Here is a 57,671-nt window from a genome sequence, read left to right on the forward strand (position 1 = left end):
CTATCTTGGAGCAGGCGGCCTGGAGGAGGTTTTCTTTTTTTTCATGATTGAAACGGTTAAGAATGAATCAAAAAATTACCGCTTTTGGGCTGCTTATCGGAGAAACTACCGCAGGTTTAGTGCAACATTGCATTTATGGCAAGGCGGGCAGACGTGCTAAATTGAACTTTCGTGCTTTTTATGAACGTTAATAAGTAGGGCAACAGTAGTGCTATTTAATCCCGCCCTGCATAAAAGCATTTACGTTAGCGCCAATGCCGCGACAGACGACCTGACGAACAAAATGGATAACGAACAAGCGAAGCTGAAAATATTAGAATTGTTTAATGAGACGGAAAAACTAATTCCAAAGGACAACGTGCCTAATCTTGACCCGATTGACGGATTTCCAGACATATCACAATGGCATTCATTTGAGAATGATATTTGGAAAAAAGGTGAGACCATTAGGCAATTGCTTAAGGAGCACAAGACATTGTCTCATGACAAAAATATAATCGAAAATATTCTTTCAATTTGTTTAAACAGAAATGCAAAGCGAGGTCGACAATCATTTATAATGCTTTTGTGGAGCAAGAATTATGCGGAATATGCAGACAAACTTGTGAGCCAAATTGATGACAAATTTGTTTACGGACATATCATAGAAGGATTAAACAAAATGAAGTCGCCTTATTATTTGAAACAGGTTCGACCATTTTGCTCAGACAAGACTACTTGGATTAGGAAACAAGCTAAAAAATATATTGACCAGCATGACAAATAACTTAGTTTTGAAGACCGACACGAATGGCACAGGTGCTAACAACTAAGCTTTCGTTGCGTGCGGAGCACAGCTTGCCCGCCGGCGGCGGGAACAACGAAACCGCTGTTGCACTGCCTGTCCCGTCTTTTTCGGGAAAGCCGGTGAGGTGCCTATGGGGATTGAGGCGGGATTTCAGTTGGATTTGTAGGTCCTCTCAGCTGAAAAAGTTTCTTCAGAATTGTTCAATATGTTTAAAAAGTCATCCAATCAAAGCATTTACTGCCCTTCCAGACCTGATTTGGATGGGCTTTTTTGTGGCCGGGACATAGCTTCGTAAGGTCTAGTCCGCGATAGCAATCGGAAGCATCTACACCTTTCTGTTTTTTCGAATTTTTAATTCAAGATACCTTGAGTTGGTTGTTGGTATTTTTCTCTCATCTCGCTCTAGTCTGTCTTCATAGCCTTTGGGATATCCTTCTGATATCTTCCCGCATTTCCCCACAATACCCGACACCCCATGTGGGATAATACCCGAATTTCCAGTAGTTTGAGTTCAGATTAATTCCCCGATGAAGTCCCGAGTTCTGTCTTTGCTTAGCCTACTTTTGCTTTTGTTTTCCTGCGGCCCAGAGTTGCCGGAGGAGGTGCAGTTGGCCTATGAGGAACTCCCCGAGCAGCTTGATTTCAACATTCACGTCAAGCCGATCTTGTCGGACAAGTGCTTCGCCTGTCACGGACCTGACCTCGCCGCACAGAAGGCCGGTCTCAGCCTGCATGCGCCCGAGATGGCTTTCGCAGAGCTGAAAGAATCACCGGGCAAAGTGGCCATCAAGCCCGGCAGCCTGCGAAATAGCGAGCTTTTCCATAGGATCGTGTCCGAGGATCCCGAATACCGGATGCCTTCCGAAGAGTCCAATCTGACGCTCAGTCCGAGGGAAAAGGCGATCCTGATCAAATGGATCGAGGACGGAGCGGAGTACAAAAAGCACTGGGCTTTTATCCCGCCCCAGGCCGTGGAGTTGCCGCAGGTGGAGCAGGAGTCCTGGGTCAAAAATGAAATTGACCACTTTGTCCTGGCCAAGCTGGAGGCCGAGGGGATCCAGCCTTCGCCCGAAGCGGACAAGGAACTCCTCCTGAGAAGGCTGAGTCTCGATCTAACGGGCTTGCCGCCAAGCTTGGAGGAAATAGACGCCTTTCTGGCCGATCCCTCCGCGGACGCCTACGAAAAGCAGGTGGATAGATTGCTCGACTCCCCGCACTATGGGGAAAAGATGGCCATGCATTGGATGGATATCGCGCGCTTTGCCGATACCCACGGCTACACGGTGGATCGCTACCGGGACGCTTCGCCCTACCGGGATTGGGTGATCGATGCCTTCAACCGAAACCTTCCCTATGACCAGTTTATCACAGACCAGCTCGCCGGGGACCTGCTGCCCAATCCCTCCAAGGAGCAGCTGATCGCCACGGCTTTCAACCGTATCCATCCCCAAAATATGGAAGGGGGAATCGTGGAGGAGGAGTTTCGCGTGGAGTACGTGGTGGATCGCACGAGTACCATGGGGCAGGCGTTTATGGCGCTGACCTTGGGCTGCGCGCGCTGCCACGACCACAAGTACGACCCCATTTCCCAAAAGAACTTCTTTGAGCTGAGCAGCTTTTTCAACCAAGTGGATGAGGCGGGACAGATTTCCTGGGACGATGCCATGCCGGCTCCGACTATGCTTTTGACCGACGAGGAGAAAGACCGGATGCTGGCCTACCTGCTTTCGCAGAAAGAAAAAGGAGAGGCCGAACTGGCCCAAGTGGCGGAAGAGGAGGAGGCTGCTTTTGGACACTGGCTGGCGACGAAGGCCTATCAGAAAGAAGCTTCGCGCGAGGCTCCAGCTAGCAGGGTTGCCTTTTATTCTTTTAACCAAAGCACGATCCAAAACCAGCTCCGTCCCTTCCAGAAGGGCTCAATGGAAAGCAGCGAGGTGAAAAACCAGCCGCCCTCCTATGAGGCGGGGTACAGGGGAAAGGGCGTCAGGCTCAACGGGGATATGTGGCTGAACCTGGGCGGAAGCGGGGTGTTTTCCAAGAGCGAGCCTTTCTCGGTCAGCATTTGGGTCAAGATTCCCAAGTCCCTGACCCACGGAGCGATCTTTCACAAGGGGTCGGGTGCGGTGCTTTACAATTGGCGGGGCTATCATCTGAGCTTAAAGGACAACCGACTTGAATTGCTGATGGCCCACACCGCTCCCTACAATGCCATCACCAAAGTCACCACGCAGGACATTCCCCGGGATCAGTGGATCAATCTCACGATGACCTATGACGGGTCGTCCAAAGCAAAGGGATTGCGGGTGTTCCTCGACGGTGCCGAGATGCCGACCGAGACCACACACGACAACCTCTACAAGGATATTCTTTTCAAGGGGGCGCAACCTGGATTGCAGGTGGGCGCGGTATGGAGGGGAAAGGGCCTGAAGGATGCCTTGGTGGATGAAGTGGCTGTTTACGACAGGGAGCTTTCTCTTTTGGAAGTCAAGGGGATAGTTGATCCGACCGGGTTGAAGGCTGTCCTCGAAAAGCCGAGGAAAAATTGGTCAGCTTCCGAAAGGGAAAGCCTGAAGCACCTCTTTCTCAACAACCACTCTCCCGCCTATCGCGACAAACTGCAATCGGTGATCGCGACCCGGAAGGCCTACGCGGACTCGGTAGAGCGAATTCCTGAGATGATGGTCATGCAGGACATGCCCAAAAAGCGTCCGACCTATGTCCTTACTCGCGGAGAGTACAATCTACACGGGCAGGAGGTCTTTCCCAATACGCCCGAAAGTGTGCTTCCCATGGACTCAAAACTTCCCAAGAACCGACTCGGGCTGGCGCAGTGGCTTTGTGATCCGCAGAATCCCCTGACCGCCAGAGTGGCCGTCAACCGATTTTGGCAAAACTACTTTGGGAGCGGGCTAGTCGCCACTTCGGGGGATTTTGGAAACCAAGGACAGCTGCCTTCGCATCCGGAGCTGCTGGACTGGCTTGCACTGGAGTTTCAGCGTTCGGGCTGGGATGTGAAAGCCATGCAGCGCCTGATTTTGACTTCAGCCACCTACCGCCAAGCCTCTGGCAGGAGGGCGGACCTAGAGGAAATGGATCCGCAAAACACCTTGTTGGCCAGAGGGCCGGTGGTACGACTTTCTGGAGAATTGATCAGGGACAATGCGCTGGCCGCTTCGGGCCTGCTGAATTCGGAGATAGGCGGGAAGAGTGTCTTTCCCTATCAGCCGGAAGGACTCTGGAAGGTAAACGGTGCCAACTATGTGCAGGGCAAGGGCAAAAACCTCTACAGACGGAGCATGTACACCGTCTGGAAACGCTCAGTGCACCATCCGACCCTGGCGATTTTCGACGCCCCGGACCATAGCGTATCGGTGAGCAGGCGGCAGGAGACCAACACGCCGCTTCAGGCTTTGGCTCTGCTGAATGATCCCACTTTCGTGGAAGTCTCTAGGGTGCTGGGAGAGCAGATGCTGTCTTACCCGGAAATTTCGGTGGCGATAGCCGCCACCTTTCGCAAGCTGACCGGAAGAAAACCCAATCCCAAGGAACTGGAAATCCTGCTGGGCCTCCGGGAAAGCGAGTTTCGAAAATTCAGCTCAGACGACGAGAAGCTAAAAGGCTGGCTTGAAACGGGGGAATACCGGGTGGATCCGAAATTGGACCTGGTCCAAGTAGCCGCCAATGCCGTCACCGCCAGCGCAATCATCAACTCAGACGCAGCCATAACCAAAAGATAGCATGAGCCATCACCACGACGCCCCCCTGAGATCCACCAACCGGGACCTACAGGAGATTGAAAAGAAAATGGACCGAAGGAGGTTTCTTACCAAGACTTCCCTCGGGATCGGCTCTTTGGCCCTGGGATCGCTGATGGGAGTGGAGAAGATTTTCGCGAAAATCCCACAAGGCGCTACCCCGCCCTTGGAGTCCAGCAATGGGCTCGGCGGATTGCCGCACTTCATGCCGAAGGCCAAGCGGATCATCTACCTTTTCCAGAGCGGTGGGCCTTCCCAATTGGACCTCTTTGACTACAAGCCCAGGCTGGTGGATCTCCATGGGCAAGAGCTTCCGGATTCGGTCCGAGACGGACAGAGGCTTACCGGGATGAGTGCAGACCAGAGTTCCTTTCCGATGACGGCTTCGGCCTTTAAGTTTCAGCAATATGGACAAAGCCGGGCTTGGGTAAGTGAGCTGATGCCCCACACGGCCGAGCTGGTGGATGAACTCTGTTTTATCAAAAGCATGCAAACCGGACAAATCAACCACGACCCGGCGATTACCTTTTTTCAGACCGGCCACCAGCTCCCCGGCAGGCCCTCGATGGGCGCTTGGCTCAGCTATGGCCTAGGTTCGGACAACCAAAACCTGCCCTCCTTCATCGTTTTGGTTTCCAAAGATGCGGTGCAAGACCAGCCGCTTTACGCGAGGCTCTGGGGAAATGGTTTTTTGCCCTCCCAGCACCAGGGAATCCAGTTTCGCTCCGGCAAAGATCCCGTGCTTTACCTCGGAAATCCGGAAAACTACGACGGGCAGGACAGGAGGGAGATGCTTGACTACCTCAAGTCCCTCAACCAGGCCCAATTTGATACGTATGGAGACCCGGAGATTTCCGCCCGCATCGCCCAGTACGAGATGGCCTTCCGCATGCAGACCTCGGTGCCCGAGGTGACGGACATGTCCTCGGAGCCCGATTGGGTGTATGAGATGTATGGGGAGGAAAGCCGCGATCCCGGAACGTACGCGGCCAATTGTCTATTGGCGAGAAAACTGGTGGAGAAGGACGTCAAGTTTGTCCAGCTCTACCATCAAGGCTGGGACCAGCACGGCAACCTGCCCGGCGGCATCAAAAAGCAGTGCCAAAAGACCGACCGAGCTACCGCAGCGCTTATCCGTGACCTCAGACAGCGGGGGCTTCTGGAGGATACGCTGGTGGTATGGGGTGGTGAGTTTGGGCGCACGGTTTACAGTCAGGGGACGCTTTCTCCGGACAATTACGGCAGGGACCATCATCCGCGCTCCTTTACCAAGTGGATGTGCGGAGCGGGAGTGAAGCCTGGCTTCAGCTATGGCGAGACCGATGATTTCGGCTACAACGTGGTCAAAGATCCCGTCCACGTCCACGATCTACAGGCGACCATCATGCATCTCTTTGGCATAGACCACGAGAAACTCACCTACAAGCATCAGGGGAGGAGGTTTAGGCTGACCGATGTGGAAGGGAATGTGGTCAAGGGGATTTTGAGCTAACGGGAAAGATGGAAGACTTGGGTATTTTTATCGGCCGATTTCATCCCGTTTGGGTTCATTTGCCCATAGGCTTTTTGGTGCTCGCGGTACTGCTGAAGGGATATGTCACGCTGCGCAAAAAGCCAACACTTGGCGACGCGGTGAGTTTTTCCCTCCTTTTGGGTGTAGGGAGTTCTTTGGTTGCGGCCGTCCTGGGCTTGCTTCTTTCCCGATCCGGTGGCTACGAGGGAGAGCTTTTGGATTTTCATCTGGCGGCGGGCTGGGTCACGGTGTTGTTGTCCGCCCTTGCCTGGTGGACGGATCGGCAGCAAAAGCGGTTTTGCCCGGCGCTGAATTACGCACTTTTAGCCGGGATGATGGTGTCGCTGGTCCTCACGGGACATTTTGGCGGCAGTCTCACCCACGGGGAAGATTTCCTGACTGCTTATGCGCCTTTTGCTCCAGGAGGAGGGGAAAGTTCCGGCCGGGTCTTGGCTAGCATCGAAGAGGCGGAGGTATTCGGGGATGTGGTTCAACCCATTTTGAAACGCAAGTGCCAAAGCTGCCATCGAGCGGGCAAGTCGAAGGCAGGATTGGATATGAGCTCCTACGAATCGCTTTTGAAAGGCGGAGAAGGCGGGCCTGTGATCTTGCCCTCAGATGCGGAAAAGAGCGAGCTGATCCGCCGTGTGATGCTGCCCGAGGACCACGAGGATTTTATGCCTGCCGAGGGAAAAAAGCCACTTACGGCCGAGGAAATCCAACTGATCACTTGGTGGATTGCCGAGGGGAATACCGACCCGAAGATCCTTCTGAGCGAGGCGGATGAGGATCTGATCGCCTGGGCTAGGCCGCAGCTCAACATACAGGGAGAGGAGGTGCCGGAAGTTGCGCGGATCGACACCCTACAGCTGAGGGCCCTGGAGCAGATGGGGTTCCGCATTCGGGTACTTTCCATTGAGACCGGAGCCTTGGATGTGGTGCTGCCTGAGGGCAGGACGCAGGGGCAAGCGGCGGGGCTTTTGGAGGCGCTGATGCCGATCAAAGACCAGATTTGGTGGCTAAGTCTCGCTGGCACGGGAGTCGGCGATGCAGAGATGGGCCTGACAGCCCAGTTTTCCAATCTCCAGAGACTGAGGATAGAAAACAATCCCGTCACGGACGCCGGGATTTCCGAGCTAAGAGTCCTTTCCCGGTTGGAAGTTTTGAACCTAAACGGGACGGCTGTCAATTCGCAAGGGCTGGAGGCTGTCGCGGAAATCAAGAGCTTGAAAGCGCTTTATCTTTGGAACACTTCCGTGAATCCCGCCAACGAGCAGGTCGCGAAAATGAGGGCAAGAGAGGTGAAAGTGGTTTTTGGGAGTTGAGCGGAAGGCCGATTTTACTATTAAAAACATTCAAGTAGGTGGAAAGCCAAATCGAAATATATCAAGGAAGTGACGGTCAGACTCAGTTGGAGGTGAAGTTTGATCAGGAGACGGTATGGCTTTCCCAGGAACAACTCGTTACACTTTTTCAAAGAGATCAATCAGTCATCTCAAGACATCTGAGTAAGATCTTCAAGGAAGGAGAGTTGGATGAAAAAAGCAATATGCAAAAAATGCATATTCCATCGTCCGACAAGCCGGTTGCGTTCTATAATCTCGAAGTGATCATTTCGGTAGGCTATCGAGTCAAATCAGTCCAAGGCACCCAATTCCGAATTTGGGCTACCCAGCGGCTCAAAGACTTTCTAGTGCAAGGCTATTTGATCAATGAAAAGAGATTGGCGCAAAAGCAACAGGAAGTACAGGCACTGAAAGAGGGAATTCGAATTTTAAGCCGGGCGATCGAACTGAAAGCGCAGGATCAAGACTTGGATTGGCTTAGTCACTTTGCAAAAGGGCTGGAGCTGCTGGACGACTACGATCATGAAAACCTTGACAAAGCCGGATTAAGCAAAAAAGAGGCGGTTTATCCTTCAATGGCCGATTACCAAAAGGTGATCTCGGCAATGAGATCAGATTTTGATATTTGGGCTGGAAAAGGACGGGAGCTTTGAGAGTGCTGTTTCACAGATAGGTAAAGGATTTGAAGGGGAAGATTTCTATTCTACCATTGAAGAAAAGGCTGCCACGCTTTTGTACCTGATCGTAAAGAATCATGGTTTTGTGGATGGCAACAAGCGGATAGCCGCAGCCTGCTTTCTGCTCTTTTTGCAATCAAATGGCCTATTGCAGAACAGCGAAGGATATTCGATTATGAGCAATGATGCATTGGCCAGCTTAACTTTATTTATTGCATCGAGCAAACCTGAAGAGATGGAAACGGTGAAAAAATTGGTAATCAGCGTGCTAAACAGAAACCGGCAATGATGTCAGGGGAAAGTAATAGGCATGTTTTCGGGTAAGGTTTATGCCAAATGATCGAAGGGATTTTCTGAAGAAGTCGAGTCTAGCTGGTGTCGGCCTGATGGGAGGGGGACTTTTTGATCTTCCATCCCAAGGTGCCGCGCCTTTTCCCCCATTTCCTATGCCACAAGAACTAAATCTGATCGGGGCCTACGGCCCCTGGGCCAAGGGCCTGCATCTGGAAAGCTTGCCAAGCTTTTCCTTCCGAAACGAGCGATTTTCAGATATCGATTCTTGGAGGCTGGAGGCCAGAAATCTCGTGTCTGCGAGAATGGCTGCGCTGGATCTGGGCGCAGTCCCGGAGGTGACTGTCCACCGCAGCGGTGTGTACGAGGGTGTCTCTTTTGAAGAGATCAGCTATCAATTGCCCTACGGGATGCCCACCAAGGCAGTCATCCTGAAGCCCGAAAACGCGAAAGGGAAGCTCCCGGGCATCTTGGGCTTGCATTGCCATGGCGGCAACAAATTTCTCGGTTTGGATAAGATCAGCCGCACCCGCTCGGATGTTCCAGGCTATGTGCAGACCCACCATGACACCTATTACGAAGGCCGGGCTTGGGCCAATGAAGTGGCCAAGCAAGGCTACGTGATGATGGTCCACGACGCTTTTGCCTTTGGCAGTAGAAGGGTAAGGGTGGAGGATGTGCCGCCCGTGATCAGAAGGGGCATCACGGATTTCAGTCTCGATACCATCGAGCAGATCGATGCCTACAATGACTGGGCTTCGGACCACGAGCACATTTTGGCCAAGTCCCTCTTTTCCGCCGGTACCAGCTGGCCGGCCGTGTTTTTTTCCGAAGACCAGATGGCCTTGAGTATTTTGGCCGCAAGATCCGATGTGGACGCGTCCCGGCTCGGCTGCGCCGGGCTCTCCGGCGGCGGGCTCAGGACGGTGATGCTGGGAGGGCTAGACCCGAGGATAGCCTGTGCGGTTGCAGTTGGCTTTATGACGACTTGGACTGACCTGCTGCTATACAAGTCTTACACGCATACTTGGATGAGTTACGTGCCTGCTCTGCCACAGGAACTCGATTTTCCCGAGATCCTCGGCATTCGTGCGCCCTTGCCGACCCTGGTGCTAAATGACATCGAAGACCAGCCTTTCACCCTCTCGGAAATGGAAAAGGCGGACAAAATTCTCCAGGAAGTCTATGCCAAAGCTGGTGCCTCAGACCGGTACCGCTGCAGTTTCCACCCCGGTCCACATAAGTTTGACAAGGCTATGCAAACAGAGGCTTTTGGCTGGTTTGACCAGTGGTTGAAGGGGTAATGCAGTAGGCGGGGAGCAGTTTGCAGTGAGCGGCAGTCTGCCTACTGCCCACTGCAAACTGATTTACTGAAATCTTCACTCCACCCGTTTGTTAGTCTTCAGGTATCCCATGAGATCCACTATTTCCTCTTGGCTTAGGTTTTCAAAAAGGCCTGTTGGCATCATGGAAACGTCGGTTTCCTCTCGGGATAGGATTCCCGATTTGTTGATCAGGACTTGGTCTTGGCCGACGATTCGGAGGGTGACTTGGCGCTCGTTTTCGCCGATGATGTTTCCCGAGTAGGTTCTTCCGTCCCGGGTATTGATCACGACCATTTTGTAGTCGTCTTGGATCTCAAAGCTGGGCTCCAGCACATTCATCAGGATGTACTCCGGATCGGTGCGGTTGGAGCCGGTCAAGTCCGGCCCGATGACGCCACCTTCTCCATACATCTTGTGGCAGCTGCCGCAGGACTTGGCAAAGACCGTCTTTCCCGTTTTCAGGTCTGCCGAGTTCAGCGCGTTTGAGGTCAGCATCGCGCGGTACTTGTCGTAGGCGGCCTGATTGCTGGGCACGGACTCAATAGGGCCCCAAACTTCGATAAATCCGCTTCCCACCACGCGAAGCAGCTGCCGGGCTACACTTGCGGGAACTTCCGATTTGGAAATCTTTTGACTCTTGAGCTGCTGGGTGAGCATATTGCCATAGCGCGCACGGGAGGACAGGGTTTGCATGGCTTCGAGTTTTTCCTCTGGAGAAAGTTTGGGATAGCTTTCCAAAAGCAGTCTCCCCAAAGCCTCACTGTCAAATGCGGCGATGGAGCGGATAGCCTCCTGTCTCATCGCAGGTTCCTGGAGCAAGGCTGGGAGTTCCGCGGCAAGGGCTTTTTGCTGCTGCGCGGTGAGCGTCTGAAGGGCTTTTTTGCGCTGGTCGAGGGGGAGGCTTTTGTTTTTCAGCGTAGCCAATGCCCGCTGGGTAGCTTCGGCATCGCCAAAAAGTGCCGAGATCTCCATGGCCAACCTCTGCTTTTTGCTGCCGGATTTGCCTACTTTTTCGGAGACTGTTTTCCAATTCGATGGCATTTTCAGATCGGTTCGGCCTTCCATTCCGCTGAGCATTCCGGCCAGCATCAGTTCGGTGTTTGGGCCGTTTTTCCCGATTGCCGCAACGAGCTTTTCCAGCTCGTTTCCATCCACCGTCCTTCTGGCGATGTTTTGGGTCACAAAGCCAAGCTGGGAGCTGGGGGCCAACTCCAGGAATCGGTCGGTATTTTCCGCGAAAAGCGGTTCAATTCCATACCAAAGCATTTTAGGGAGATTGTGGTCTTTTTCATCCTCCCCGTGGCGCAAAAGACTGGAGGCCAGTGCCCATTTTTCCTCCGTCGGAACCCGCTGCACGGCTGCCGCCAGATAAAGCCGCACAACCGGGGAGGAGTCGTCCTTGGCCATGGAGCGAAACTTGGCCAAGGCTTCTGCCGACGGCTTCCTATCCTCGCAGAGCAGTTGGATCGCCCAGGCGCGGACGTAGGCATCCTGGTCGGAAAGGGAGGCGATGAGCTCTTTTTCCGAAAATCCCCCAGTCTGGTGCAGTGCCCACATGGCGCGGAGCCTCCAGTTGGGGTTGCGGTCTTTCTGAAAGATCGCTTTGAGCGAAGCGTTGGTTTCAGCGTGAAGTTGGCTGTTTGTCGCTCTTTTGTGGAGAATCCCCCGGGCTCGACGGGCATGCCAATCAGAGGGGTTGGTTTGGAGTGCGACGAGTTGGGCGTCGGTCATTTTGTTCAGATCGGTGTAGCGCCCAGGAAAGTCTTTGGCCAAGCTCTTTTCGGGCATGATCCGGAAGATCCTGCCGGTTTCCTCGTTTAGAACCTCCTTGCCGCAGATGTCCGCATCATGCCAATCGAGGGCGTAGAGGCCTCCATCGGGGCCAATTTCCATACTGAAGCCCACCCATTGGGCATTGTTTGCCATGAGAAATTCATCACCGTGCTTGCCTTCGAAGCCGGAGCCTTTTGGGATCAAAATGTCGGACAAGACGCCATGCTCGTGGATGTTGGCCATGAAAATGCGGCCTTGTTCCTCCTGGGGAAAAGCGTCGGACTGGTAGACCCTCGCACCGCCGTGGGCTGAGCGGTGGCTATGGTTGGCGATGGTCTTGATGTCCTCATACACGTAGGGATTGAAGTGCTGCCCGCCCTGGCGATGGTAGATCCCGCCGGGGACGACGTGCCAAAGATGGGGAATGACGCAGGCACTCATGAAGAGTTGGCCTTTGGCGTCGTAGTCTATGCCCCAAGGATTGCTAAAGCCATGAGCCACCACCTCAAAGCGGTCTTTGACCGGATGGTAGCGCCACACGCCGCCATTGATGTCCACGCCTTCTTTTTCCAAAAGATCCTCCGGAAAAGGGTCCTTGTGGTAATAAAGCTTGCTGGCTTCCTCACCCTTGGGCTTTCGGATTTTGGAAGGCGTGGCAAAGCCCTGCAAGCCGTAAAGCCATCCGTCCGGGCCCCAGTGGAGGCTGTTGAGCGTTTCGTGGCGGTCGCGGATTCCCCAGCCGGTGAGCAGAATCTGGATGTCGTCTAGGTCGGCTTTGTCGTCTTGGTTTTTGTCTGGGATAAAAATCAGGTTGGGCGGCGCTCCAATGAAAACCCCGTCAAAACCTACCGCAAGCGCTGCTGGAAAGGCCAGTCCTTCCATGAAGACCGTATGCTTGTCCGCCGCGCCATCCCCATCGCTGTCCTCAAGGATGAGGATTCGGCTTTCGCCGGAGTTGGAAAAGCCGTCGCCTCGGGACTCGTAGTCCTTGTTTTCAGCGATCCAAAGCCTTCCCCGATCATCCCAGCAAAAGGCCATGGGTTGGGTCATCATAGGCTCAGCGGCCCAGACGTTTACTTTATAGCCAGGTTTGATGGTCATCGCTTCGACTGCTTCCTGGGCGGTGAGAAATTTTGCGTTTCGCCCCTCTTCCTGGGCTATACCCCAGAGTTCCGTCGTGTTGTACATGCCTTCCCTGCCTGAGAATTTGCCCCAAGACTCGGTCAAATCCAGATCGTTCAGCTCGCCGGGATACACGAGCAGGCGGAGCTTGATGGTTTCGGTCTTTCCTTTTTCGATTTGCAAATCCCCTTCCCGGGTAAAGGCCGGGCCCAAGCCGAGCTGCCCGTCCACCCGCCACTTGTTGGGGTAGCCCCGATTTTCCGGATGGTCAAAGATCGCCACATTGATGCGGTCATCCCGACCTTCGACGGTCATGCCGACATTGACCCACATGGCAGGCTGTCCCTCGGCCTGTTCGTTTTTTTGGCGGGCGGCATTGATGATCTCCCCGTCGATTCCCTCTTTCCAGGGCATTCGGAGGAAAAGGCTCCCGTAGTCGTACTGCCCGATGGTCACGTCTGTTTTCGCTTCGCCTTTCCACTCCAGATCCAAGAGATATTCCCCCTCGATCTCGCTCAGGCTCCAGTTTTGGGTCTCTTCCAAAACCGGATTGCCCAAGGAATCCAACAGCTGGTAGATGGTCTGCCATTTCACCTGCTCTCCGGATGCCTCGATGATGTTCAGCGCGACTTTTTTCCAATAGTCTCCTTGGGGATTGTGAAAATAATCCCTGCCATTGACCCTGGTCAAGCCCCAGTAGAGGCCAGTCTGATGCTTGTGATGGCCGGGGCTGTATTCGGTGAGAATGCCCTTGCCGTCAGGCGGGATGATGGGATGGAGGTAGGGGCGAAAATCCTCTTTGGCGTTTTGGACGAGGATGGGCTTGGCTTCTCCTTCCCGTAGAACCGAGATAGTGCCTTCCGCGTTGTTTTGGACGAGTTGGAGGCGGGTGGGCTGGGAGGATTCGCTATCCACGCCGGAGATCTTCGGCTTGCAGGCAAAAGAAAGGATGAGAACGATCAGGTAAAAAAGGCTGGGGCTTCGAAAGGACAGCATCGGGTCAAGGTTTTTTGGGTTGGGGTTCCGCCTGGCGCTCCAGCCGGATCTGTTCCATAATATAGTGAAAGTGGCTTGGTAATCAGTAGGGTAGCGGCGAGGCTTGTCGCTGTGGAGCCTTTTCCCTTGTATAAAGTTCTTCAAAAAGGGCAGACTAGAGTTTTTCGAGGGACTCCAAAATAGTCGAGGCGTTCCGAAGAATAGGGTCTGTTTCGACGGGAAAGTTTTAGAAAGAAAAGTACGTTTGAGGCTTTTAACATTTTTATGCAACTCGAGGGCTTGCAGATCTGTTATTTTTCGTAATATTCCTTGGATTTCAAGACTATGAATAAGCGGATTCCTTTCGGTATTCTTTTAAGCACCTGGATGCTGGGCTTGTTGTTCGTTTTGATGCTCCCAGGTTCGGTCGAGGCGGCCCCTCTGCCTAACGGCAAATCCCAACTGCAGGCAGCCAAGGTTTTGGTCTCCGATTTGGGCAGCCTGCCCGAGAGCCCCTCCCTAGAGTTTGACCTGAAATACTTCCTCTCTTCCGCGCTTTGTTCCGAACAGTCCCTGTTTTGGAAATCGGCCGGCGCGGGGACGCGGGAGTCAAGCTACAATACCCTTCCACTTTTTGACGTGAAGCAGACCTTCCGTCATTTCTTCTTTACCTGGTAGTCCGGACGGTTTTGGGTTCTATTCCCCTTTCGTTCAACAATTTTCACTACTAACATCCCTAATCATGGAAATGAATTTCCCCGGAGGCCTGTGGCTTCCCTTGACCGCCATCGTGGTGGTCAGCCTGCCTTTTATCGTCCATCTTATCCAATCCCGCCGCCAGGAAAAAAGCGGTTTGGAATCCTTCCAGGAGTTTTCCTCGACCAGAAAACTTGTCCTGGACAAAGTCCAACGCTGGAGAAACCACTACCTACTGGGCTTGGACCTCAAGCAAAACATGCTGGTCTATTGTCGGTTTGGCTACTATCCGGCCCAGATGACCATATCCCTTGACGAGGTCGACCATACTTCCCTCGACGCCCACTACGAGGAGGTCGCGATGGGCAAGTCAAAGCTGAAAAAACTGGAGTATCTCGACATCCTGCTGCACTACAAGGACAGCAGGAAGCCCGCGAAAAGCATCACCATCTTTGACCAAAGACAAATCCGAACCATGACTGATGAACTCTTCATCGCGGAAAACTGGGTTTTGACACTGAATAGGCATTTGAAGTCCTCCGAAGACAATTCCGGACTTCGGCTGGCAATGTAAGTTTGGGCTGGTTTTCTAGTTTACGTGATTATCCACAATCTTGCCAGTAAGCGAATTTGCTTCTTCAATCGGGTCGGATACTTCGACTTCGCTCAGTACAGGCGACCGATGACCGATGACCGAAGTAGGGCAAAGCTCCAATTTTAGCGTTCATTCGGATTGTCAGGACTGCCTACTGGCATAAAAGCGGATAATCATATTAGTTTATATGGGGCTTGCTTCTGGTGAGCCCCATTTTCTTTTTTTAAAAAAAAGAGGCCAATCCTAGTTGGGATTGGCCTGATGCTTATCGTGCGACTTTCCGACTACAGCAGTGGATCACCGCCTCGGCGATAGTCTGATTGTCTGTCGCCGCGATGGTCTTTTTCCAAAAAGCCATCACCAAAGGAGCGGTCGCGGATACGATCCGTCTCCAAGTCAAAGCGGTCTTCGTCGCTGTAATACCTTCTGTTGGCGTAGTCGTAGCGGCCGTAGAGGCTGCGCGGCTCCTCTGCATAGTAGGTTCTCATGGTGTGGATAAACTCCGCCTGCGGGCCAGTCGGCCAGTTTTCGCTGTCAAAGCCCGGAGCGTTCTGAAGCGTCTCTTTAGTCTCCTTGACGGTAATGACGTCTTCCTGCGCAGTGTGGAAGTTGAAAGACTCCATGGGCAAAGCCAAAAGCTTGGAGCCCAAGTTGAGGAAGCCTTCATCCACCTTCAAGACCACGTAGTCCACTTGTCCGGTGGCGGTGTTGATCATAAACTCCTTGATGGAGCCGACAGATTCGTCTCTTGCTGTTTTCACCTTGCTGGACATGGCAGTCGAGCAGCTGATTTGATTTGAAGTGATCATGGTAATAGTTGGTTAAGTGAGTAAATTATTCATACTCATTCATCCCAGTTCTGTGCCACGAAGCATATCGTCCTTCAGGCCGGGTATAGGCAGGTTTGCATTTTTTTGGCTGTGGTAGGCTTCCACTATCCGTGGAATCCCATGCCGATCCTCGACCGTCCATCGAGCTCGGAAAGGCGGAAGTGACCGCGCTTGATTTCCGATTGAGCGTTTTTCGGGGAGAAAAAAAACTCCGGTCACCGGACCGGAGCTTTTATCAGTGCAAAACCATTTTGGATAATCTTTCGCCTCGGGGACTTATTTCTCCCACCAAACCTTGGTGTTGATGTCGTCCCCGCCCATTCGGGCGACGGCGTCCTTGTAGTTGTCGGGGTTGTTGATCTGCACGGAGACAGGGTATTCGTAGCGTACCGGCATGGTCTGGTTGTTTTGCATTCCCGCGTTTTTGGGAAGCACGGGTAGGCCCGTTCTGCGGTACTCAAACCACTGCTGGGTGTCGTTGAAGTACAAGGCGATGTACTTCTGTAGCATGATCCGCTCCAGGGTGCCGTCGTAGGCGGCGGCCGGATTGGCAAAGTAGGTCGGCGTGATGGTCACGTTCCACTGCTCCATGGCCGCTTTGACCGCCTTTTCGTAGTGGGTCTTGGCATCGGAGGCGATATAGCCGCGCTGCGCCAGCTCAGCTTTGATAAACTCCACCTCGGCGTAGGTCAAGATCAGGGAGATCATCGGGGCCTGCACCAGGGCGATGTTGTGGTTGCTTGGGACAAACTTAAACTGTGTCTCGTTACCCTCGTAGCCGCTTGGAATGCCCTTGTAGCCTATCGTGGTGGTGCCATTTTGCTCCCTGGCCAAGGTCATGAATTTTGGCCTTCTCGGGTCTTCCAGCGCATTCAGCTGATCGCAAAAAAACTCGGAGATGGAGCGGAAGGTCGTGAAGTCTATCGCGCGGCCCCAGGGAGAAAGGTTGGGGGTCACTCCCGTGATCTGCAGGATGCCGGACTCCGCCGTGGTCGTAAATACCGGATAGGTCGCCGGATCGTTGGCCATGGTCGCCAGCTTGGAGAAGGCGTTGACCTCGGTTCTTTTGGATACGCGGAGCAGCAGTCGCATGTGGAGGGAGTTGGTGAATTTCCGCCACTTTTTCACGTCATTTTTGAAGAGGATGTCCTCTCCGTAGATCATCGCCTTGGTGTCGTCGTAGAGCCTGTTGGCGCGCTCCAGATCGGTAAAAATCTGGGTGTACACCTGCTCTTGGGTGTTGAACTTGGGCTGGAAGATCCCGTCTTCCCCGCGGCTGGCCTCGTCCATCGGGATGTCGCCAAAGCTGTCCGTGAGCTGGCTCAGTGTCCAAGCTCTGAGGGTCAGTGCGATTGCCTCATAGTTGGGATCGGCATTGGCGATGGCAGAGGCTTCCATTTCCTTGATGTTGACCAGCCATTTGAAATGGTTGTTCCAGGTGGAGTTGCCGGTAGATTCCGTGAGCTCATAGCGGTGGATGCCGCCGTTGGCGCTGGGGAATGGGAGCGCCACCTGCATGATCTGGAAGGTAAAGGCATCCGCGCGGTCGGTGTTGAAGCTGGCGATGCCGTAGATGATCGGGTTGAGCAGGGTGCCCGGGCTGATCTGGTCGATCCGGTTGGGGTCGGTGTTGATTTCCTCAAAATCTTCCGTACAGGAGGCGGTCGCCCAGGCCAGGCTGCCGATCAGGAGTATTGCTAGATATTTTTTCATGATAGTCTGCGGTTAAAACTGAAGTGTAAGGTTCACGCCCATCGTGCGAGTGCTTGGCAATTGCCCCATCTCGATGCCGGGGAGCAGGGTGCCGCCGTTGAGAGCGGCAGTCTCCGGATCATACATCGGGAAGTCCGTCCACATGGCCAGATCCCTGCCGTAGAGGGCAATGGATGCCTGGCGGATGCTGGTTTTCTGGAGCAGCTTTGCCGGCACGGCATACTCTATCCTCGCCTCTCTCAGCTTGATGTAGGAGGCGTCAAAGGAGTTGGACTCCACGTTGGCCCGGCGGTAGTAGTCGGCGTAGTAGTCCGCCAGGTTCACCTGCTTGGTGTTGGGGGAGTAGGTGCCGTCACCGTTGTCGATCACGCCCTCGCCCACGATGTAGCCGTCTTCGCGGCCACGAAGGGTGTGGGTCAGCTTGCCCTGCTCGGACATCTTGTGGTGGGTCTGGGAATAGACCGTGCCGCCATATTGTCCGTCAAAGAGGACGCTGGCTCGAAGGCTCTTGTACACAAACTCGTTTCTAAATCCGGCTTTCCACTTCGCGTAGGCGTTGCCGATGTACTGGATTTCCGAAGGACGTGCGGGCAGTCCGTTGGCGCCATACACGATCTGTCCGTCTGGGGAGCGCACGAAGCCAAAGCCATAGATGTCGCCGGTAGTCCCGCCTACCTTGGCGATGATGGAGGCGTTGCCGCCGACGCCGATCACCTGGCTTCCATCCACCTCGTCAGGCAGGGAGAGGACTTCGTTGTTGTTTTTTGCCCAGGTGACAAAGGAGTTCCACTGGAAGTCGCTGGACTTGATCGGGCTGCCGTTCAGCACCAGTTCCACGCCGTGGTTTTTCACCTTGCCGGCATTCAGGATGGCACTGGAAAACCCGGTGGTGATGTCCACTGGCACCTCGAGGATCTGGTTTTTGGTCTCCGAGATGTAGTAGTTGACATCGATGCCCAGTCTCCTTTGGAAGAAAATCAACTCGATGCCGGTCTCAAAGCTGCTGGTGATCTCCGGCTTGAAGTCCACGTTGTAAAGCGTGGAGGGCACGGATGCCGAGCCGGGGAATTCGCTCTGTCCATAGTACTTGGAGGTGCGGTAGGGCTCGGTGTCGTTGCCGACCTGTGCTCCGGAGACTCTCAGCTTCGCAAAGGAAATCTGGGTAGGCAGGGAGAAGATGTCGCTCAGGACAAAGCTGGTGCTGACGGAAGGGTAGAAGAAGCTGTTGTTTTGCACAGGCAGGGTGCTGGACCAGTCGTTTCTGCCGGTGATGTCCACAAAGACCTTTTCGTCGAAGTCCAAGGTAGCCAGTCCGTAGAGGGAGTTGATCACCTTGTTGGCATTGTTGGTGGAGAGTACCGGGTTGTTGACCCCGTTGGCAAGCTTGTACACGCCCGGGATGACGAGGCCATCGACGTAGGCACTCATCATGCGGTATTTGCGGCTCATATGGTTACCGCCCACGCTGGCGCGGAGGGAGATTTTTTCGGCCAGGTTTCCTTTGTAGGTGAAAAGGAAATCGGTGTTTTGCTCGTAGTTGGAGATGTACTGCTCCTTGTAGTAGCCACGCTGGAAGTTGGCCGTGCTATAAGGCCGCTGCTGCGCCCGCTCCTCCTGGCTCATGGCCAGACCGCCGCGTACCATCAGCTCGAAGTGATCGTCAAAGGCATAGTTTGCCGAGAGGTTGCCAAAGACGGCATTGTTGTTTACCGAGTTGGTCATCTCATAGGCGATCAGGAAGGGATTGTCGATAAAGGAGCTGAAGGGGTGTACCTGATCCACGTTTTCCTTGCCGGACTTCCAGATAGGACGATACCAATCCAGATCCACGTTGGGGTTTTGGAAGATCATGAAGTAGGCGATGGACTGGTTGTTGTAGCCCGTGGCGGGCAGGTTGTCCGAGTTTTTGTTAGTGTAGTTGGCCTTGGCGTTCAGCGTCAGCTTTTTGCTCACCTGCTGGTTGGCGGAGATGGCCGCCACCAGTCGGTCAAAGCCCGTGTTGGGCATGATCCACTCGTTTTTGGTCTGGGTGATCGATGCTCTCAGGGAGCCGGTCTCGCTGCTTCCATCCAAGGCGACCGCGTTGATCATGTTGAATCCGGTCTTCCAAAATCCCGTCACATTGTCCTCGTAAGGTCTCCAAAGCTCACGCTCGGCGGACTGACCCTCCAGGGTAGGGTCGTACTGGAAGTAGGATTGCCCTTCAAACTTCGGCCCGAAGGCACTGCTGGTACCACCGGTATTTGCTCCGTCCTCGGAGGCTCCATAGCTGTAGAACAGTTCTCCCGCTGAGTTGAAGGCTCTTCCGGTACCCTGTCCGTATTTGTATTGGCGGTCAGGCCATCTGAGGACGTTTTGGAAGCTGACGTTGGAATTGAGCGTCACGCCGAGTCCCTTGGTTTTCTTTGCCCCGCTCTTGGTGGTGATGATGAGTGCACCGTTTGCCGCGCGGCTACCGTAGAGGGCCGTGGCGCTGGCACCTTTGAGAACGGTGATGTTTTCGATGTCGTCGGGGTTTAGGTCCGCGATCCCATTGCCAAAATCGACCGGCACGTCGTTGCCGGATCCCGCTCCGTAGGCGTTGCTCACGCCGGAGGAAGTGAGGCTGGAGTTCATCGGCACGCCGTCGACCACGATCAGGGCAAAGTTGCCGTTGGGATTGAGGGAATTGTCTCCACGCAGGCTGATTTGGGAAGAGTTCATTGGTCCCGATCCCGCAGAGAGCACGTTGAGACCGGCGACTTTGCCGCGGAGCGCATCCGACCAGTTGTTGGACCGGGCATCGAGCAGCTCCTCGGAGTCCACTTTTTGGGTGGCGTAGCCCAGGGCTTTTTCCTCACGCTTGATCCCCAAGGCGGTGACCACAACCTCGCCAAGGGACTCGCTTTCCAGCTGCAGGCGGACGTTGAGCTCGGTTTGGTTTTCGATCAGGATCTCCTGACGGTCAAATCCCACATAGGAAAACACCAAGGTCGCGCCTGCGTCCACGGTGATGGAAAATCTCCCGTCCAGGTCGGTGGTGGTGCCTTTGGTAGTTCCCTTGATGATGATGTTCACCCCGGGCAGTAGTTCCCCGCTGTCGGCATCCATCACGGTCCCGGTGACAGAGACGCGCTCCACCGAGATGGCCGCTGCCGAGGTCTTCGGCTTGGTGCTCACCGCGATGGTGTTGTTGATCTGCTTAAACTTCAGGGACGACTGGGCGGAGATCGCCTCCAGGATGCTCTGGAGATCAGCCCGCTTGGAGGCAAAGCTGACGCTTTTGCTCAGGTCGAGCCCGCTCTCGTAGGAAAAGCGAAAGTCGGACTGCGTCTCAATTTGCTTGAAAGAGGCTGAAAGGGACAGCTCTTCCGAGGAAAATGAAATGGAGGTTTCCTCCAGTTTCTGCGCGGAGACGCCGCTTGCAAACACCATGGTGTGTAGCCAGCAGCTCAGCAGGCAAGCCGTAAATAGTCTCATAGCCAAGGTTTTTAAGGCTGGGGGTAGCTTTTTTTTCATAAATTTGAATGGTTCATGTGTGGAAATGTGGAAAGCGTTTTGCCCTGGACAGAATGGATTCGTTGGCGCGGATCCATTCGCTTTTTAGGGGCAGGGGTTAAAGTGGAGTGTTACATTTTTTCCGTCGATTTGGTAGGTGAAAGGGATGGAATATTGGACTAGCTGGAGGAGGTTTTCCAGGTTTTCGTTTTGGTAGCTGCCCGAGATTTCGCAGGTGTTAGTTTCGCCGAGGTTGTGGCTGATCTGCACGCCGTACCAGTCTTCCAGCCGCTGGACCATTTCCGCCATTGGCGTATTTTGGAAGGCCAGCACATCCTCCGTCCAGGCAAAGACCGGATCTTTCGGGGCTATTTCGCGGACCGTACCCACCGCATTTCCATAGTCTAGGCGGAAATCAGGCTTCAGGAGAAAATCCGAGCTGAGCGAGTCGGAGACCTTGACCAGACCCGTCTTTACCGCGACCAGCTCAGGACCGTCGGGGTGGCTTTTGACCAAAAAGGAAGTGCCCAAAACCTCGGTGAGCAACTGGGCGGACTCTATCCGGAAGGGATGCAGGCTGTCCCGCTTTACCTCAAAAAATGCCTCGCCCTCCAGCTTCACCAGGCGGTTTTCGGAAAAATTCTCTGCGACTTGGATGCTGGTCCGGTGGAAAAGTTTGACCGAGGAGCCATCCGGTAGCTTGATCCGCTTGATCATGCCGGTTCCGTTTTGGAAGGTGACAAATGAGGTTTCCTGGACCTCGCTAGGCAGGGTTTCACCAAGTTGCTTTTGCGCCAGCCACCCCAAGCCGATGGCCAAGGTCACCGCCGCGGCGACTCTCCAGATGCCAAAACCTGTGGGATTGGACTTCCGTCGGTCTGCCTTTGGGAGTGTTCTGGCTTGGATCTTGGCCAGCAGCTCCTGCTCGATCTGCGCTTTGCTGCGTCCCCTGTGGTCGGCGATTTCCAGCTTTTCGCCTTCGTCTCCGCTGTACCAGCGGTTGAAGTCTTTGACTTCCGCGGAGCTGGCTTTGCCCCGGAGTATTCTGCCTACGAGCCCAGCGAGGGTCGGATGTAGTCTCATTTGATCAGGTTTTCACTTGGAAGTGGAAAAACCTGCCCCTTTTTACCGCCCAAAACGGTTAAGTATTTGTGAATCTTGCCGGGATATAAAATAACCTGCGGGTAACAGCCGCTCAGTTGGACTGCAGAAAAACAGCAAGCATGGGGGCCACATGCTTCAGCTCCCCACGCATGAGCTTGAGGGATTTGGAGAGCTGGTTGTGGACGGTTTGGGGAGAAATCTTCAGCTTTTCGGCCACCTCATCGACAGTGTAGCCTTCCAGTCGGTTTAGCCTGAAAATCAGCGCGGCCCGCGGCGGAAGGGCATCCACCGCAACCTCGATCTGGCTGTACAGCTCCTCAAAGGCAAAGATGTCCTCCTCGTAATAGGCCTGCTGGTCATCCGTGTCCAGCCTGCGGCTCTTGGTCTGCTCGTCGATGTGGCGCATCACTTGGTATTTGACAGCTGTGAGGAGGTAGGCTTTGATGCCGCTTCTGATCTGCACACTGTCTCGGCGGTTCCAGAGATCCACAAAGATCTCCTGGATCAGGTCTTCGACGATAGCCTGGTCCCTGATTTTCCGAAAGGCGCTTTGGTACATGAGTTCCCAATAGTCCTTGAAGACCTCCTCGAAAAAAACCGGGTTGGATAGGGATAGCATAGACTTAAGCGAGTCGCATCAAAAATAGCTCGGTGCCGAAAAAGTCGAGAATCTGGCAGGTTAAGGTTTTATTAACAGATGCCGCTGGACCTAGGCGGGCTTGGACAAAAAAAGAAGGGCTTTAGGCTTTATGGATGGCCTTCAAGTCCTTCTTGGAGATTTTTTCGCAGCTCATGGGCGGCTTTGTTGCCTCAGCCCAACTGGGGCATGGCGTGTAGGCTCAGCCTTGCATCCTCGATCACCTTGCCGTTGGGTGCCACCTCTTTCAGGCTGCCCAGTAGTTGCTTGATTTTGCCGGAGCGGGATCTGAAGTAGATTTTTCTCCACTCGCCCGTGGTCAATTGAAGATTGAGCGCATAGACCTTGCCGCTCCACAGGAGATGGATGCGCTTGATGCTCCAGGTTTTCAGATCGTTTTCGAGATGGATTTTGGTCTTTTTGAGCGGGTGCCAGATCGTCAAGATCCGCCCTCTCAGGCTGATGCTGTTGCTGGTTTTCGTGTTGGAGAGAAAAATGGCGACAAACAGAAAAACGACCACAATGGAAAAGATACTCATCACTAGGTAGACCATATTGATTGAAGCTTGGTGAATCGATAAAGGCTTTTCAAGAAAAATGCCACCATACTCCTAAGGCGCATTTGGGCCTGATGAGAGGGGAGCGTACTTTTTGCCCAACTCCGGCCTGGCGCGCGACTTTGCCGGAAATCTGGCTTGAAAAGGCGGGAAAGTGCCGAAGCGAGTTGGTTTTGCTAAGGAATCGCCGCTTAAGAGGCGTTTAGAGTGGGAATTTTTTGATTTCCCTAGAACCCTTTTTTTTTCTGCTTCACCGGTTCCAAAGTTTTTCCCTGAGGATCAACTAGGGGAGAAGTGGGGATTTTTGGTGATCGACTGTGGTCTTAAAGCCCGCAATTTGGGATAAAACCAAGCAGAATCGGGAGCCCAAAGTCGGGAGGGGAGTTCCCTGGCTTAGTTTGAAGAAAGGTTTCCGCTTTTCAGTCAGGGATAAAATAGACAAGGTCCACGACAGAACGAATGTACTCCCTGAGGTCTCCAAAATCTCCCGGTTTGGTGAAAAAGAGCGTAGCTCCGAGGCTAAGGGAGTCTTCCCGGTCTTTGGGATCCGAAGAGGTCGTGAATACAAAGACGGGGATGTGCTGGAAGAGCCGGTTGTTTTTCAGCTCCAGCAAAAGCGCCTTTCCGTTCATCCGGGGCATATTCAGGTCCAGGAAAATAATGTCCGGAAGGGGCAGGGTGGTAAGGTGTAAAACCTCCAAGGCATGGACTCCGTCCGTAGCCTCTTGTACGAGAATTGCGGGATAGATCTCCGAGACCGCTTCGCGAAAGAAGTCCCGGTCATCTTCATCGTCATCCACGAGCAAGAAGCTCTTGTTGTCAGCCATTCAATATAAAAATTAAGAAATAAGGTTGAGTGTCTAGACGGAAACCAGCGGGTTGACAAAATGTTTTCGGAAACTGAAAAAAAACCAACATGATTATCCGCAATCTTGCAGTAAGCGAAATTACTTCTTCAATCTGGTCGGAAGACCGATGGCGGAAGACCGAAGTAGGGCAACGGGGGATGGCCGTTAAATGGGGCAAGGTACGAAGCCTTCCCTCCGTCACTGCGAGGAACGAAGCAGTCTTTATTTTTTCCTCTGTTGAGATTGCTTCGCTCCTGCGTCGCTCGCAATGACGGCGCAGGCAATCGGAATGACGTCTTTCAAGCCTTGGATCTACGAATTTATAAAGGCCACTCGTCCTTTAGCTGTTTGCTGAGGGAGAAGTTTTGGGCATCGCCCTCTTGGACCAGGCAGGCCTGGAGCTCCTTGGTGATGGTCTTTTCATCCAAGTCTTGGCCGATGATCACGAGTTCATTCATACGGTCTCCGTATTTCGGGTTCCATTTTTCCATGATAAGGCGTTTGTTTTCCACAAAGCTGGGATTGTTCCTCCGCTCTCTTTCGGAGTAGGCAGCCCACCAGGTGCCAAAGGGCTCCGCCTTGAGCGAACCTCCGGCCTGGCTCCATAGCAGGGCGTGATGTGGTCTGGAGGCCAGCCAAAACAGTCCTTTGCTCCGTACCACGTTGGCAGGCCAAGAGTTGCTGATGTAGTTCCAGAACCTGCCCGGATGGAATGGACGGCGATTTCTGAATACGAAACTGCTGATGCCATATTCTTCCGTTTCGGGGACGTGCTCTTTGTTCAGTTCTTTGAGCCACCCGGCCGACTGCTCGGCCTTGTCGTAGTCGAAGAGGCCTGTGTTCATGATATCCTTGATCGGCACCTGGCCAAAGGAAGTGCGGATGATTTTGGCCTCCGGATTGAGCTTGATGAGCAAGCCCTCGAGCAGTTTCAGGTTTTCCTCGGAGACCAGGTCGGTCTTGTTGAGGACGATGACGTTGGCAAACTCCACCTGGTCTGTCAGCAGATTTACGATGGATCTGGCATCCTCCGGATCTTCGCCCATATCCCGGTCGAGGATCGTGTCGGAGGAGCCAAAGTCCCCAAAAAAGTTAAAGGCATCCACCACCGTCACCATGGTATCCAGCCTGCTGATGTGGCAGAGGTCCAGCAGCCTGTCACCTGTCTCAAAGGAAAAAGTCTGTGCGACGGGAATGGGCTCCGAGATGCCGGTGCTTTCGATCAGCAGGTAGTCAAATTTCCGTTGTTTGGCCAGCTTTTGGACTTCCTGGATCAGATCCTCCCGCAGCGTGCAGCAGATGCATCCATTCGACATCTCGATGAGTTTTTCCTCCGTTCGGGAGAGTTTGATTTCATTCTGGACGAGCTTGGAGTCCACATTGACCTCGCTCATGTCGTTGACGATCACGGCGACTTTGTAGCCTTCGCGGTTTTGGAGGATGTGGTTGAGCAGGGTGGTTTTACCGGCGCCCAGAAAACCGCTCAGTACGGTGACGGGGATTTTGTATTCCATGGTTTATCGATGTTTGGGTTCGGGTAGCAGGCAGCCCGATTTGGATTTTCTGATATAGAGCCAGTTGGCAAAATGTCCCAAGGCGACGAGCATCGCGCCTATGGGAGTGATGAAATGGTCGTTAGTGCGGTGGCTCTTTACGAGGCGCTTTAGTTGCACCGGTCCGGCAGTTTCGATCGGCGCCAATCCGTGGCCATGTCCCCACACCAGGCCAGCAAGGATGACACTGAAGCCGATGACGACCAGAAGAATTGGAAGAGACTTTCGGTGATGTCTGCTGAATCCATGTGAAATGGCAAAGGCCGCCAGGAAAAGACTCAGCACGATCACCAGGTATTCTATCCACGGATTGGCAAGAAAACCCAGCCCAAGGATCGGCAGTGCGCTTAGCAGGAATGGCAAAGCCATGCAGTGGATGGCGCAAGCCAGGGAAGCGCTGATACCTATCCAATCCAAGTGTGTCCCTATAGAGGTGGTTTTCATAAAACAGGGTCTTTTGCAATAGTGTTGCAAATATAGAATTGCAACAATTTATATGCAACAATATTGCAAATAATGGATAGCGTTTTTAGGTTTGTGGCGTACGAACCGTCAGAAGATGCTCACTACCCGTTCCCTTTCCTTTGAATACAACCAAGCCAACCGCTTTGAATTTCCGGGCCTGTCGGTTGCTGTTGGGTCTGATCTGCTGGTCCTGGGCGAGTCAGGTATAGGCAAGACCACCCTGTTGCATTTGATCGCCGGACTGCAAAAGCCCAAGACCGGAAAAATCCTGATCGGTGGTACGGATGTGGCACGCCTGAGCGGAAAGCAGCTCGATGCCTTCCGTGGCGCCAATGTGGGCATTGTATTTCAGCGCCCACACTTCATCCAATCCCTTACCCTGGAGGAAAATCTGGCGCTGATGCGCTTCCTCGGCGGAAAGGAAGCTGATCCCCATTGGATCAAAGTCGTGCTGGATGGGCTGGGCCTGATCGGCAAGCAAAAGTCCAGTCCCCGACAGCTCTCCCAAGGCGAGCAGCAGCGGGCATCCATCGCCTTGGCTGTCATCAACCAGCCCAAACTCATCCTGGCCGACGAGCCTACCGCCGCTCTGGATGACAAAAACTGTCATCGGGTGGTGGAACTGCTGAGAGGCCAGACCAAAAAAATGCAGTCCAGCCTAGTCATCATCACCCACGACCAGCGACTCAAGGCCGACTTTTCCCGATCGGTGACCCTTACCAAAAACGATTCACTTCGCGCCTCAACCCATTAGTATGACTATTTTCCGCCTAGGCATCAAAAACGTGATAGCCAAGCCGCTTTCCACAGGTTTAAGCTTGCTCCTACTTTCCCTCGGTGTGGGCTTGATTTCCCTGATGCTGCACATAGACCGCCATCTCCGCGAGCAGATGAGCTCCAATATCCGCGGGATAGACATGGTGGTGGGAGCAAAGGGCAGCCCGCTGCAGCTGATCCTCTCCGCCGTGTTTCAAGTCGATGTGCCTACCGGCAATATCAAGCTTGCTGAAGCGGAAAATCTGCTCAGAAACCGCCTCATAGACTATGGAATACCCCTTTCCTATGGGGATTCCTACCAGGGTTTTCGGATCGTAGGCACCGACGAGCGGTATCCGGAAAACTACTCCATGAGGCTGGCCGAAGGAAGTCTTTGGTCCCAATCCATGGAGGTGGCTATCGGTGCGGCGGTAGCCGAAAGAACCGGCCTAAAACTGGGGGACAAGTTTCAGGGGTCCCATGGACTCAGTGAGGGAGGACACGTGCATGAAAGCGAAGACTATGTCGTCACGGGGATATTTGAGGCCTCAGGGTCGGTGGTCGATCAGCTGATTCTCTCCAATCTGGAAAGCGTCTGGGATATCCATGCTCCCCACGCCCATGAGGAAGAAGAGCATGGACATAAAGAAGGGGAGGGGCATGAACATGAAGAAGGAGGATCCCATGAGCATGAAGGACATGAACACGCCGAAGCGGAAGAACACTCGCATGAAGCACAGGAACATGCGGTCGGGGAAGAGTCCGATCATGGGGGAGATGACCGTGAGATCACCGCCCTTTTGATAAAATTCAAAAATCCCCTCGGCCTCGTGCAGCTTCCCCGCATGGTCAATGAAAATACCAACATGCAGGCCGCTCTGCCAAACTATGAGCTAAACAAGCTTTTTTCGCTGATGGGGATTGCCACCACTACACTGAACCTGGTCGCGCTGATCGTCATCTTAGTGTCGGGTATCAGTGTCTTCATCAGTCTATACCTGAGTCTGAGGGAGCGCACTTATGAGATGGCATTGCTCCGGACTTTTGGGGCTAGTCGCGGGCAGCTGCTGGGCATGGTGTTCCAAGAGGGACTACTGATTGCCTTTTCGGGCTTTTTACTCGGCTTGGTCTTCAGCAGGCTGGGACTTTGGGTGGTGTCACTGCTGCTCAAGGCCGAGTATCACTATGATTTTTCGCAGACCGGATTGGTGGCGGGGGAAGGGTATCTGCTGCTGGTGACGGTGTTGATTGGCTTCCTTTCGGCGCTGCTCCCAGCAATCTCAGTGTATAAAATCGATATTTCAAAAAGTCTTTCCGATGCTTAAAACCAGCTTGTTAGCTTTCTTGCTCACGCTTTCCATCCCTGCTTTTTCCCAAACCAGAATCACCTGGGACACGCTGACCGACGTCACTTTTACCGACAAATACAGCGAGGAGGTGAAGGCTTATTTTTACTTTCCTGAGTTTGGCCCTACTGTCCGGGCGCTGGATGGCAAGGAGGTCATCATCAAAGGCTACCTCCTGGAGATCGATCCGGACAATGACGTCTATATTCTCTCCGCCAATCCCTTTGCAGAGTGTTTTTTCTGCGGGGGTGCCGGTCCCGAGTCCATCATCGAGCTGAAGCTGCCCAAAGACCATCCCAGGTTCAAGATGGACCAGGTGCTCACCTTCAGGGGGAGGCTCAAGCTCAATGCCTTCGATGTCTACCAGTGCAACTACATCCTGGAAAATGCGACGGTGTATAAGTGAGCTGGTATTTTGGGGAGGAAAGACGATTCAGAACCGTCATTGCAATGAGGCCCGACGATGTTTTGCCGTCATTGCGAGCCTAGGAACGAGGCGAAGCAATCTCAATTAAATCGAAAGAAATAAGACTGCTTCGTACCTCGCAGTGACGGTACTACCACTTCGTGCCTCGTCAGTGACGGTAACGACTATTCCAAAACGTCTCGACACTAGCGTGTTCTGCCAACCGGAACTCTTTTCTACAAAAAAGCCAGACTAAAACTCATCAGTCTGGCTTTTCTGGTTATCCGGCTTGAGGTTAGCTCGCTGTTACGTCAATATGGGTTTCGTGCTCCACGGTGTTTCCATCTTCATCCTCTATGGTGAAGATGACGTGGTATTCACCCGCCGCGGCGTTGGCAGGTACGTCGATATGCTCGTGAAATTCCGCCTCGGTCAGCCCGTGGTAGCCCTCTTCGAAAACCTCTTCAAAGTCCCATGCTACCTCTCCAGCTCCGGGAGTCAGTCCGTGGGCGTGGACGTCTACTGTGATTTGGTGGATTCCGTTGACTGTATTGATCATGAACTCTACGTGGAAGTCCGAGCCGCGAACCACTGCCTCATCCATCTCAAAATCGCCGATGGTGACAGGAGCCTTTACGTCCAAGTGTCCTTCCACTTCCGTCGTCTTGCCGGCTTCGTCGGTCACTTCCATCACGATATGGTACTCCCCGGCGGGCGCATTGGCCGGAATATCGATGTGCTCGTGGAAGGTCGGGTTCTTTACCAGGTACTTGTCGTCGGTGTAGGTTTGGGAGAAATCCCATTCCTCCTCGCCTTCGCCCACTGGGAGGTCGTGGCCGTGGATGGTGACGGTGATGGAAGCGACGGTCGCCTCGGCCAGGATTTCGGCCTCCAGGTGGAGGTCGCTTCCCCGATAGGCAGAGCCTTCGGTGGAGTGCGTCCCTCCCTCGCCAAACTCAAAGCCGGAGATCACCGGTGCATCGAAGGTAACGTCCTCGTCGTCCTTGCAGGAAAAAAGCGCCAGTGCCATGAGGGAAATAAGAAGTGCGTGTCGTAGGTGTTTCATCTTTACTTTTTGTGGGTTATGGATTTGATTTAGTTTTTCGGGGTGGATGGACCTGGCCGGTGACGGATGCTCCGGTCATCGTGTGGATTTGGCGGAGCTGCAGTTGGGGCAAATTCCCGAAGCCAAAAAACTGATCGAGGTGGCCATGAAGCCCGCTGGGATCTTGGTTTTCAGGTTTTCGGTTTTGAAGCTGTAGACTGTATTACACTGCTGGCACTGAAAATGGCTTTGTTCCAAAAAAGTATCCTCGGGACTTTCACTGATCGAATACCTGAAGTCTCCGTTCAGGTCCGCAAAACGCTGGATGATATTTTCGTTTTCCAGCCGAAGCAAAATCCTGTAGATCGTGATCCTACTGCAGGTATTTCCCATGCGTTTTTTGATCTGCGCATAGGTGGTCGGATGCGGGGAGTCCCGGATCAGTTCAAAAATTTTTGTTCTAGCGAGCGTAATTCCCATGGATATACAATTGCAACATGATTGCAATTAGTGTGGTTTCGAGTAAGAATGCAAATATGTTGCATAAAAATACACGACTGGTAAAGCCCTAGCGTCGCGCCGCTGAAATGGCTCTAAGACCAGATTTCATCATTTTGAAGAATATATACTTGCAACATTGTTTCATGAGGATAGGCTATCTATGTTTGCAATTCAGTTGCAAAAAAAAAGTTTTGAATGCTACCACTTCTACTGGTTTTTGTGGGCTCGCTATATCTCTCTGGGGCTGAAGCGTCATCGGTACCGTTTCAGGCAGGTTTGTTTTTTCTTGATGAAAAAGAGTCACACGGTCACGCTGCAATCCGGCGGGACACCCTAGCGATGGATACACTTGGCAGGGTTCAGGATTTGGAGCTTTTCACGGTGGAGGGCCGAGCCGAGCAGCTCCGGCGGGAGGAGTCTAGTGCGATCGAGCTGATCAGGCAGGACTTCATCAGGGAAAACCGGGGCGGAAGCCTGATGAAATCCCTGGAGCGGGTGCCGGGTGTCAACCTGATCGGGATCGGTTCGGGGGCGTCCAAGCCGCTGATCCGTGGATTGGGGTTCAACCAGGTGATGGTGGTCGAAAACGGCATCAAGCACGAGGGGCAGCAGTGGGGCGCCGACCATGGACTGGAAGTGGACCAGTATGCCGCCGACCAGATTGTCATCGTCAAGGGCCCTGCGTCTTTCAAGTATGGCTCCGATGCCATTGCCGGCGTGATCGACATCCGGGAAAAACTCGCGCCCGCCGAGGAAGGGCTGGGGGGCGGTGTGGAAATCGGTGCCCGGTCCAACAACGCCTGGTTTGGCGGTTCGGCCAATGTCTTTGCCAGAAAAGGAAAATGGTTTGGGGAAGCGAGGCTGACCGCCGCGGACTATGGGGATTTCAGGGTGCCTGCCGACTCGGTTTTTGTCTATGACTTTGGGGTGGCGCTCTCGGACAATCAGGTAAGGAATACGGCTGGACGGGAACTGGACTTCTCCGGAAGGGTAGGCTTTCTTGGGGAAAACTTCAGGAATATCCTGTTGTTTAGCCAAGTCTATACCCGATCTGGCTTTTTTGCCAACGCGCATGGCTTGGAACCCCGTCAGGTAGATGCCAAGCTTCATGACTGCTCCAGTCGCGATGTTTTGCTGCCCTATCAGGAGGTGCGGCACACCAAGCTGATCAATCGCGCCAGCTATGCCGTCGGGAGGAATTTTGTCCAGCTGGATCTGGGCTATCAGCGAAATGACAGGCAGGAGTGGAGCCAGTACGTGAACCATGGCTATATGCCTGCCATCTATCCATCGGAGCTTCCCTATCCGTCCACTCTGGAGCGGGCCTTTGACAAGGAGGTTTTTTCGCTCAATATCAAGGACGAACTGTTTTTGGAAAGACATGACCTTTCCTTCGGGGCGAGTGGGGAGTACCAACGCAATACGATCGGGGGCTGGGGATTTTTGATTCCTGCATTTCAGCAATACAGCTTTGGCGTCTATGGGATGGACAAGTTTCGCATCCACCCCCTCTGGCAATTGACCGCTGCGCTTCGCTATGACCATAGCCAAATAGAAGTGGAGGCTTATCAGGATTGGTTTCCCAGCGTGGAGGATGCCTCCCAGGCCACGTCGGAGGATTACCTTTTCCGGGCGGAGGAGTTTAGACGGGATTTCAATAGCCTGGTGTGGTCAGTCGGAGCCAATTATTCCCCCGGGAACCTGAGCCTGAAAGCCAACTTGGGTACGAGCTTTCGTATGCCGATAGCGAAGGAGCTCGCCGCCAATGGGGTAAACTATCACTATTTCCGCTACGAAAAGGGCGATCCGACTTTGGAACCCGAGCGCTCCCTGCAGCTGGACTTTGGTGCCGACCTGAAAAAGGAAAACTGGCTGGTCAGCTTCAGTCCCTTTGTCAATTTTTTCTCGAATTACATCTATCTCAATCCGACCTCGGAGCTGGACATCCTGTATGGAGCCGGCAACCAGGTGTTTAACTATACCCAGGCCGAAGTCCTGCGCTATGGAGCCGAGCTGAGCGTGGTGCGACAGCTGAGCAAGCAGCTCAGCTTGGAGCTGCTGGGGGAATACGTGTACAGCGAGCAGATGTCCGGGGGCAAAAAGGGCTTTACCCTGCCTTTTTCCCCGTCGCCCTCAGGAATTCTGAATGCGACCTACAAGCCCAAAGGCGTAGGGATTTTCGAAAATCCCTATTTCGCGGTGGATTTTAGGGTCACGGCCAAGCAGAGCAACATCGTCCCCCCGGAGAAGGTGACCCCTGGCTATCAGTTGGTCCACCTGAGGGCCGGCTCGGCGATTTCAGTCTTTCGCCAGACGATACAGGCCGACCTGCAGGTGCAAAACCTTTTGAACACCCGCTACCTCAACCATACCAGTTTTTACCGGCTGATCAATCTGCCTGAAGCAGGCAGGAATGTCGCCCTTTCCCTCAGCTATCAATTTTAACCCTTTAGCATGAAAAAGTACCTCATAGCTTCCCTGGCCGCACTTCTGTTTTCCTCCTGCGGGAAGGATGAAAAGCCCATAGACATGGAATATCCCGAGATCGTCGTGACCGCGGATTCCTTTCCCCTGCAATGCAGCGTGCTCCAGCGGGGAACTACCCTACAGTTTAAGGCGCTCTTCCGTGACAATGCCGAGCTGGGGGGCTTCAGCCTGGACATCCACCACAACTTTGACCACCATACCCACAGTACTGAGGTGAACAGCTGTGTCGAAGATCCGGTGAAGTCCCCGGTCAAGCCCATGCTCCTGATCCAGACCTTTCCTATACCCGATGGGCTGACGGAGTATGAGGGGACTGCTGAAATCGAAATCCCAGCCGACATCGATCCGGGCGACTATCACTTTATGATCCGCCTGACGGATGACGAGGGCTGGCAGACTTTGCAGGGCCTGAGCATCAAGATCCAGTAGTCGAAGCCTCGTGGCGGGCCGGGAGACAGCGTATCCGATGAGCCGCAGCTGAGCCTGGAAAAAGAAAAATGCGACACATTCGATTGATGTGTCGCATTCTTAATTGGGACAAGTGGAGGCTTTCGCTAGCCTAGGTCTTTTGGCGCAAGCTTATTCGTGGCCCTCGTCGGTCTCTACGCCAAGAATCGTCATTCGATACGGGGTCGCTGAGACCTTGATCTTGTTGGTCTTGGAGAAGTCGGCGATGCTGACTTGCAGCAGTTCACCGGATTTGGGCTGGGTGATGTAGAGGAACTTGGAAGTGGCCTCGATCTGTGGCTTCTGGGTTTCGTCTTTCGCTACGCTCTGCAAGATCGATCCGCTTTTGGTCATTTTGTTGGTGGCCAGGTCATAGATTCTCACCTCACCGCTATGGAAAAGCGCCACCAGGTTGTTGCCCGCGTAGTCGATTTTCACTTGGATGAGGTCTGCGCTTTCTACGATCGGAGTCATGGCCTTGGTAGTCGCGTCGATGAGGTAGGCTCCCATCGCGCCGGTGTAGCCCACGAATTTGTTTTCGACGCTCGTTTCATAGATGGAGCCAAGCCAAGCCGTACCGAAGTTTGCGGGGTGTGGGATCAGGGTTTGCTTGCCGGTAGGCTCCACCATCAAGACTCCATCCACTGATCCAAAAAGGGCCACTTTTCCGTTGCCGGCGTTGCCGTGGATTCCTTTGGTTTGGATGGTGGAGGCAAAAAGCGTGGTGCCGGAGGCATCGATGATCTTGACCCGTTCAGGCAGGGTGCCTGCGACGGATCCGTCTTTTTCGGTGATGGCATAGGAGCCGATGTCAAATTTGGCCATTGCCCCATGGTGGGCTGTGTTTCGGGTGTTGATGGTCTTCATCTTGGCGCCAGCGGTATGCATGTCCGACTCCTTGGCGGTGCTCAGCGTACCATCGCCATCGTTGAACGTCATGACTTCTTCTCCCTTGCTTTTGAAGTGGGTAGGAAGGCTGCCGTCTCCGATCAGCGCCCCGAATTTGGCCACACCGGCCACATCGGCATGGTCACCGTGGACCTCAAATCCGCTGTCAAAGTACTGGACGAGATTGTTGGCTCTGTGGAGCACAGCGCCGTATCGGCCAGCTTGCGTACCGTACACGGTTGACTTGGGATAGAGTGCCTGGAAGGACTCCGTACTGAGATTCACCGGGTCCACCAGCGACAGGTCGGTGGTCAGCTCGTCATTGACCAGAATCCGAATGAATTTGTATTCGCTTTCGGATGGGAGAGGCAAAATTTCCTCTTCGTCGCTACAGGAGGCCAGCGCCAGCACTGCAACAGGGAAAACCAGTTTCCTGAATAAAGTTTTTTTCATGAGCTTTTTGTTTATGCAATAATGTTGCAATTATAGAGGGCTCATTTTGATATTTCAACCTGCGGTGAAAGAATTTGATAAAAAAAGGATGAAAGGTAGCGGAGTGGAAATCTTGGGAGCTGTGGGGGAGGGGAGAAGGAAAAAAAGCAATAAACAAATTCATCTGGATCGACAAGTCAGGTTTTTTCGTATCATTGCGCCTTGTTAATGCAATAGTGTTGCAATAATTTAAAGGAAACAATCTTTTGCCATAGTTCAGATGATCACTGTACACAAAAAGCCGTCTATTGCTCTTTTCGGATTCTGGATGCTTTTCGCTGCTCTGCTTTTCGCAGGTCAGGCTACAATGGGCCAGAGCCGACTTTTGGGACAGCTTCAAGACGAAAAAGGAGCTCCCGTCATCAACATGAATGTCCGCCTGGTCTCAGACGCCGAAAACAAGATCGCACTTTCGGATATCGATGGGAATTTTGAGTTCCAAGGGCTCCAGGGTAGCCAGTACCGGATTTTGATCAGTTCGATGAGCTATAGCAGTTATGAGCGCGAAATCGACCTAGCCCAGCTTCGACAGCCTCTGGTGATTGTGCTGTCTCCCTCGGGCCTGAACCTCCAGGAAGTAGAGGTCATCGGCCGGGTGCGTCAGGACTATACCAGTGAATACAGTTTTTCGGCTACGAAGATCGCCATCGCCAACCGAGACCTTCCCCAGGCAGTCGGCTCGGTGACCAAAGAGCTGATCCGGGACAGGCAGGCGTTTCGGCTGGCCGATGCGGTGAAAAACGTCAGCGGGGTGACGCCGTCCAGTTTTTACAACCAATATGCAATCCGCGGTATCAGCCAGAACGAGGAAGGGCAGATCATCAACGGGCTTCGTACCCGGCAGTTTTATTTTCTTCAGCCATTGACCTCCCATATCGAGCGGGTGGAAGTCATCAAAGGCCCTGCATCTGTCACTTTTGCAAGCACAGATCCAGGGGGGAGTATCAACATGGTCACCAAAAAGCCGCTGGCCGAAGATCGAAAAGAGGTCAGCCTCAGTGCGGGAAGTTTCAATACCATCCGAGGCACACTGGACTTCACGGGGCCATTGAATTCGTCCAAAACCCTCCTGTACCGGCTCAATGCAGCCTACCAGCAGGCGGGTTCTTTCCGGGACTATGTCAACAACAATTCGGTGCTGATCACTCCTTCCATCACATATTTGCCTTCGGACAAAACCTCCATCAACACCGAGCTGATCTTCAACTCCATGCATGGGAATCTGGATCGGGGGCAGCCGATTTTCGGTGCCGTGGCCGGAGAGACCGATCTGAACAGTACCCCCATCAGCCTCAACCTAGGCGCTTCGACGGACTATTTTATCTCGGATGAACTCATCTGGACGGCAAACTTAAGCCATAAATTGGCACGTGGTCTAAACTTCAACGCAGTGTACATGAAGCAGACCTGGAAGGAGGATCTACAGGAGCATCGCACCACCAACGCCTTTGCCAAGAATATGGAGGGAGAGCAGGTCAGCAGCTTGGTGCTGATGCAATTTGTAGAGCGGAAGCAAAACTGGGACATCGACAACCTGAACGCGTATCTTAACTACGACTTTGAGCTGGGGAAAACCAAAAACAAACTGTTGCTGGGCTATGACCTCCATTCCTGGCAAAAGCTCAAAGGGGGAGGGCAGAATGCCGCAAGGGGATTCTTGCTGAAGGATGGCTCTGTGGCGGGATCCTTCAATCCTGCCAACGCGGACAGCTACCAAACCATAACAGTTGACGGGGAAGTTTTACCCAAGCCAAATGTCAGCTACTTCAATTTGGAAAACCCCAATTCCGCCTTGCCAGTGATCACGGATTACGTTTTCAACTCTCGGGTGGCTATTCCCGCTGCTTTGACTACATCCTCTGCGATCTATATCCAAGAACATTTCCAATTGGGCAAGCTGTCTGCTCTGGTAAGCCTTCGAAATGAGTGGTTTGAGGACATCACCAACTACGGATCAGAAAAGGAACTGACTTTTACCAACACCGTTCTTCTCCCGCGGGTTGGCCTGACCTACTCAGTCAGTCCCGCGGTCAACGTCTATGCAACCTATCTGGAAGGCATGCAGCCTCAGTCCAATACGGTGACGCTGATGCCGAGCACCGGGGCGTTCTTTTGGACTTCCGAGTCCGCTTCGAGATTCAAGCCTTTGGAAAGTGACCTGAAGGAGCTTGGAGTGAAGGCTGAGCTTTTTAAGGGACTGATCCAGGTGAATTCCGCGGTCTATGAGATCAACCAGGAAAACATCCTCATGAATGCCAGCCTGCCGGCTTTTCCGGACTCTTTGGTACAGCGAGGCGCGGACCGCAGCAGGGGATTCGAAGTGGACATGACAGGATTTGCTCTGCCCAACTGGCAGGTGTCGATGTCCTACAGCTACATCGACGCGGTGATCGTGTCGGACGCCAACCCAGAGCTGGAAGGCACCAGGAAGGAAAATTCACCGAAGCACAGCGGCAATTTTTGGACCCGATACAACTTTGAGGAAAAGACCAAACTGTCCGGCCTTGGCTTTGGACTTGGCCTGCAGGCGCAAAGCAGCCGTATTCCATGGTTTACCCGAGACTTCGAAGTTCCAGCCTTTGCCATCCTGGATGCCGCCGTCTACTATGCCCCCATAGGCAGCAGCGTGCAGTTGGCCCTCAATGTCAACAACGTGACGGACAAGACTTACTGGCTTGGCGCCCAAAACTACACCCGGCTTTTTCCTGGAGCTCCGAGAAACTTCATCCTAACAGCCACCTATAAATTCTGATTCCCGAAGATCAAATGAAAACCAGAAGCCCCATTCTCTTGCTGGCAGCCCAGGTGTGGAAAAACATCCTTTTCCGGCCCGGTTCCAAAGCCCTGATTTTGGTCATGAATGTCCTCCTGATCGGTTTCATGATCGTGGGTTTTTTGGACCTCAACGAGCACCAGCGCCAAGTCCACGGTTTTGGTGAGGACGTACGCGAAAACTGGGAGAATAGCCCCGACAAGCATCCCCACCGCATGGCCCACTACGGCTATCTCGTGTTCCGGGAAAAATTTCCCTTGTCCTACTTTGACTTTGGGATGGACAGCTACCTGGGAAATGTCATTTTCCTGGAGGCCCACAAGCAAAACACTGCGAATTTCTCCGAAGCCAATCTTTCCAACGGCCTGCTGAGGTTTGGGGAGATTTCGGCAGGAATGATCTTGCAGATCTTGGTGCCGCTGTTGATCTTTTTTTGGGGATACGACCTGATCACCAAAGATCGGGAAAATGGCACTTTGAAGATCCTGTTTGCCCAGGGGGTACAGGGATTGGAATTGATCTGGGGACGGGTTGCGGGTCTGTTTCTCGCCTCCCTATCCCTGGTGGGTTTGCCTTTGGTGCTGGGATTGGGGCTCTTGTTTTTTCAGCCTGAAAACGAGCTCCTTGGCCAATCCCTCATCCAGTATCTGGTGCTGGCTTTGGCCTATCTGGGCTATTTTCTGATTCTTGCCCTAGTCTCGGTTTTGGTCTCTGCCAAAAGCCAGAGCTCAAAGTCTTCGCTGACTACCCTGATTGGGTTTTGGCTGTTGTTTACCCTGGTGATCCCCAAGGTTTCCCAAGTTTTGGGGCAGTCCTTTTTTCCAAACCCTTCCAAAATCGAATTTGACTCCGCGGTCGAGGAGGAAATCATCCGACAGGGCGACAGCCATAATCCCAATGATCCCCACTATGCCGCTCTGAAAGACTCCCTGCTTCGTGCCTATCAGGTCGATTCGGTGCAAAAACTCCCCTTTAACTACAGCGGATTTGTGATGCGCGAGGGAGAAAGGCTCAGTACAGAAACCTACCTCAGCCATCAGAAAAAACTGCAGGAAACATTCCTAGACCAGCAGCAGGTCATACGAATGGCTGCTTGGCTGGATCCATTTTTGGCCATCAAGCTTGCGTCCATGGGCTTGTCCGGTACTGACGATGCGATGTACCAATCCTTCAAAGACCAGTCGGAATCCTTCCGCTACGAGCTCGCCCAAACCATGAACAACCTGCAGATCGACCTCATCAGCAACCGGGTGAAGTCCTCCTCTGACCCTTCGGCTAGACTGACCCAGGATCACTGGAAGAGTATGCCTGATTTCCACCAGCAATTCCTTCCGCTTGGAGAGGTCCTGTCCAACGAAATCGGCTCTTTGCTCATCTTGGCTCTTTGGCTGGTAGCCGGGGTCGCGCTGTCGGTGTTTTATTCCCATAGAATCAAAGTTGTTTGAAAATGATCAAGTACCTCTTCACGGATTTTTACAGGTCAAAGGCCCACTCCATCGGATTGCTTTTACTTCTCGTCGCGGGGCTGGTCAGCCTCGAGATTGGCTCCCGCTTTTTGGAAAGGGCGGAGCGGGTCTCTGAGAAGACGGCGGCCCACCAGGCGGAAAGCATCCAGCGCAACGTTTCCCACTCCACCGGGGAACTGGGACTCTTGATGTACTACCAGCGGTTTGGGCTGGAAAATGAGGTTCCCCGATTGGCGGGGCTTTCCATAGGGCAGCGGGATATCTATCCTTCGGTCCAAAGTGTCAATGTGCGTAACCTGGAGGAGCAGCGCTATTCTACGGACCTGATGAACCCACTTTTCCAGCTTTTGGGAAACATGGATTTCAGCTTTGTGCTGATCTACTTTTTCCCGCTGGTGATCGTCGCCTTTGGGTTTAACCTGGTTTCTGAGGAAAGGGAAGGAGGAACTTGGTCTCTGGTGCTCAGCCAAACCGACTCGCCCATGGATTTTCTCAGGTGTAAGCTGGCAATCAGACTGCTCGGTGTGCTGGCGGTTTTGGTGTTGCTGCTGGCGGTTGCGGTCTTTTATCTGGACATCCCACTGGACAGTTTCTTTTGGGCCTTTGGTGTGATCGCTGTTGCCTATGTATTGTTTTGGTTTGCGTTGGTCTGGCTGGTGGTGAGCTTTCAGCTCAGCTCCAATCTCAACGCCCAGATCCTTTTGGCTTGTTGGGTGTTTTTGAACCTGATCATTCCGGCGGGTATCAACGTGGTCCAGCGTTGGGCATTTCCGATCCCCGAAGCCATGACCGCCGTGATCGAAAACCGGGAAGGCTACCATGCACAATGGGATCGGGAAAAGGAGCCTACTTTGGAGCATTTTTACAGCAAATACCCCCAGTACGGGGAGTTTCAGCATCCCAAGGATCAGGACTTTAGCTGGCTGTGGTACTTTGCCATGCAGCAGCTGGGAGATGACGAGGCCCGAAAATCTGTCAAGGAGATGAGGGGCAAACTGGAGCAAAGAATGGAAATGGCCAGTAAGGTCAGCTGGCTGGTGCCGACCGTCCATACCCAGCTGTCGCTCAACTCGGCCAGCTTCTCAGATATGGGAAATTACCTTCAGTATATGGGGGCCTTGGAAGATTTTCATGAGGCCAAAAAAGGGTACTTTTTCCCGTTGATCTTTGAAGAAAAGTCGGTCTTTGAAATGGATTGGGACGGCTTTGCCCTCGAAAGTTTTCGGGATCAGCACCCGGTTCAATGGATCGGTATTTTGGCACCTTTTATCCTTTCGGTCCTGGTTCTTTTGCTCTGGGCCAACAGAAATTACACTAAATCAGGAATCTACTCCAACGGAAAATAAGTCATGATCGAAGCAAAACAACTGTCCAAGAGCTACGGCGATCACAAGGCTCTCAAAAATCTGGATATCCATATCCAGGCGGGAGAAATCTTTGCCCTTTTGGGACAAAACGGGGCTGGAAAAACCACCACCATCAACTGTTTTTTGGGTTTTGTCAAACCCAGCGCCGGAGAGGTGCTGATCAATGGGATTCCGGTCAACCCAGACCCAAAGGAGTCCAAGAAATTTTTGGCTTACATCCCTGAGACCGTCATGCTCTACGGGAACCTGAGTGGCATCGAAAACCTGGCATTCTTTTCTTCCTTGGCCGGCCAATCCTACTCCACACAGGAACTCAGGGCCTTTCTGAGCAAGTCAGGGCTTCAGGAAAGTGCCCATGACAAGCGAGTGGGTGGATATTCTAAAGGAATGCGGCAAAAAGTCGGGATTGCGATTGCCTTGGCCAAGAAGGCAAAAGCCTTGTTTTTGGACGAGCCGACCAGCGGATTGGATCCCAAAGCATCGAATGAATTTTCGGAGATCTTGAAGGAATTGGCCGCGCAGGGCACCGCTATCCTGATGGCTACCCACGATATTTTTCGGGCCAAGGAAGTGGCCAATCGGATCGGTATCATGAAAGAAGGCCAAATGGTCAGCCTCATGTCCGCTTCGGATATCTCTGCCAATGAGCTGGAGCAGCTTTACCTGAAGACGATTTGATCGGAGCATAGGTAGGATGCCAAAACCTGCCTTGTCTTTTTGACAAGGAAAAAAGACATTGCTGTGTCCTATGGTTGGACGCAGGTCAAGAAAAAGCCCTGCCAAGTTAGGTTTGGCAGGGCTGTACTATGATTTGCTTGCTTATTTCCCTTGCAGGGCCTTTTTCAAAGCGGTCGCCGCATCCAGCACAGATTGCTGCACCGCAGGGATGTGTGCCAACGGATTGAGCATCCCGTAGTCGTGGATAAATCCTCTGTATTCGGTGATGGTGGTCGGAACCCCGGCTTCATCCAGCTTTCTTCCATAGGCCAGGCCTTCGTCGTGCAGAATGTCGTTTTCCGCGATCTGAACCAACGCGGGAGGCAATCCGCTCAGTTCCTCCAGAGAGGCTTTCAGTGGGGAAGCGTATTTGTTGTCGCGTTCTTTCAGATCCGGCAGGTAGTTGTCCCACATCCATTTCATCAGCGGGGTGGTCAGAAACCTCTCCTGGGCAAATTGGGTGTAGGATGGTCGGCTGAAATCCGAGTCAGTGACAGGCCACAAAAGTACCTGCTGAGCCAGTTTAGGGCCATTTTTGTCCTTGGCCATCAGGGCTACGACGGCGGCCATGTTACCGCCAACGCTGTTGCCCACTACGGCTAGCCTGCTGGCGTCCACGCCGATCTCGTTTCCATGTTCCGCAACCCATTTTGTGGCTGCATAGGCTTGGTTGATGGCGACAGGGAACCTCGCTTCGGGAGAGGGAGTGTAGTCTGGGAAGACTGCTACCGCACCGCTGTGGACGACCAGGTCACGAACGAGCCTTTTGTGGGTAGGGTAGTCGCCCAAAACCCATCCGCCGCCGTGGAAGAACATGCCGCCGTGGAAGAACATGAAGACGGGAAGTCCTTCTTGAGCCCCTTTGGGTTTTACGATGTGGATGGTCAGGCTGTGCCCATCTTGGGTGATGGTTCGTTCGGACTCATCGATGTCGGAGTAGTCAAAGCTCACCGATTGTTGTGCGCCGACCAAAACCTGTCGGGCGTCAACTGGTGCCAAAGTTTCCAAGGGTTTTCCGTCGCCACTGTTGAGGGCTTTCAGGAATTCTCTGGTTTCTCTTCCGATGTTCGGATCTTGGGATGCGGGATTTGATTGTGCCATGATGTTGGAGTTTATGATGGTAAATGATACTAAAGACAGGAGTTTTAAATAGGTGGATTTCATGGTAGTTAGTTTTGGAGGTGGAGGTTTAAGATGATGTCAAAGTTGAATGCGGAACCTACAGGGCAGGTTTTCTCCGTTTCTTTGGCGATTCTTTCAAATTCCCCAGCGGAGATCCCGTCCACTTTCGCGTTCAGCGTCAGCTCTGACTGCGTGATCTTTCCGTTGTCGAGCGTGATGACGGATTTCGTTTGGAGGTCTTCGGGATGGTATCCCGCCTGAGTCAAGTCCAGGCTTAGCTTCATGGTAAAGCATCCTGCATGGGCAGCTGCCAGTAGTTCTTCGGGATTGGTCCCTACACCCTCAGCAAACTTGCTGTTGTACGAATACTGGGTCTTGTCGAGGACTGTACTCTGCGTAGTGAGGTGTCCCCGGCCTTCGTTGATGGTGCCGTTCCAGACGGCCGTTGCATTGCGTTTCATACCTTTTTGTTTTGATTGTTGCTTATTGATAAAGCAAAGGTATGGCGCAGATAGGGTATGGATAAAGGGTTAAAATTCTACTATGATTGTACTTTTTTCCCTTCGATGGATTTTTTTTCGATTCGGCCTTGTCAGGCGGTCGATTTTGCCCCGCGGTGAAATGGTAAAAAGCCGAGCGCAGGAAGTTGTCTGAATAAGTTTGACGAAAGGATTGGAGCCTTTGCCGCGACAGCGCCATCACTTGAAAAAAACAGGCAGCTGGATGGCGAACGAAGCTGAATGCCGGAGCCCGACTTGATTTGCCCGGAGAGTTTTCAGGGCTATAGAAAAACCCATTCAGACTGGCAGTCCGAATGGGTTGGTTCAATTCACGCAATTTTCAAGGACTGGATCAGCCCTTTGTCGAAATCATACTGGTAAGTCAAGACAAGCGGACTGCCCGGAAAGGAGCCTGCTATTTCGGCTTTCAATTGCTTTTCGGCTTCCGAGTATTCAAGCGGTTTCATGCTGGTTTGGAATTCCTTGTTGGCCTTGTCTATCCAGTTTTGGATTTCCTTTCGTCCCCGGTAGGTTTTTCCCTCGTCAAAGACGATGGCCGATTCGGTGAAACATTCGGAAAATGCTGCGCTGTCGAGCTTGTTTTGCGCTTCTACCAGCGCTGTCAATACCTGTGGTAAGTTCATGTGAGGTTTGTTTTTAGTGGATAATTAGATGGTGGGGATGGTCCCACCGTCGATGATGTATTCTGTACCTGTCAGATACTTGGCTCGTGGCGATGCCAAAAAGCCTACGAGTTCTGCTACCTCTTCGGGCTGCGCGGGCCGGCCCATGGGGATTCCGCCCAGCGCGTCCATCACGCTTTGTTTGGCTTGATCGGTGGTGATGGACGAGCTCTCGGCGATCCTCTCCATCATCCGCTCCGCGGCGGTGGTCATGATCCAGCCTGGGGAGACGGTCAAAACCCTCACGCCTTTCGGCGCTACTTCATTTGAAAGGCTTTTGCTGTAGTTGATAAGGCCGGCTTTCGCCGCTGCGTAGGGCAGTGTCGCATCGTAGAGAGGCAATCTGCCCTGTATGGACGCGATATGGATGATGACGCCGGAGCTGCGCGCGATCATTTGCGGGAGGAAGGCCCGGTCTAGCCGTACGGAAGCAAGAAGGTTGGTTTGGATGGCTTCCTCCCAGTCTTCGTCAGTGAGGACGGCATAGCCTCCAGCTTTGGACTCCGAGCCTCCCAGGTTGTTGACCAAGATGTCCAGCCGGCCAAATTCCTGCAGGATTTCCGCTACCACTTTCTTTGTTCCAGCCGGGGTGCTCAGGTCCGCCGGGACGAAGTGAAGTCTTCCGTCGGGCTTTTCGGGGGCGTTTCTTGCGGTGATGACCACAGTCGCTCCAGCCTCCAGGAGCCGCTCTGCGATCGCTTTGCCCGCTCCTTTGGTACCGCCGGTCACCAGGGCTATTTTGCCTGCGAGTTCCTTGTTGAAGTTGTTTTGTACCATAGTGTTATAATCTATAGCACAAATTTCAGCCTTAAGTACACTTGGGACAAGTACGGAAATACGATTCAGATAGGGATCAATTTTTCCCCTATTGCATAATTTGGAGCATAGGTTTAATATTGATTATGTATGAAAGAAAGATTTTGCCCAACCTCAATTGTGGACTGGATTTGATAGGGGAGGTATTGTATGGTAAGTGGAAAATTAGGCTGTTGTGGTTTATCAACGAGGGGGCGCTACGTCCCAGTGAACTGCAGCGCAAGATTCCGGATGCTTCCCGACGGGTACTGAACATTCAGCTCAAAGAACTGGAAGAGCATGAACTGATCACCAAGAAAATATACCCCGTAGTCCCGCCCAAAGTAGAATTCAGCCTCACCGATTTTGGGAAGTCTTTGATTCCAGTACTCGCTGGATTGGGTAAATGGGCTGATGAAAATGACGGACAGCTGCGTGCCGTGATAGCCAAGCGTTTTGCTTGACCGTACTATCAGCCTGCCGAAGTAAAATCGCCTATTGTTTACTTAGCCCTTTGCGAAAGGTAGCCGGCGTTTCCCCGGCTTTCTGCGTAAACATCCGGTTGAAGTAGGCAGGATCCTCATAGCCTAGTTTGAAGGCGATCTCCTTGATACTCGAGTCGGTGTAGAGCAAAAGCCGCTTGGCTTCCAGTACGATCCGGTTTTTGATGATTTCGTTGGGGTTTTCCAGATGAAGCTTGTGGAATTTTTGGGTGAGCGTCTTTGGGGCGATGTTCAATAGCGACGCATAGTCGGCTACACTGTGTTTTTCCCGATAGTGTATATCCACCAGCCTGCTGAAGTTCCTGAAAAACTCCTGCTCCGCCACCGCCAACTGCAGGCTCTCATTTTCGAGATATTGTTTTTTCCAGGCTCTGGTGGCGCGGATGATGATCTGCTTGAGATGGATGCGGATCATCTCTTCGGAGGAGTTGTCCTGGGCAGTCAGTTCATCCGTGATTTGCATGAGTAGCAGGCGGACTGTTTTCGATTCTTCCGGCAACAAGTCCACCTTTGGTATTTCAAAAATATTGTTGAACAACAGGCCGTCGCAGGCTACCTCATCATCGTGGATCTGGATACAATAAAAGTCCCGGTTATAATAGATAAGCGCTCCCTTCTCCTGGCCCGCGGCGTGTATGTGCAGGTATTGGTTGGTGTTTATGAAGAAAAGCGAGGGCACCGTGACCTCGTAGTCATTGAAGTCCACCGTTAGGGAATATCCCTGGGGGACATACAGAACTTTGATAAAAGTCCGAAATGCCTCGCCGTTGACCTGGTCCAGCGAATCCGAGTCGAAAGAAACCATGCCTAATTTCTTGTGGTTGGACTCAAAGAGGGCTGCAGTGTTGTTCATTGGCGTGGGTGTTCGATGGTACAAGGTTACAAAAAAAATCGAACCGGCGACTCCGGCTCTTTGCACTTGGCTGTTGATGCTGAGAGTCGGTTTTGAGGTCAATTTTTTCGACTGTGCAGCAGCATGCCCAAGACTACCAGGCCTATTCCCGCCAGGGTGTAGTAGCCTGGGAAAACCGGACTGAAAATGACCAGTTCCCCGATGAGCGAAAAGACCACCTCGGAGGCTTGGGTAGCTTCGACGGCTGCCAAGGACTTTTCGTCCTTTCTCACCTGATTGGTCGCCGAGAAGAAAAGCGCGGTGGCGATGAGCCCAGAAGAAATGGCTACTGCCAAAGTCTGCAATGCCTGACTCGATGAGGGGAGTCCTTGGCCGCCGGCCCATTCGACACAGACCAGGAGAATCCAAAACGGCAGACTACCGATCAACATGCCCAGAATGCGTTGGTAGGCGTCTAGCCTTCCGTCTACGAGCTGCATCATCTTTCTGTTTCCCAAGGGAAAAGCGAAAGCCGCGACGATGACAGGCAGGGTTCCGGTTCCCAATTCCTTGATGCTCAGGTTTTCGGCCTGGCTGAGCTGCATCATTCCTATTCCCAGAAGGATGAGCGCCGAATAGAGGAAGGAGGAGAAGGGGATTCCTTTGGTTTGCGTGCCTTGGCTGAGCAGCGGGGATAGCAGCAATCCCGCCACGATCGTGATCTGCCAGGTCCCGGCGATCAGCCATGATGGGCCATAGGCAGCGGCATAGGTCAGTGTGGAGTAGAAAAGCCCAAATCCTACCGTGCTCCAAAGCAGCCATTGGATAGGATGTCTTTGCAGTTCCTTCAGCAGCTGCCCCAAATTTTTCCTCCAAAAAACAATCAGGAAGAATATCGGCAGCATCCAGAGGAAGCGCAGGGAAGCGCTCCAAATCCAGCTGCCTCCGTTCACGGCCATGAGCCGGTTGAAGATGAAAGTGAAGGAGAAAAACAAGGCCGAGAGCAATCCCAAGAGGACTGCTTGGTTTTTGTTCGAAGTCATTGGTAGAGCGATGCTTGTTGGAAACTTGGCGGAGGGTATTGGCCCTTTCTGGCTTTAATGGGAAAGGACTGGTTTTACGGGAAAAAGGCCCCTGAAAAAGGCGGATCCCTTCTAGGCGGAGGATCGTAAAAGAACGCTGCGGAGCGTTTGGGCTCCGCAGCGGTGGATGGTCTCAGCTGTTGGCTGGCGCCTCCTGCTTGGCAAACTTCTCCAGCTCGAGGTTGAATTTTTCCATCTCCTCGATGAATAGGGCATGGCCGCTTTTTTCAAACTTGACCAGATAGGAGTTTTGAATTCCCTCGTGGAGCTGCTCGGCAAATGCGAAGTCGCACAGCTTGTCTTGGACACCGTGAAAGATCGCCACGGGAATCTCCACCTTGGTCAGGCCAGAGCGCAGGTCAAGATTGGCGAGTGACTGGATGGACTGCGTGGTGGCGTAGGGGGAAGCTTCCAGATTGATCGCTCTCAGCCATTCCGACATTCCTTTTGAGATCCCGCCTTCCGTAGCGGCAAAGGCTTTGTCGAAACCGTCCAAGACCTGGGGTCTGTCTGTTTTTGTCAGCTCGACAAAGGATGCTGCCCCTTCCGGCGTAAGGCCATAGGGATAGCCAGGCCGCTGTAGCCAAGAGGGCGCGGCGGCGGCAAACAGCGCGAGCTTGCTCAGGTGCGCTCCGTCGTACTTGATGGTGTAGTGCAGGGCGACGGCGCCGCCCATGGAGAAGCCTCCGAGGACGGCGTTCTCAATCTTGAGCTTTTCGAGCACCGCTTTGATGTCATCTGAGAAAACATCAAAGTCGTATCGTCCATAGGGTTTGTCCGATTTGCCGAAGCCGCGCAGGGAAATGCCGATCACGCGGAATCCTCTCTCTACCAAGTATTGGTATTGGTACTCATACATGGCGTTGTTCAGCGGCCATCCGTGAATCAGGACGATGGATTGGCCTTCGCCCAGATCGACGAGGTGTAGCTTCACGTTTTTTTCCACCTCGATGTATTCCGGTCTTCCGGCTGAGGCAGCTGGTCTTTTTCCTTGGGAAAGCACTGCGTTGCTGTGCAGCAGGCTTGCCACTAGTGCGAATGTTAGGATTTTCGTTTTCATAGTTTGTGTTGTTTAAGTGTGTATTTGATTTGGTTGGTGTTCAGTTGGAGGGATGGAGCTGGGCTTCCAGGGTGATCTCAAGGTTGTACACTTTGCTGACAGGGCAGTTTTCCTTGGACTTGTAGGCAATCTTGAAGAACTGGTCCTGTGATATGCCGGGGACTTTGGCTTCGAGCTTGAGGGCTGATTTGGAGATCGTTCCGTTGTCCAGCGAGATCGCCGCTTCCGTTTTGATCTCTTCCGGTTTGTAACCCGCGACAGTGAGATCAGCGCTGACCTGCATGGCGAAGCAGCTGGCGTGGGCCGCTGCCAACAGTTCCTCGGGATTGGTGCCGGTCTGATTTTGAAAGCGACTCACAAAGGAGTACGGCGTGTTGTTGAGGATTTTGCTTTGTGAGCTAAGGTTGCCCACCCCTTTTTTCAATGTTCCGAGCCAAATGGCACTAGCTGAGCGTTTCATTTGCGTTTCCCTGTTTTGCGTGTGATTTGATAGTGCAAAGTTGTGGCTGTGACACGGCTGAAAAAATGGATAAAAAGCCATGAAACTTGTACATTTTTCCCTAATGGAGGTGAGAGGGAGATTTCAGGTTGCTGATGGAAAGCGGACGGTAGAGCCCCCGCTGGGCGTAGTGGAAAGTTTATAGGGCTAGGTGTGGATTGCATCTACACCTTTTTTATCCAAACAAATTTGTAGTTTGCTGAAGGGACGAAGGAATAGAAAAGAAGGCCAATTGCATCCCGATAAAAGGATGGAAGCGATAGTAGGGTAGGAGAAGGCGTCAAGAAATCTTCCAGAGGAGGATTTTGGCCTTGGTCTGGGTTTTGGATAGGAAAATTCTACCCAGTCGCCGCGGTGTTTTGACTATCTCGAGAAGGAGTGCCTATCAAAAAAATAGATCTCATAAACTAATCGCATGGTTCAGCTTTGATGCTATATTTGGACTAAGTTCTTTCAAAAAACCACCTGCACAGCCGAAACCCGATATATTATACTTTAAAATGACTGTTTCGACATGAGAACACAGTCTGATGAAGAATATAGGGGGTAAGCAAACAACATAAAATACCAGTTGTCTAAAGTATATGATCAAACCCCTCCTCACTGTCCCAATCATCCTTTTGTTTTTCGTTTCAGTGCATGCGCAAACCGACACTTGTGACTGTACTAAGCCTACCGAAAGCCAGATTATTGATCTTTGCAACAAAGTAAACCGTACAGAATATTCCACTATTGACGGATTCAGTTTCACTTACCAAGAAGCTCTTTGGAAAATGGCGGGCGCAGACCCTCAAAAAGATGACTTCAATAAAGGTGTGGAAAAAGTGCAATGTTTCTGGAACAAGTACCGGCAACTTCTTACCTGCGAGTTTTCTACAAATACTGCCACGGGCAAGAATATCCTTAAGTATACTATCGAAGGTGGACTACCTGGCTTTACCGTAGAAATGGTAAAACGTTACCAACTGGATGTGAATTTCACAGATTACGATGGGGAAACAGTGCTGGACTACCTAGTGAGAAGGATGGGGGAAATGAGGAAAAGACCACCTGTTGACCAGTTGAAGATAGACGAGTATCAAAGAATCCATGACCTTATAAGATCCAAAGGCGGAAAATATGCGACAGAATTATAAGTAGGATGGATTGGCTTTCCTTTTTCGTTCTTTGTCCCCAGGTGGATCTAGTGGAAAGTTTGTAGGGACTAGCTGTAGATTACATCTACACCTTTTTATCAATACAAATTTTCATTTTGCTGGGGCACGAAGGAATAGAAAAGAAGGCAATTGCATCCCGATAACGGGATCGAAAGGAAAAATGGATAAAGTTGTGAACTTCACCCAGCGGAGGGAGAGGATAAAACCGGATATTTGGACATGAAAGTGGCTATTTCTTTATTTTTCATTTTATCCATTTGTATTCAGGATCTTTTTGCGCAGCGATTCTTTTCTGAGGAAAAGTTATGGAGTCAATCGGTGTATTCGATTGAGGAGGCTTTAAAAAATCCGAGAAAGACTGTAAGTGTTTATCTTCGTGATACTTCTCTAAGGTCAATTCCTAGTGGTCTGCAAAACCTGCCCAAATTGCAGATGCTGAAGATTTCAGATTCAAAAATCGAGTCATTTTCCTCTTTTGACGCTCCAAGACTAAGGTTTCTAGACCTTTCGGGAAGTTCGGAAATTGATTTGGCATCCTTGTTAGAGGAAAATTCATTTCCCTTGCTTGAGAAATTAATTTTAAACTTTTGTGAAATTGAATCTATTCCCGGAAGTATTTTGGACTTGTGTAATCTTGTTAATCTTGAGTTTAGCAACAATAGAATAGCCCACCTTCCTGAGAAAATAGGTTCGATGAGAAAACTTGCTAGTTTGCTGTTGCAGAACAACAATCTTAGATCCTTGCCATTTAGTTTTGGAAATTTCGAACAATTGGAAATGCTAGTCCTAACAGGTAATTCTTTCTTAGAGTTGCCGCAGGAAATTACTAATATCAAGACTTTGAAAAGTTTGTTTGTTGGAAACGAGGGAATGGATGTTTATCAAATGATCGGAGTATTGAGCAAATGTGAATCTATAGAGATACTTCATTTGAGTGAAATAAAGATTGGCAGTTGCGCCAATATTGGAAGACTTGCTGAATTGCCGAATCTGGAAAGAATCATTCTTGATGACGTATTTGAAAGTGAAGAAGATATTCATTTGGCTGAACTAGGGAGGTTTAAAGGGGAGGTGTTTATTAACACAAGTTTGGAATTGGGAGATGACACGAGGCTTAAAATAGAGTCTTACGATAATCTTATATTGAATAGGATTGAGTAGATGGCTTTCAATTGTGTTTGAAGGAAATTGTTTATTCTTAGTGAGTTAAATGTGAAAGCAGGCATATCTTTGCTGATGGCATTCAATCGCCTGACTGGGAGTAGTATAAAACTGATTTGGACTAGTTGTAGTCCCCGCTGGGCGTAGTGGAAAATTTGTAGGGCTAGCTGTAGATTGGATCTGCACTTTTTTTTATCAATACAAAGTTGGAATTTGCTGAGGGGACAAAACAATGGGATAGAGGGCCAGTTAAAAATTGACAAGGGTAGAAGGGTGCAATTGCTCCCGTACAGCTGTCGCGGTACCACCCAGTAGCGGGGAGCTTCCTACCGCCAAGCATTGTCCAACCCCATCTTCCACCCTGATAGTGCAGGACGGAGAAAGGCTCGAAAAATCAAAAATTATACCTCTCCCAGCTTGTCATTTTTCGACAAACGCAGCATTTTGATTGTCAAATCCCATCACGGCGGCAGTGCGATAAAGACGCTGAAATCCAAGGTTTTTGCATTGTGAAAACCAGTGCCTGAACCCGGCTGACGGGATCGATGGTCAACTTTTTCTTTCCGGTGAACGCTGCTCACCTCGTCGGTTTGGTCGGTAGGGAAGAGGTAGTGTAGTCAGTCAATACTTTGGACCAGAATCCTGGATATTAAGCATGCATTGTTACAAAAGATTTAGACGTTCCGCCTCGGGCGGCGCCCGGCTGGGCAGATTTTCATACCTGTGGCTGCTTACCCTGCTGTGGCTGCCGCTGGAGCTTGACGCCCAGAGCAAAAGACCGAATATCCTTTTCATCCTCACGGATGACCAGCGCTGGGATGCGTTGGGCTTTGCCGGCAATGGGATGATCCACACTCCCGAGATGGACCGTTTGGCCTCGGAGGGGACTTATTTCGAAAATGCCTTTGTCACCACGCCCATTTGTGCGGCCAGCCGTGCCAGCATCCTGACCGGCATGTACGAGCGCACGCATGGATACACCTTTGGACAGGGCGAGATCAAAGCACCGTACATCGGGCTGTCCTATCCGGCCTTGTTGAAGGGCTCGGGTTATTATACCGGGTTCTTCGGAAAGTTTGGGGTCAGCTATTCCGGGTTTGACGGGCTTTTTGACGTGGGGGAAAGCTATGACAGAAACGGTGCTTTCAAGGACCGGAGAGGCTATTTCTTCAAAACCATCGGAAGCGACACCGTCCATCTCACCCGCTACACGGGACAGCAGGCGATCGACTTCATCCAGGAGGCACCGGAGGATAGACCATTCGTGTTGTCCCTTAGCTTCAGCGCTCCCCATGCACATGATCCCGCTGAGGCCCAGTATTTCTGGTCGCCGGAGTTTGATAGCCTGTACCGGGATTTGGTGGTGCCGGATCCCATGCTGGCGGAGGATTCCTATTTCCAGGCGCAGCCCGAGTATGTACGGACGGGAGAAAACCGCACCAGATGGCATTGGCGATACGACACGCCTGAGAAGTACCAGCACAGTGTCAAGGGATATTTCAGGATGATCTCCGAAGTGGATGCTGAGATCGGCAAAATCCGGAAGGCTTTGGAAGAAAAAGGCCTGGCTGACAATACCGTCATCATCCTGATGGGGGACAACGGGTACTTCCTCGGGGAGCGGCAGCTGGCAGGTAAGTGGCTGATGTATGACAATTCCCTGCGGGTGCCGCTGATCATCCATGACCCGAGAAAGCGGGGAGCCCGAAGGGTGGAAGGCATGGCGCTCAACGTGGATATCGCTTCCACCATCTTTGATTTGGCGGGCATGGACATACCCAAAGAGTGGCAGGGCCGCAGCCTGGTGACCGAGGTGGAGGGTGTTTCCAGCTTGGAGGAAAGGACGGCATTTGTGGCCGAACATCTCTGGGAGGTGGACATCATCGCGCCCAGCGAAGGCTTGCGAACAAAGGATTGGAAGTACTTCAGGTATCGGAATGATCCCGATCACGAAGAGCTGTACCACTTGGCAGAAGACCCCTATGAACTCACCAACCTGGCGGGGGATGCTCGCTACCGGGAAAAACTGGCCGACATGCGGTCCAAGTTCGACTCCTTGGCGAAAGACCTGGAATCCAAGAGATTGGACTGAAAGCGGCTTTCGCCCAAAATAAACTATCCACTAACTCACGAAAAACCATGTTTGGGACAATCCATAGAAACATAAGACTGTCGGCCTTGGTGTTGGGGGCACTCTCCATACTGGGATTCAGGTCGATCCTAGCCGTTGATCCGGTCGAAAAAGCAACCAAACCCAATGTTATTTTTGTCCTTGCCGACCAGTGGCGTTCCGATGCCGTGGGATACATGGGCAACAACGACGTGCTCACGCCTCACTTGGACAGATTGGCCAAGGAAAGCCTGGTCTTCGAGAATGCGGTGACCGTCATGGCGGTCTGTGCGCCTTGGCGGGCGAGCTTTCTCACCGGCCAATACCCGCTGACCCACGGGGTGTTTTACAACGACAAGCCCCTGCCCAATGAAGCGCTGACGATGGCGGAGATCTACAAGGAGCAGGGATACCAAACCGGTTACATTGGGAAATGGCATCTCAACGGCCATGCGCGGGGTGAGCATCCCTTTAGCGCAAGGGACAAACCCGTCCCCAAGGATCGCAGGCAGGGCTTTGACTATTGGAAGGTGCGGGAAGTGACCCACGACTACAACAACTCCTTTTACTTCGACGAAAATGACCAGAAGCAGATTTGGGAAGGGTACGATGCCTTTCCCCAGACGGACAGCGCCATTTCCTACATCAAGAAAAACAAGGACAATCCCTTTTTGATCATGCTTTCCTGGGGGCCTCCGCACAATCCCTATCATACCGCTCCGGAGGAATACCGGAAGCTCTACGATCCCGCAAAGATCACGCTCAGGCCCAATGTCCCGGAGGAGTTTCAGGACAGCGCGAGGCAGATCATAGCGGATTATTATGCCCACATCACCGCATTGGACAAGGCCATGGGCGATCTTTTGGCAGCCGTGGAAAAAGAGGGCCTGTCGGACAATACCATCATCGTGTTTACTTCGGAGCATGGGGACATGCTTTTTTCCAAGGGAGTCTTGAGGAAGCAGCGCCCCTACGACGAGTCTATCAAAGTGCCCATGCTGATCCGCTATCCGGAGAAGCTGTCCCAAGCCCGGCACGTGCGCGCACCTATCAATACGCCGGACTTGTTGCCGACGCTGCTGGGCCTTAGTGGGATAAAAATCCCAAAGACAGTGGAGGGTACGGACTATTCCAAGCCTCTCATCGCAGGTGAAGACCTGGGCAATGACGGGGCCCTGATCATGCTGCCGGTGCCGTTTCACGAGTGGAAGTTTATGAATGGGGGCCGGGAGTTTCGGGGAATCAGGAGCGAGCGCTACACCTATGTCAAAGATCTCGAAGGGCCTTGGCTGCTGTACGACAACCAGACTGACCCTTTCCAGCAACAAAACCTGGTCAACCAGCCGGAATCCAAGGAACTTCAGGCGCGGTTGGAAAAAGTCCTTCAGTCCAAGCTGAAGCAAACCAAGGATAGATTTATGCCGGCGGACTACTACATGACCCAGTGGAACTACCTCTATGACAGCAGTGACAGCCTCCGAACCGAGGACTACCTACAGCTCAGGTAGTCGAGGGAAAGACTGGACGCCTGACCTCAAAAAGGTGTCGTGAGTCCAAAAAATGACCGCAGGATTATTGATAGAGGGGGCGTCATAGAAGTTGGCGGGGATTTCCCATCATTCTTCATTTGAGATCGGCTCTTACTCGAGAGTACCCCTGCGGTCTATTTGCTCGCCTAGCACCGCCGATTTGTTTTTTATCCATTTCCTACGTAGCCGCTTGGCATGAGCTGCCGCACAAGCGTGTCCAAATCCGCATTCCCCACGTAATTCTGTGCCATTCTTCCGCTGAAATGGGCTAGCCTCCCGCTTCCTCGCCAGCCTAACTTTGTCCTATCAAAAAATCAGTAGTGACACTTAAATTCTAACGAAAATGGCAAAAACTATTTTTATCACAGGCGCATCAAGGGGTTTTGGCAGGCTATGGACAGAAGCCCTGCTCAAGAGAGGCGACAAGGTGGCTGCAACTTCCAGAAGTGCGGAGGTTTTCAAGCAACTGGAAGCCGAATATCCGGAAAACTTCCTTTCGATTTCATTGGACATCACAGATCGGAAGGCGGTATCTGAGGCGGTAAAAGCTGCCAAGGAACATTTCGGCCAGTTGGACGTCGTGATCAACAATGCGGGATATGGGGTCTTTGGGGCAGTGGAAGAGGTCGGTGAGAAAGAGACCAAAGACATTTTTGAGGCAAATGTATTCGGGACGCTTTGGGTGACGCAGGCCGCTTTGCCCATCTTTAGGGCCCAGGGCAGTGGCCACGTGATTCAGCTTTCCAGTGTTTTGGGCGTTTGGAGTCTTCCCACTTTGGGGATTTACAACGCGACAAAATTCGCCGTGGAGGGCTTCAGCGAGGCCTTGGCTGATGAAGTAAGGGACTTTGGGGTCAAAGTGACGATGGTAGAGCCAAATGGCTACACCACCGATTTTGGTGGAAGTTCAGCAGTACAGGGCGAAGCGATTCCCGCCTACGACCAGTTGAAATCCAGCTTGGCAAACGTGGACGGGCTATTGCCAAAAGACTATGGAAAACCAGAGGCGACGGTTCCTGCGATTTTGAAGTTGATCGACAGTGAAAATCCACCGCTTCGTTTGTTTTTGGGAAAAGTCGGGCTGAGAAAGACCGAGAAAATATATTCCGAGAAATTGCGAACTTGGAACGAGTGGAAAGAGGTTTCAGAAGCGGCCCACGGCCATTGAAACAGTATTGAGGTCTTCCTTTATCCGACAGCCATGATCCATTATAAGACGCTCACGGAACTACACACGGGTAATCACTGGGATGCTCCCCAGCATCCTTTGTTCAGTATGATAGGCTGCCAGTCAGCCTGTACTTTGGGAAATAGGGAGTTTACCACCGACTGCTATGTCATAGCCTTTAAGAAAATAAAGTCAGGCATATTCATGTACGGACGTACGCCCTATGACCATGACAACGGATGTTTGTTTTTCGCCAAGCCGAGACAGATCATTGAGCTGAAAGACCTTCAGTTTGAGGAGAAGGGCTATATGCTGATGATCCACGAGGACTATCTCAGCGGTCACGAGCTTTTTAAGCAGATTGAGAAGTTCAGTTTCTTCGATTATGAAGTCACCGAGGCCCTCCATCTTTCGCCCAAAGAAGAACAGACGATATTGGAGCTCCATTCCAAAATCCAAACCGAATACTTCACCAATCCAGACGAGTACAGCCGCGAAATCATCCTAAGCCACATTTCCTCCATTCTCAGCTATGCCCAGCGCTACTACAAACGGCAGTTTATAGATCGGGCCCAGGTCACGGGTAAAACCGCTTCGAAGTTTAACGACGCTTTGAAAAGGTATATCAGCGAGGGCATGTTGGAGCAAAACGGACTTCCCAATGTGGCGTATCTGGCAGAGCAGCTTTTCATTTCCCCCAGGTATCTGAGCGATCTGTTGAAGCAGGAGACCGGAAAGACGGCCATGGAGCTGATCCATAGCTATATGATTTCCGAGGCCAAAAATCTATTGAGACTTGGTGGGAAAGGCGTGGCAGAAATCGCTTATGAACTGGGCTTTGAAAATGCCTCTTATTTCACCCGCCTTTTCAAAAAGCAGACAGGAATGAAGCCTCTTGAATTTATGAGATCAAACTTGAATTGAGCGCACGGGATCAAAGCGCTTCGGTACAATCCTCCTTTTGGGAGGATTTTTTTTTACTGTAAATCCGTGCCATTCTTCCTGAGAAATGGGTTAGTCGCAAAGGTGCTTGATTCTTGAACTTTGCATCAATGTCAAACAAGTCAGTTCGTTGAAAAAAAAAGAATTATGAAAGCAATCGTATTGAAAGAAGCAGGAAGTGTAGACAATCTAGTCTATTCTGAAATCGAAAAGCCGACTATCGAAAATGGCGAAGTCCTGGTAAGGGTCAAAGCCGTGAGCATCAATCCCGTGGATGCAAAGACCAGAGCCGGAAAGGGAGTCTATGGACGGATCAAAAACGAAAGCCCGCTCATTTTGGGCTGGGATATCTCCGGAGTCGTCGAGGAAAGCAGCAACGATAGATTCAGGACTGGGGACGAGGTTTTTGGGATGGTGAACTTTCCCGGACATGGCAAAGCCTATGCGGAATACGTGGCTGCCCCGGCAAACCAATTGGCACTGAAGCCCACGAACATCTCATTTGAAGAAGCCGCTGCCTCTACGCTGGTGGCCCTCACGGCGTATCAGGCACTGGTTCACCATGCCAAAATCAAGTCAGGCCAAGAAGTGCTCATCCATGCGGCATCCGGGGGCGTAGGTCATGTCGCCGTACAGATCGCCAAGCATCTGGGAGCGAAAGTGACCGGAACATCCTCGGCAAAAAACAGGGAATTTGTCTTGGGATTGGGGGCGGATGCGCACATCGACTACCAAGGGTATGACTGGGAAGGTGCCGCCAGAAAATACGACTTCGTCTTGGATACAATCGGAGGTGAGAACATCGACAAGTCCCTGCAAGTAACCAAATCAGGCGGTACGATCATCAGCATTCCGACTGGATTAAACGAAGAAGTCACTTCAAAAACCGCCTCACAGGGTGTTCTGGGATACTTCATTTTGGTACAGTCTAGCGGGGAAGATATGCAGGCCATTGCGGCCCTGTTGGAAAGCGGAGTAGTGAAGCCCCATGTTTCCAAGATATTTCCTTTTGCGCAAATGAGAGAAGCACACCTCGAGCTGGAAACCGGAAGGACGGTGGGGAAGCTGGTGCTAAGCCTTTAATCATCAATATTTTTCCGACATGATGAACTCGACTCATTTCAGACTTTTGGCATTGGCCTCGCTGGTCGTAGCGGCCTGCAACAAGGTTCCTTCCAAGGAGGCTAAAACTGTCATTGCTCCAGCCCATGAAGATCCTGTGGCACTGGAACAGGTCTTTGCAGACAGCACGTATCAGTTGACTGGGGTAGCCGTGACGAAGGGGGACCGGCTCTTTGTGAACTATCCCTACTGGCTTGATGCCCATTCGTACTCGGTGGTGGAAGTGAAGGACGGCAAACCGCTGCCTTATCCAAACTCCGACTGGAACAGCTTTGAGATAGGACAAGATGGGCAAGACAAATTTGTATGTGTCCAAGCGGTGTTTGCTGACGACCAAGGCTATCTGTGGGTGGTGGACGCAGCTGGAATCGGTCTGGGCAAGGTGTACCAAAGCAGCAATAAGGTGGTGAAAATCAACCTAGCTACCAATGCAGTAGAACGGATTTACCGCTTTCCGGCGACTGTCGCCGGGGAGGAGGTGTACCTCAATGATATCCGTGTGGACAACGAAGCCGGTTTTGCCTATCTGACCGATTCCAATTCCGGTGGAATCGTCGTCTTGGACATCCGTTCCGGTGAGTCGAGAAAGGTCTTGGCAAACTCGCCATCGGTAAAGTCTGATGCGGCCTACCGTTTTTCGCCTTTGGGAACTGAGCTCCGCACAGGTGACGGCTCC

At 52.3% G+C, this 57,671-nt stretch carries 48 protein-coding genes (1 of these 48 running past the window's edge); 27 read left to right on the forward strand and 21 right to left on the reverse strand.

Annotated elements, in window-relative coordinates; translation table 11 throughout:
- Window positions 1–283: 283 nt before the first annotated feature.
- The 7 genes from J0A68_RS12680 to J0A68_RS12710 all read left to right on the forward strand — a co-directional run bounded on the left by J0A68_RS12680 (window position 284) and on the right by J0A68_RS12710 (window position 9,673).
- The gene (locus J0A68_RS12680; RefSeq protein WP_206578588.1) at window positions 284–766 is read left to right on the forward strand and encodes a hypothetical protein; all 483 of its coding nucleotides are present in this window, start codon (window positions 284–286) and stop codon (window positions 764–766) included.
- A gap of 548 nt (window positions 767–1,314) precedes the next feature.
- On the forward strand, window positions 1,315–4,524 hold the full coding sequence (locus tag J0A68_RS12685; protein ID WP_206578589.1) for a DUF1553 domain-containing protein: 3,210 nt from the start codon (window positions 1,315–1,317) through the stop codon (window positions 4,522–4,524).
- A 1-nt stretch (window position 4,525) separates the two neighbouring features.
- Window positions 4,526–6,034, forward strand: coding sequence for a DUF1501 domain-containing protein (locus J0A68_RS12690; protein ID WP_206578590.1), 1,509 nt, complete (start codon window positions 4,526–4,528; stop codon window positions 6,032–6,034).
- Window positions 6,035–6,042: 8 nt separating this feature from the next.
- Complete coding sequence (locus J0A68_RS12695) at window positions 6,043–7,380, forward strand: DUF2231 domain-containing protein (RefSeq protein ID WP_206578591.1); 1,338 nt, start codon at window positions 6,043–6,045, stop codon at window positions 7,378–7,380.
- Window positions 7,381–7,418: 38 nt separating this feature from the next.
- Entirely contained in the window at window positions 7,419–8,054 is a 636-nt protein-coding gene (locus tag J0A68_RS12700; RefSeq protein ID WP_206578592.1) for a virulence RhuM family protein, read from the forward strand.
- The gene (locus J0A68_RS12705) at window positions 8,020–8,367 is read left to right on the forward strand and encodes a type II toxin-antitoxin system death-on-curing family toxin (protein WP_206578593.1); all 348 of its coding nucleotides are present in this window, start codon (window positions 8,020–8,022) and stop codon (window positions 8,365–8,367) included. Before J0A68_RS12700 ends, J0A68_RS12705 begins: the two co-directional genes overlap by 35 nt.
- Window positions 8,368–8,524: 157 nt before the next feature.
- Window positions 8,525–9,673, forward strand: coding sequence for a dienelactone hydrolase family protein (locus tag J0A68_RS12710; protein WP_236025583.1), 1,149 nt, complete (start codon window positions 8,525–8,527; stop codon window positions 9,671–9,673).
- Between the two features lie 75 nt (window positions 9,674–9,748).
- Here J0A68_RS12710 and J0A68_RS12715 read toward each other — a convergent pair whose 3' ends face one another.
- Window positions 9,749–13,585 carry a PVC-type heme-binding CxxCH protein gene (locus J0A68_RS12715; RefSeq protein WP_206578595.1) on the reverse strand — a complete coding sequence of 1,279 codons (3,837 nt, stop codon included), beginning with the start codon at window positions 13,583–13,585 and terminating at the stop codon, window positions 9,749–9,751.
- A 324-nt stretch (window positions 13,586–13,909) separates the two neighbouring features.
- Here J0A68_RS12715 and J0A68_RS12720 point away from each other — a divergent pair, with 324 nt between their 5' ends.
- A complete protein-coding gene (locus J0A68_RS12720) occupies window positions 13,910–14,242 on the forward strand; it encodes a hypothetical protein (RefSeq protein ID WP_206578596.1) in 333 nt (110 codons plus the stop codon).
- A 64-nt stretch (window positions 14,243–14,306) separates the two neighbouring features.
- A complete protein-coding gene (locus J0A68_RS12725; protein ID WP_206578597.1) occupies window positions 14,307–14,834 on the forward strand; it encodes a hypothetical protein in 528 nt (175 codons plus the stop codon).
- A 305-nt stretch (window positions 14,835–15,139) separates the two neighbouring features.
- Here J0A68_RS12725 and J0A68_RS12730 read toward each other — a convergent pair whose 3' ends face one another.
- The 9 genes from J0A68_RS12730 to J0A68_RS12770 form a co-directional block, all read right to left on the reverse strand.
- The gene (locus tag J0A68_RS12730; protein ID WP_206578598.1) at window positions 15,140–15,664 is read right to left on the reverse strand and encodes a PRC-barrel domain-containing protein; all 525 of its coding nucleotides are present in this window, start codon (window positions 15,662–15,664) and stop codon (window positions 15,140–15,142) included.
- Window positions 15,665–15,961: 297 nt separating this feature from the next.
- The gene (locus J0A68_RS12735; RefSeq protein ID WP_206578599.1) at window positions 15,962–17,398 is read right to left on the reverse strand and encodes a SusD/RagB family nutrient-binding outer membrane lipoprotein; all 1,437 of its coding nucleotides are present in this window, start codon (window positions 17,396–17,398) and stop codon (window positions 15,962–15,964) included.
- A gap of 12 nt (window positions 17,399–17,410) precedes the next feature.
- Window positions 17,411–20,857, reverse strand: a complete 3,447-nt coding sequence (locus J0A68_RS12740) for a SusC/RagA family TonB-linked outer membrane protein (RefSeq protein ID WP_236025584.1) — start codon at window positions 20,855–20,857, stop codon at window positions 17,411–17,413.
- Window positions 20,858–20,980: 123 nt separating this feature from the next.
- The gene (locus tag J0A68_RS12745; RefSeq protein WP_206578601.1) at window positions 20,981–21,958 is read right to left on the reverse strand and encodes a FecR family protein; all 978 of its coding nucleotides are present in this window, start codon (window positions 21,956–21,958) and stop codon (window positions 20,981–20,983) included.
- Between the two features lie 112 nt (window positions 21,959–22,070).
- Window positions 22,071–22,598 carry a sigma-70 family RNA polymerase sigma factor gene (locus J0A68_RS12750; protein ID WP_206578602.1) on the reverse strand — a complete coding sequence of 176 codons (528 nt, stop codon included), beginning with the start codon at window positions 22,596–22,598 and terminating at the stop codon, window positions 22,071–22,073.
- Window positions 22,599–22,789: 191 nt separating this feature from the next.
- Window positions 22,790–23,170, reverse strand: coding sequence for a hypothetical protein (locus J0A68_RS12755; RefSeq protein WP_206578603.1), 381 nt, complete (start codon window positions 23,168–23,170; stop codon window positions 22,790–22,792).
- A gap of 422 nt (window positions 23,171–23,592) precedes the next feature.
- Window positions 23,593–24,000 carry a response regulator gene (locus J0A68_RS12760; RefSeq protein WP_206578604.1) on the reverse strand — a complete coding sequence of 136 codons (408 nt, stop codon included), beginning with the start codon at window positions 23,998–24,000 and terminating at the stop codon, window positions 23,593–23,595.
- Window positions 24,001–24,341: 341 nt separating this feature from the next.
- Window positions 24,342–25,535: a GTP-binding protein gene (locus J0A68_RS12765; RefSeq protein WP_206578605.1), complete on the reverse strand. Its 1,194-nt coding sequence runs from the start codon at window positions 25,533–25,535 to the stop codon at window positions 24,342–24,344.
- A gap of 3 nt (window positions 25,536–25,538) precedes the next feature.
- Window positions 25,539–26,018 (reverse strand): MerC domain-containing protein, encoded by a 480-nt coding sequence (locus tag J0A68_RS12770; protein WP_206578606.1) that lies wholly within the window; start codon window positions 26,016–26,018, stop codon window positions 25,539–25,541.
- 115 nt (window positions 26,019–26,133) lie between these two features.
- On the opposite strand from J0A68_RS12770, the gene J0A68_RS12775 reads away from it, so the two are divergent.
- From J0A68_RS12775 to J0A68_RS12785, 3 genes are read left to right on the forward strand one after another with little or no spacing between them, the layout of a single operon-like run.
- Window positions 26,134–26,793 (forward strand): ABC transporter ATP-binding protein, encoded by a 660-nt coding sequence (locus J0A68_RS12775; protein ID WP_206578607.1) that lies wholly within the window; start codon window positions 26,134–26,136, stop codon window positions 26,791–26,793.
- 1 nt (window position 26,794) lies between these two features.
- Window positions 26,795–28,120: an ABC transporter permease gene (locus J0A68_RS12780; RefSeq protein WP_206578608.1), complete on the forward strand. Its 1,326-nt coding sequence runs from the start codon at window positions 26,795–26,797 to the stop codon at window positions 28,118–28,120.
- Window positions 28,121–28,127: 7 nt separating this feature from the next.
- Window positions 28,128–28,547 (forward strand): DUF3299 domain-containing protein, encoded by a 420-nt coding sequence (locus J0A68_RS12785; protein WP_236025585.1) that lies wholly within the window; start codon window positions 28,128–28,130, stop codon window positions 28,545–28,547.
- A gap of 295 nt (window positions 28,548–28,842) precedes the next feature.
- Here J0A68_RS12785 and J0A68_RS12790 read toward each other — a convergent pair whose 3' ends face one another.
- Both J0A68_RS12790 and J0A68_RS12795 read right to left on the reverse strand, forming a co-directional pair.
- Complete coding sequence (locus J0A68_RS12790) at window positions 28,843–29,613, reverse strand: DUF4625 domain-containing protein (protein WP_206578610.1); 771 nt, start codon at window positions 29,611–29,613, stop codon at window positions 28,843–28,845.
- Window positions 29,614–29,688: 75 nt separating this feature from the next.
- Entirely contained in the window at window positions 29,689–30,072 is a 384-nt protein-coding gene (locus J0A68_RS12795) for a Fur family transcriptional regulator (RefSeq protein WP_206578611.1), read from the reverse strand.
- A 216-nt stretch (window positions 30,073–30,288) separates the two neighbouring features.
- Here J0A68_RS12795 and J0A68_RS12800 point away from each other — a divergent pair, with 216 nt between their 5' ends.
- Both J0A68_RS12800 and J0A68_RS12805 read left to right on the forward strand, forming a co-directional pair.
- Window positions 30,289–32,538 carry a TonB-dependent receptor gene (locus tag J0A68_RS12800; protein ID WP_236025586.1) on the forward strand — a complete coding sequence of 750 codons (2,250 nt, stop codon included), beginning with the start codon at window positions 30,289–30,291 and terminating at the stop codon, window positions 32,536–32,538.
- Between the two features lie 9 nt (window positions 32,539–32,547).
- Window positions 32,548–33,009 carry a DUF4625 domain-containing protein gene (locus J0A68_RS12805; RefSeq protein WP_206578612.1) on the forward strand — a complete coding sequence of 154 codons (462 nt, stop codon included), beginning with the start codon at window positions 32,548–32,550 and terminating at the stop codon, window positions 33,007–33,009.
- A gap of 150 nt (window positions 33,010–33,159) precedes the next feature.
- Here J0A68_RS12805 and J0A68_RS12810 read toward each other — a convergent pair whose 3' ends face one another.
- Entirely contained in the window at window positions 33,160–34,368 is a 1,209-nt protein-coding gene (locus J0A68_RS12810; RefSeq protein WP_206578613.1) for a hypothetical protein, read from the reverse strand.
- A gap of 307 nt (window positions 34,369–34,675) precedes the next feature.
- Between J0A68_RS12810 and J0A68_RS12815 the strand changes: the two genes are divergently transcribed.
- The 4 genes from J0A68_RS12815 to J0A68_RS12830 are packed head-to-tail and all read left to right on the forward strand — an operon-like array spanning window position 34,676 to window position 40,691.
- Complete coding sequence (locus tag J0A68_RS12815) at window positions 34,676–37,159, forward strand: TonB-dependent siderophore receptor (RefSeq protein ID WP_206578614.1); 2,484 nt, start codon at window positions 34,676–34,678, stop codon at window positions 37,157–37,159.
- A 14-nt stretch (window positions 37,160–37,173) separates the two neighbouring features.
- A complete protein-coding gene (locus J0A68_RS12820; RefSeq protein ID WP_206578615.1) occupies window positions 37,174–38,625 on the forward strand; it encodes an ABC transporter permease in 1,452 nt (483 codons plus the stop codon).
- A gap of 2 nt (window positions 38,626–38,627) precedes the next feature.
- A complete protein-coding gene (locus J0A68_RS12825; RefSeq protein WP_206578616.1) occupies window positions 38,628–39,992 on the forward strand; it encodes a DUF3526 domain-containing protein in 1,365 nt (454 codons plus the stop codon).
- 3 nt (window positions 39,993–39,995) lie between these two features.
- Complete coding sequence (locus J0A68_RS12830; protein ID WP_206578617.1) at window positions 39,996–40,691, forward strand: ABC transporter ATP-binding protein; 696 nt, start codon at window positions 39,996–39,998, stop codon at window positions 40,689–40,691.
- A gap of 141 nt (window positions 40,692–40,832) precedes the next feature.
- Here J0A68_RS12830 and J0A68_RS12835 read toward each other — a convergent pair whose 3' ends face one another.
- From J0A68_RS12835 to J0A68_RS12850, 4 genes are all read right to left on the reverse strand, one after another.
- A complete protein-coding gene (locus J0A68_RS12835; RefSeq protein ID WP_206578618.1) occupies window positions 40,833–41,831 on the reverse strand; it encodes an alpha/beta hydrolase in 999 nt (332 codons plus the stop codon).
- A 68-nt stretch (window positions 41,832–41,899) separates the two neighbouring features.
- Window positions 41,900–42,313, reverse strand: coding sequence for an OsmC family peroxiredoxin (locus J0A68_RS12840; protein WP_206578619.1), 414 nt, complete (start codon window positions 42,311–42,313; stop codon window positions 41,900–41,902).
- Between the two features lie 368 nt (window positions 42,314–42,681).
- A complete protein-coding gene (locus J0A68_RS12845) occupies window positions 42,682–42,996 on the reverse strand; it encodes a Cif family virulence factor (protein WP_206578620.1) in 315 nt (104 codons plus the stop codon).
- A gap of 24 nt (window positions 42,997–43,020) precedes the next feature.
- Window positions 43,021–43,812 (reverse strand): SDR family oxidoreductase, encoded by a 792-nt coding sequence (locus J0A68_RS12850; protein ID WP_206578621.1) that lies wholly within the window; start codon window positions 43,810–43,812, stop codon window positions 43,021–43,023.
- Window positions 43,813–43,937: 125 nt separating this feature from the next.
- Between J0A68_RS12850 and J0A68_RS12855 the strand changes: the two genes are divergently transcribed.
- The gene (locus J0A68_RS12855; RefSeq protein ID WP_206578622.1) at window positions 43,938–44,294 is read left to right on the forward strand and encodes a winged helix-turn-helix transcriptional regulator; all 357 of its coding nucleotides are present in this window, start codon (window positions 43,938–43,940) and stop codon (window positions 44,292–44,294) included.
- A 31-nt stretch (window positions 44,295–44,325) separates the two neighbouring features.
- Here J0A68_RS12855 and J0A68_RS12860 read toward each other — a convergent pair whose 3' ends face one another.
- From J0A68_RS12860 to J0A68_RS12875, 4 genes are all read right to left on the reverse strand, one after another.
- Window positions 44,326–45,186 carry a helix-turn-helix domain-containing protein gene (locus J0A68_RS12860; RefSeq protein WP_206578623.1) on the reverse strand — a complete coding sequence of 287 codons (861 nt, stop codon included), beginning with the start codon at window positions 45,184–45,186 and terminating at the stop codon, window positions 44,326–44,328.
- 98 nt (window positions 45,187–45,284) lie between these two features.
- Window positions 45,285–46,208 (reverse strand): DMT family transporter, encoded by a 924-nt coding sequence (locus J0A68_RS12865; RefSeq protein ID WP_206578624.1) that lies wholly within the window; start codon window positions 46,206–46,208, stop codon window positions 45,285–45,287.
- Window positions 46,209–46,380: 172 nt separating this feature from the next.
- Complete coding sequence (locus J0A68_RS12870) at window positions 46,381–47,307, reverse strand: alpha/beta fold hydrolase (protein WP_206578625.1); 927 nt, start codon at window positions 47,305–47,307, stop codon at window positions 46,381–46,383.
- Between the two features lie 40 nt (window positions 47,308–47,347).
- A complete protein-coding gene (locus tag J0A68_RS12875) occupies window positions 47,348–47,767 on the reverse strand; it encodes an OsmC family protein (protein ID WP_206578626.1) in 420 nt (139 codons plus the stop codon).
- A 623-nt stretch (window positions 47,768–48,390) separates the two neighbouring features.
- Between J0A68_RS12875 and J0A68_RS12880 the strand changes: the two genes are divergently transcribed.
- The 8 genes from J0A68_RS12880 to J0A68_RS12915 all read left to right on the forward strand — a co-directional run.
- Window positions 48,391–48,942, forward strand: coding sequence for a hypothetical protein (locus tag J0A68_RS12880; protein ID WP_206578627.1), 552 nt, complete (start codon window positions 48,391–48,393; stop codon window positions 48,940–48,942).
- Window positions 48,943–49,182: 240 nt separating this feature from the next.
- Complete coding sequence (locus J0A68_RS12885; protein WP_206578628.1) at window positions 49,183–50,124, forward strand: leucine-rich repeat domain-containing protein; 942 nt, start codon at window positions 49,183–49,185, stop codon at window positions 50,122–50,124.
- A 655-nt stretch (window positions 50,125–50,779) separates the two neighbouring features.
- Window positions 50,780–52,216 carry a sulfatase family protein gene (locus tag J0A68_RS12890; protein ID WP_206578629.1) on the forward strand — a complete coding sequence of 479 codons (1,437 nt, stop codon included), beginning with the start codon at window positions 50,780–50,782 and terminating at the stop codon, window positions 52,214–52,216.
- Between the two features lie 47 nt (window positions 52,217–52,263).
- A complete protein-coding gene (locus tag J0A68_RS12895) occupies window positions 52,264–53,742 on the forward strand; it encodes a sulfatase family protein (protein ID WP_206578630.1) in 1,479 nt (492 codons plus the stop codon).
- Between the two features lie 364 nt (window positions 53,743–54,106).
- Window positions 54,107–54,931 carry an SDR family NAD(P)-dependent oxidoreductase gene (locus J0A68_RS12900; protein WP_206578631.1) on the forward strand — a complete coding sequence of 275 codons (825 nt, stop codon included), beginning with the start codon at window positions 54,107–54,109 and terminating at the stop codon, window positions 54,929–54,931.
- 33 nt (window positions 54,932–54,964) lie between these two features.
- Complete coding sequence (locus tag J0A68_RS12905) at window positions 54,965–55,855, forward strand: helix-turn-helix domain-containing protein (RefSeq protein ID WP_206578632.1); 891 nt, start codon at window positions 54,965–54,967, stop codon at window positions 55,853–55,855.
- Window positions 55,856–56,020: 165 nt separating this feature from the next.
- Window positions 56,021–56,956 carry an NADP-dependent oxidoreductase gene (locus J0A68_RS12910; RefSeq protein ID WP_206578633.1) on the forward strand — a complete coding sequence of 312 codons (936 nt, stop codon included), beginning with the start codon at window positions 56,021–56,023 and terminating at the stop codon, window positions 56,954–56,956.
- Window positions 56,957–56,975: 19 nt separating this feature from the next.
- A protein-coding gene (locus J0A68_RS12915) for an L-dopachrome tautomerase-related protein (protein ID WP_236025587.1) crosses the window boundary here: on the forward strand, window positions 56,976–57,671 show its 5' portion. Its footprint extends 435 nt past the window's final position; only the first 696 of its 1,131 coding nucleotides appear in the window; the start codon lies at window positions 56,976–56,978; the stop codon falls past the right edge of the window.

The organism is Algoriphagus oliviformis, from assembly GCF_017254915.1.
GTDB classification, from domain to species: Bacteria; Bacteroidota; Bacteroidia; order Cytophagales; family Cyclobacteriaceae; genus Algoriphagus; species Algoriphagus oliviformis.

Excerpts from the sequence above, each read along its gene's own strand:
- J0A68_RS12770 (WP_206578606.1), bottom strand. The coding sequence starts at position 26,018 with ATGAAAACCACCTCTATAGGGACACACTTGGATTGGATAGGTATCAGC.
- J0A68_RS12895 (WP_206578630.1), top strand. The coding sequence starts at position 52,264 with ATGTTTGGGACAATCCATAGAAACATAAGACTGTCGGCCTTGGTGTTG.
- J0A68_RS12800 (WP_236025586.1), top strand. The coding sequence starts at position 30,289 with ATGCTACCACTTCTACTGGTTTTTGTGGGCTCGCTATATCTCTCTGGG.
- J0A68_RS12735 (WP_206578599.1), bottom strand. The coding sequence starts at position 17,398 with ATGAAAAAATATCTAGCAATACTCCTGATCGGCAGCCTGGCCTGGGCG.
- J0A68_RS12890 (WP_206578629.1), top strand. The coding sequence starts at position 50,780 with ATGCATTGTTACAAAAGATTTAGACGTTCCGCCTCGGGCGGCGCCCGG.
- J0A68_RS12880 (WP_206578627.1), top strand. The coding sequence starts at position 48,391 with ATGATCAAACCCCTCCTCACTGTCCCAATCATCCTTTTGTTTTTCGTT.
- J0A68_RS12865 (WP_206578624.1), bottom strand. The coding sequence starts at position 46,208 with ATGACTTCGAACAAAAACCAAGCAGTCCTCTTGGGATTGCTCTCGGCC.
- J0A68_RS12775 (WP_206578607.1), top strand. The coding sequence starts at position 26,134 with ATGCTCACTACCCGTTCCCTTTCCTTTGAATACAACCAAGCCAACCGC.
- J0A68_RS12680 (WP_206578588.1), top strand. The coding sequence starts at position 284 with ATGGATAACGAACAAGCGAAGCTGAAAATATTAGAATTGTTTAATGAG.
- J0A68_RS12740 (WP_236025584.1), bottom strand. The coding sequence starts at position 20,857 with ATGAGACTATTTACGGCTTGCCTGCTGAGCTGCTGGCTACACACCATG.
- J0A68_RS12825 (WP_206578616.1), top strand. The coding sequence starts at position 38,628 with ATGATCAAGTACCTCTTCACGGATTTTTACAGGTCAAAGGCCCACTCC.
- J0A68_RS12760 (WP_206578604.1), bottom strand. The coding sequence starts at position 24,000 with ATGGCTGACAACAAGAGCTTCTTGCTCGTGGATGACGATGAAGATGAC.
- J0A68_RS12875 (WP_206578626.1), bottom strand. The coding sequence starts at position 47,767 with ATGAAACGCTCAGCTAGTGCCATTTGGCTCGGAACATTGAAAAAAGGG.
- J0A68_RS12710 (WP_236025583.1), top strand. The coding sequence starts at position 8,525 with ATGCCACAAGAACTAAATCTGATCGGGGCCTACGGCCCCTGGGCCAAG.
- J0A68_RS12715 (WP_206578595.1), bottom strand. The coding sequence starts at position 13,585 with ATGCTGTCCTTTCGAAGCCCCAGCCTTTTTTACCTGATCGTTCTCATC.
- J0A68_RS12695 (WP_206578591.1), top strand. The coding sequence starts at position 6,043 with ATGGAAGACTTGGGTATTTTTATCGGCCGATTTCATCCCGTTTGGGTT.
- J0A68_RS12910 (WP_206578633.1), top strand. The coding sequence starts at position 56,021 with ATGAAAGCAATCGTATTGAAAGAAGCAGGAAGTGTAGACAATCTAGTC.
- J0A68_RS12730 (WP_206578598.1), bottom strand. The coding sequence starts at position 15,664 with ATGATCACTTCAAATCAAATCAGCTGCTCGACTGCCATGTCCAGCAAG.
- J0A68_RS12795 (WP_206578611.1), bottom strand. The coding sequence starts at position 30,072 with ATGGGAATTACGCTCGCTAGAACAAAAATTTTTGAACTGATCCGGGAC.
- J0A68_RS12820 (WP_206578615.1), top strand. The coding sequence starts at position 37,174 with ATGAAAACCAGAAGCCCCATTCTCTTGCTGGCAGCCCAGGTGTGGAAA.
- J0A68_RS12830 (WP_206578617.1), top strand. The coding sequence starts at position 39,996 with ATGATCGAAGCAAAACAACTGTCCAAGAGCTACGGCGATCACAAGGCT.
- J0A68_RS12850 (WP_206578621.1), bottom strand. The coding sequence starts at position 43,812 with ATGGTACAAAACAACTTCAACAAGGAACTCGCAGGCAAAATAGCCCTG.
- J0A68_RS12720 (WP_206578596.1), top strand. The coding sequence starts at position 13,910 with ATGAATAAGCGGATTCCTTTCGGTATTCTTTTAAGCACCTGGATGCTG.
- J0A68_RS12835 (WP_206578618.1), bottom strand. The coding sequence starts at position 41,831 with ATGGCACAATCAAATCCCGCATCCCAAGATCCGAACATCGGAAGAGAA.
- J0A68_RS12780 (WP_206578608.1), top strand. The coding sequence starts at position 26,795 with ATGACTATTTTCCGCCTAGGCATCAAAAACGTGATAGCCAAGCCGCTT.
- J0A68_RS12845 (WP_206578620.1), bottom strand. The coding sequence starts at position 42,996 with ATGAACTTACCACAGGTATTGACAGCGCTGGTAGAAGCGCAAAACAAG.
- J0A68_RS12905 (WP_206578632.1), top strand. The coding sequence starts at position 54,965 with ATGATCCATTATAAGACGCTCACGGAACTACACACGGGTAATCACTGG.
- J0A68_RS12765 (WP_206578605.1), bottom strand. The coding sequence starts at position 25,535 with ATGGAATACAAAATCCCCGTCACCGTACTGAGCGGTTTTCTGGGCGCC.
- J0A68_RS12690 (WP_206578590.1), top strand. The coding sequence starts at position 4,526 with ATGAGCCATCACCACGACGCCCCCCTGAGATCCACCAACCGGGACCTA.
- J0A68_RS12810 (WP_206578613.1), bottom strand. The coding sequence starts at position 34,368 with ATGAAAAAAACTTTATTCAGGAAACTGGTTTTCCCTGTTGCAGTGCTG.
- J0A68_RS12685 (WP_206578589.1), top strand. The coding sequence starts at position 1,315 with ATGAAGTCCCGAGTTCTGTCTTTGCTTAGCCTACTTTTGCTTTTGTTT.
- J0A68_RS12725 (WP_206578597.1), top strand. The coding sequence starts at position 14,307 with ATGGAAATGAATTTCCCCGGAGGCCTGTGGCTTCCCTTGACCGCCATC.
- J0A68_RS12745 (WP_206578601.1), bottom strand. The coding sequence starts at position 21,958 with ATGAGACTACATCCGACCCTCGCTGGGCTCGTAGGCAGAATACTCCGG.
- J0A68_RS12805 (WP_206578612.1), top strand. The coding sequence starts at position 32,548 with ATGAAAAAGTACCTCATAGCTTCCCTGGCCGCACTTCTGTTTTCCTCC.
- J0A68_RS12900 (WP_206578631.1), top strand. The coding sequence starts at position 54,107 with ATGGCAAAAACTATTTTTATCACAGGCGCATCAAGGGGTTTTGGCAGG.
- J0A68_RS12755 (WP_206578603.1), bottom strand. The coding sequence starts at position 23,170 with ATGGTCTACCTAGTGATGAGTATCTTTTCCATTGTGGTCGTTTTTCTG.
- J0A68_RS12885 (WP_206578628.1), top strand. The coding sequence starts at position 49,183 with ATGAAAGTGGCTATTTCTTTATTTTTCATTTTATCCATTTGTATTCAG.
- J0A68_RS12870 (WP_206578625.1), bottom strand. The coding sequence starts at position 47,307 with ATGAAAACGAAAATCCTAACATTCGCACTAGTGGCAAGCCTGCTGCAC.
- J0A68_RS12750 (WP_206578602.1), bottom strand. The coding sequence starts at position 22,598 with ATGCTATCCCTATCCAACCCGGTTTTTTTCGAGGAGGTCTTCAAGGAC.
- J0A68_RS12855 (WP_206578622.1), top strand. The coding sequence starts at position 43,938 with ATGTATGAAAGAAAGATTTTGCCCAACCTCAATTGTGGACTGGATTTG.
- J0A68_RS12840 (WP_206578619.1), bottom strand. The coding sequence starts at position 42,313 with ATGAAACGCAATGCAACGGCCGTCTGGAACGGCACCATCAACGAAGGC.
- J0A68_RS12790 (WP_206578610.1), bottom strand. The coding sequence starts at position 29,613 with ATGAAACACCTACGACACGCACTTCTTATTTCCCTCATGGCACTGGCG.
- J0A68_RS12815 (WP_206578614.1), top strand. The coding sequence starts at position 34,676 with ATGCTTTTCGCTGCTCTGCTTTTCGCAGGTCAGGCTACAATGGGCCAG.
- J0A68_RS12860 (WP_206578623.1), bottom strand. The coding sequence starts at position 45,186 with ATGAACAACACTGCAGCCCTCTTTGAGTCCAACCACAAGAAATTAGGC.